Source organism: Pseudoxanthomonas sp. (assembly GCF_002863005.1).
GTDB lineage: Bacteria > Pseudomonadota > Gammaproteobacteria > Xanthomonadales > Xanthomonadaceae > Pseudoxanthomonas_A.
In genome coordinates this window covers 54,810-108,162 of sequence record NZ_PKDG01000009.1, presented here as the reverse complement: position 1 = coordinate 108,162, position 53,353 = coordinate 54,810, and the positions used below count along the sequence as shown (strand labels likewise).

The window sequence follows — 53,353 nt, the reverse complement described above, 5'->3', positions numbered from 1 at the left end:
GAATGCGTCGCCCCGCTCGATCGCCACCAGCGCCATCGCCTCGTCGCGGGGCAGGCGGCGCCAATGCACGTCGAACCCGGCGCGCCAGAGCAGCCACGCCGTGGGTGCCTGCGGACGCAGGGCGGGCAGGGGTTGGCCCCGGGCATGGGCGTCGAGCACGGCGACAGCGGTGCTGTGCAGGCGCAGGCGGCGCACCGCGGGGTGCACGTGCAATCGGAGACGCGTCCACGCCTCGGGAGACAGCGCCGCCACGTCGTCGATGCTGCATGCCGGCGCATCGGCGGCATCGAAGACCTCGCCCTGCTGCCACTCCAGGCGCGCGAGATCGGCGGACGTCGCATCGCGCAACGCCAACCAGCGTGGGAAGCGCTGCCCCAGGTGCCGGACCGAGGGATGGCGCGAGGGATGGGCGGCAAGATACGCCTCGGCCAGCGTATCGAAGCGGTCTTCGCCCAGCGAGGCGCGCAAGGCGGGAAAGTCGTGGCCCAGCACCTCCACCAGTCGCCACCGGTAGCCGTCCGCATATATGCGCAGGCGCATCGACGCAGGGGCCGGGAGTGCATCGGAGACGAGCGGCGCTTCCGCGGGATCCCGGCGCAGCAGCCAGCCCGCGAGCTGCCGCTGCCGGTCGACCAAGGCCATCGTCCGGCTCATGCCGCACGCGCCTGCGCAGCCGCGCCTGCGGCGACCGCGCGTGCCACGTCGAGCTCGGCGAGCAGCGCGTCCAGCGGAGGGATGTGATCGTCGCGCTCGATCATCGCGGGCACGTTGCCGAAGCGCCGCACGGCGTCCGCATACAGCGACCAGATGCCGTCGGGGACCGCCGCGTCGTGGGTATCGATCAGCAGGCCGCTGCCGCGCGCATCCTCGCTGTGCCCGGCCAGGTGCATCTGGCCGACGGCCGCAGGCGGCAGGCGATCAAGGAACGCCACCGCATCGAACCCATGGTTGTGCGCGTTGACGAAGACGTTGTTCACGTCCAGCAGCAATCCGCAACCGCTCTCGGCCACGATCGCCGAGAGGAACTGCGCTTCATCCAGCGTGTCGTCGCCGAAGCGCAGGTAGCTGGACACGTTCTCCAGCAGCAATGGCATGCCGAGGATGTCCTGCACCTGCCGCACACGCGCGGCGACATGCAGGACCGTTTCGTCGTTCTGAGGCAAGGGCAGCAGGTCGTGGAACTGCACCCCACCCTGGCGGGTCCAGCACAGGTGGTCCGACACGACCCGGGGCCGCACGCGCCGGGCCAGGCGGCCCAGCGCGTGCAGGTACTCGCGGTCCAGCGGATCGCTACCGCCGATGTCGAGCGACACGCCATGCATCGCCATGGGCCAGCGTTCGGCCATCCGGTCCAGCATCCACAGCGGACGGCCGCCGTCGACCAGGTAGTTCTCGCTGAGGATCTCCAGCCAGTCCACGCGCGCGCTGCCCGCGAGCAGCGCGTCGTAGTGCTGTGGGCGCAGGCCCAGGCCGAAACCCTGAAGGGGTGTGGTCATGGCGTGTCGTGGCTCGCGCGCGGCGTCAGGTGTTGGCCTTCTTCGCATCGGCCGCCTTCTTCTGCGGCTTGGGTGCCTCGAACTTGCCGCCGGCCGTCTTGCAGGTCTCTGCCGTGGATTCGGTGAAGCCGTGGCCCTTGCACGCGTTCTGGCCCTTGCAGGCGTTGGAGGCGCTCTTGCACGCGCCCTGTCCCTTGCAGGCATTGGCGCCGACGCAGTGGCCGACCTTGGCCGACCCGGATTCGGCCGCATGGGCCATCGGTGCACCGAGGAAGAGGGCGGCGGCGGCGACCGCGACGGACAGACCGGACAGCTTGGTGGTGTTCATTGGAAAGCCTCGTTGGAGTTGGGGAAGGCGTCGTCGACGGAGCGCCGCAGGACGCCATGCCATTCCACCGTCCCGCATCCGCGGCGACCATTCCCGAGCGTTCCCGCGATATGCCCCATCGTCCGGCGCGGTGTGCGGGCGGACGCACGCGCATGAATCGGCGGACGCGCGGTCATGGCCCGCATCCACCCCGTCGCCTACGATGGCGCCATGGACACCTTGCCCACCCCCGCCTCCGGCCTGGCGGAGCACGAAGACCGCGACGCCGTCCTCGAGACCGTGCTGGGCGCCTATCGCATGCGCGTGGAGATCACCGCGGATGTCCGCTACTGCGGAACGTGGTACGACAGCGAGCCGGCGACGCACCACGGGCAGTTCCACCTGTTGACCCAGGGGCAGTGCTGGATCACCGGAGAAGCGCTGGACGTGCCGGTGTTGCTCGAGCGCGGCGACCTGATCGTCTTTCCTGCCGGCGTGCGCCATGTGCTCTCGTCGTCGGCCGATCCCCATCTGCCCGACGCGCCGGATGTCGGCGACACCAGCATGCTGTGCGGCGAGCTGGAGTTCATCACCGGCTCGCACAACCCGATCTTCGCCGCGTTGCCGCGGTGGTTCGTGATCCGAAGCCAGGACAGCAGCGCCGGCTTCAGGCAACTCGCGCAGATGCTGGCCGACACCAGCCGGGAACGCCGCTGGGGTCGCCAGCTCGTGCAGAACAAGCTCGCCGACTCGCTGTTCACCATGGCGGTCTGCGAGTACGTGCGCCAGGCCGAGCAGCCGCGCGGCCTGCTCGCTGCGCTCACCGACGTGCGCCTGTCGCGCGCGCTGTCGGCCATCCATGCGCGTCCCGGCGAGGACTGGACCATCCAGTCGATGGCGCAGGAGGCAGGCATGTCCCGCACCGCGTTCGCCGAGCTGTTCACGGCCACCGTCGGCACGCCGCCGATCCAGTACCTGTCGCACTGGAGGGCAACCGAGGCGCGCCGGCTGTTGAAGAACCGGCGCTTCTCCGTCGCCGCCATCGCCGAGATGCTGGGCTACAGCAGCGAGGCGGCCTTCCGTCGCTTCTTCAAGCGCATCGAAGGCGTGGGTCCGGGCAACGCGCGGCGCCGTTCCGGCGGGGCGTCCTGATCCGGGCGTGGTCGTTGGCTGCGGTTGCGCGAGGGGGCGCTATCCTGCGCACCCGTCCCGCCCACTCGCCGCCCATGCGCCCTGCCGCTCGCCTGATCCCCGCCCTGCTGCTTGCCCCGTTGCTGCTGGTCGCCTGCGGTGGCGACAACGTCAGGCCCACGCCGGTCGCCGCGGTGGTGTCGCCGATACCCGCCGCGCCCAAGCCGAAGGTGGGCATCGCGCTCGGGGGCGGTGCGGCGAAGGGATTCGCGCACATCGGCGTCATCAAGATGCTGGAAGCCAACGGCATCGAACCGCAGATCGTCTCCGGCACGAGTGCCGGCAGCGTGGTCGGCGCGCTGTATGCCAGCGGCATGGACCCGTTCCAGATGCAGAAACAGGCCTTCGCGCTGGACGAAGCGAAGATCCGTGACGTGCGCCTGTTCTCCGGCGGCCTGGTGCAGGGGCAGAAGCTGCAGGACTACGTCAACGACCTGGTCGGCAAGCGCACCATCCAGCAGCTGAAGAAGCCGTTCGCCGCAGTGTCCACGCAGTTGGAGAACGGCGAACGCACCGTCTTCGTGCGCGGCAACACGGGCCAGGCGGTGCGCGCGTCGAGCAGCATCCCAGGCGTGTTCGAACCGGTGGTGATCGGCAAGGCCAGCTACGTCGACGGCGGCGTGGTGAGCCCGGTGCCGGTGGACGCCGCGCGCCAGCTGGGCGCCGACTTCGTCATCGCCGTGGACATCTCCACCAAGGCGCCCGGCACCAAGCCCGGCAGCATGCTGGGCATCGTCAACCAGTCCATCGGCATCATGGGCCAGCGCCTAGGCGAACAGGAACTGGCGCGCGCGGACGTCGTCATCCGTCCGAAGGTCAACGACATCGGCCCGGCCGATTTCGAACAGAAGAACAACGCCATCCTCGAAGGCGAACGCGCCGCACTGGCGGCGATGCCGCAGATCAAGGCCAGACTCGCCGAACTGCAGCGCACCCGCACCGCCGCGCACGCGGCCAGGCACGCGCCGCCGAAGCCTGACCCGCGCTGCCTGGAAGAACCCTCGCGCCTGGGCAAGCTGTTCGGCCGCGACGTGAAGTGCGATGCCGCCGGTCAACCGGTGAAGCAATAAGCGACGGTCAGCCGGTCACGCGACGCAGGTTGTCGCGTGCCCTCGCCTCCAGCGCGTCGTGGAAATGCGGCGTGCTGTAGATCGCCGGCCGATCCAGGAAGCCCTTCAGGATCTCGCGCCGCTTGCGCCGGAACAGGAAGCCCGGCACGTACGCATATTCCTTGCGGATCTGCTGCTCGTACTCGTCGAAGCGCGCACGCGCCGCACCGAGGATCGACAGGTCGATATCGACCAGCAGCTGTTCGTCGCGTCCCGACGGCACCGCGGTATGCCGCGTCGCCATCACCAGGTCGTGCACACGCTGCGCCACATCGGTCGGCGCACCCGCATCGCTCAACGCATCGCGCGCCCAGTCGGCGCTGCGCTGCTCGTTGTCATGCCCTTTGATGTCGTAGATCGCATCGTGGAACCAGAGCGCGAGTTCGACTTCGGCCGGGTGCTCGGGCAGCGCGCGCACAGCGTCGAACGCCGACAGGCATTCACCGAGGTGCTGCTGCGTGTGGTAGTGGCGCTGCGGCTCTGCGTACGCCGCCATCAGCTGCGCGAACAATGCGTTGCCCTCGCCCACCGCGCCGATGCCGGTCCATGCGCGTTGCCAGGAGTGGGAGAACAGGTCCATGCGGCAGTCTAGATCGAACGCGTCGGCTCGAGTGGATCGTGGGAGCGACGTCAGTCGCGATGACGGATCAGCGGCACATCATCGCGACTGACGTCGCTCCCACACTGATACTCCGTGCGTTCACTACGGCGACGGTAACCCATGCCCGCCTACCGGGACCGTTTCGATGTGGCTGTCGAATCCGGCGATCATCGGCCGTGCTTTCGCGATGGCCTGCTGCACGGCCGGCAGCGACAGCGAGGCCTTGTGGCTCGCGGCATCGGTCCAGACCTCGGTGATCCAGATCGCGTCCGCGTCGGCGGGATCCCGCGCGATGACATAGCTCAGGCATCCGGGCATGGCGTCGGTGCCGTCGAGCAGGATCGCGAGCAACTCATCGCGCTGGCCGGGCGTGGCGCGCATCTTGCCGATCAGTCCGTACATGGCGGGTCCTCGTGGAGATTGCGCGCGTTGTAGCACGCGACGCGGACAGGGTTCGTCCGCATCAGGTCCTGGGCAACAACGGCAAGCCGCCGTCGGTCTTCACCGCGCGCAGCACGAAGCTGGAGTTCACGTCGGCCACGCCGCTGGCGTTGAGCAGGTTGTCGAGCAGGAAGCGGGAGAAGTGCTCCAGGTCCTGCACCACCACGTGCAGCAGGTAGTCCATGTCGCCGGTGAGCGCGTAGCAGGCGACCACCTCGTCCCAGGCCTGCACGCGATCGCCGAACTGCTGGACGCTGGCCGGGTCGTGCCGCTCCAGCTGCACGCGCACGAAGGCCTGCAGGCCCAGGCCCACCGCCTTGGGGTCGACCCGCGCGGCATAACCGGCGATCACGCCGGTCGCCTCGAGCCGCTGGATGCGGCGCAGGCAGGCCGACGGCGACAGGTTCACCTGGGCGGCGATGTCGGCGTTGGTGGCCCGGCCTTCGCGCTGCAGCAGGGCCAGCAGGCGCAGGTCGGTGCGGTCGAGCGAGGCGGCTTCGGTCATTTCGTGCGAATCCTAGCGCATTCATGCAATTTCATTGCGCCATTGGTCGGTATAGGCGCAACTTCGCAAGCCTGTTGCGTGGATCTGCCGCTAGGATCGTCGGATCACAGCGTTTTCCCGGGGAGCCCCATGAACGAGCCGCGCCGCGTCGAGCACCAGCAGACCGACAAGGGCTACGTGCCGGTCTACACCACCGCCATCGTCGACCAGCCGGCCGAGTACCCGGCCGACGACCATGCCACCTGGGGCACCCTGTACGAACGCCAGCGCGCCCTGCTGGTGGGCCGGGCTTGTGATGAGTTCCTGCAGGCGCAGGACGCCATGGGCATGGCGCCGGACCGCATCCCCCGCTTCGACGACCTCAACGAGGTGCTGCGCGCCACCACCGGCTGGACGCTGGTCGGCGTGGAAGGGCTGTTGCCGGAGCTGGAGTTCTTCGACCACCTCGCGAACCGCCGCTTCCCGGTGACCTGGTGGATCCGCCGCCCGGACCAGATCGACTACATCGCCGAACCGGACCTCTTCCACGACCTGTTCGGCCACGTGCCGCTGCTGATGAACCCGGTGTTCGCCGACTACATGGAGGCGTACGGCAAGGGCGGCGTGAAGGCGCACGGCATCGGACCGGACGCGCTGCAGCACCTGACGCGCCTGTACTGGTACACGGTGGAGTTCGGCCTGATCAATACGCCGGACGGCCTGCGCATCTACGGCGCCGGCATCGTCTCGTCGAAGGGCGAGTCGCTGTACTCGCTGGAATCGGACGCGCCCAACCGCATCGGCTTCGACCTGGAGCGGATCATGCGCACGCGCTACCGCATCGATACGTTCCAGAAGACCTACTTCGTGATCGACAGCTTCGAGCAGCTGATGAACGCTACCGCGCCGGACTTCACGCCGATCTATGCGCGGCTGGACGCGCAGGACGCCGTCCCGGCCGGCGACGTGCACGTCGACGACCGCGTGTTCCACCGCGGCACGGGCGAAGGCTGGGCGGACGGCGGCGACGTCTGACCCGCGCCGTACAATCGCGGGCATCCCTCTCCGGTTCGGATGCCCCATGCTGCGACGCCTGTTCCCGCTGATCGTCCTCTGCGCACTGCTGTCCGTCTCCAGTGTCGCGTTCGCGCGCAATTGCGCGATCACGGTGGAGGCGACGGACATGATGACCTTCGACCTGAAGACCATCCGCGTGCCGGGCGACTGCGCGCAGCTGCGGGTGACGCTGAAGCATGTCGGGCGCATGCCCGCGCAGGCGATGGGGCACAACTGGGTGCTGACGGAAACGCGCCATCACCGCGACGTCGGCCTGGCCGGCGGCCGGATGAAACTGGCTGACGATTACCTGCCGCGCAACGATGCGCGGGTGATCGCGCACACGCGCGTGATCGGCGGCGGCCAGAGCGCCGAGGTGGTGTTTCCCACCGCGCGTCTGCGCAAGGGTGGGGCGTACACGTTCTTCTGCTCGTTTCCGGGGCACTGGAGCATGATGAAGGGCACGCTGCTGTTCGAATGAGCGCCGTAGGTTGATGGTCTCCGTCAACGCATCGCCGGTTTCTTTCCGACGACAGGCCCTCGTCGCCCGTCGATAACGCTACCCTCCGGTAGCATAGTGGGGCGCGCCAGGCCTGCGCCCGCGCGCGCCTCTTCACAGCAGACGGCACGCCATGAATACCGATTTCCGCACCTCGCTCCCGGGCACCGCGCTCGACTATTTCGACGCGCGCGCCGCGGTCGATGCCCTGCAACCCGGCGCCTGGGCCACGCTGCCGTACACCGCGCGCGTGCATGCGGAGAACATCGTGCGCCGCGCCGATCCCGCGCGCCGCGACGACTACCTGCGGCAGCTGGTCGAACGCCGCCGCGACCTGGATTTCCCGTGGTTTCCGGTACGCGTGGTCTGCCACGACATCCTCGGCCAGACGGCGCTGGTGGACTTGGCCGGCCTGCGCGATGCGATCGCCGACATGGGCGGCGACCCGGCGCAGGTGAACCCGGTGGTGCCCGTGCAGTTGATCGTCGACCACTCATTGGCGGTGGAGTGCGGCGGCTACGACCCGGATGCGTTCGCGAAGAACCGCGCCATCGAGGACCGCCGCAACGAAGACCGCTTCCACTTCATCGACTGGACGAAGCTGGCGTTCAAGAACGTCGACGTGATTCCACCGGGTAACGGGATCATGCACCAGATCAATCTCGAGAAGATGTCGCCGGTCGTGTACGTCCAGGACGGCGTCGCCTTCCCGGACACCTGCGTCGGCACCGACAGCCACACACCGCACGTGGATGCGCTGGGCGTCATCGCCGTCGGCGTGGGCGGACTGGAAGCGGAGAACGTCATGCTCGGCCGCGCCTCGTGGATGCGCACGCCGGACATCGTCGGCGTGGAACTGCAGGGCAGGCCCGCGCCCGGCATCACCGCGACCGACGTGGTGCTGGCGCTGACCGAATTCCTGCGCAAGGAAAAGGTCGTCGGCGCCTACCTCGAGTTCCGGGGCGAGGGCGCGGCGGCGCTGACCATCGGCGACCGCGCGACGATTTCCAACATGGCGCCCGAGTATGGCGCCACGGCGGCGATGTTCTTCATCGACGACAACACGCTGGACTACCTGCGCCTGACCGGCCGCAGCGATGAACAGGTCGCGTTGGTCGAAACCTATGCGAAGACCGCGGGCCTGTGGGCCGATGACCTGCAGACCGCGCAGTACGAGCGCACGCTGCACTTCGACCTGTCCACCGTCGTGCGCAACATGGCCGGCCCGTCAAACCCGCACAAGCGCCTGCCGACCAGTGCGCTGGCCGAACGCGGCATCGCCGATGGCGCCAAGCTGCAGGCGGGCAGGGCGGAAGAGGCGCAGGGCCTGATGCCCGACGGCGCGGTGATCATCGCCGCGATCACTTCGTGCACCAATACCTCGAATCCGCGCAACGTGATCGCCGCTGCGCTGCTCGCCCGCAACGCCAACGCTAAGGGGCTGGTGCGAAAGCCGTGGGTGAAGAGCTCGCTCGCGCCCGGATCGAAGGCCGTGCAGCTGTACCTGGAGGAATCCGGTCTGCTGCCGGATCTAGAGAAACTCGGCTTCGGCATCGTCGCCTTCGCCTGCACGACCTGCAACGGCATGAGCGGCGCGCTCGACCCGGCGATCCAGCAGGAGATCATCGACCGTGACCTGTACGCCACCGCCGTGCTGTCGGGCAATCGCAACTTCGACGGCCGCATCCATCCCTACGCGAAGCAGGCCTTCCTGGCCTCGCCACCGCTGGTGATCGCCTATGCGATCGCCGGCACGGTGCGCTTCGACATCGAGAAGGACGCGCTCGGCATCGACGCCGATGGCAACGCGATCACCCTGAAGGACATCTGGCCTACCGATGCGGAAATCGACGCCGTGGTGAAGGCCAGCGTGAAGCCGGCGCAGTTCCGCAAGGTCTACGAGCCGATGTTCAACGTACGCGTCGAGCACGGCGGCCGCGTGGAGCCGCTGTACGCCTGGCGCCCGCAGAGCACCTACATCCGCCGTCCGCCGTACTGGGAAGGCGCGCTGGCCGGCGAACGCACGCTGCGCGGCATGCGCCCGCTGGCGGTGCTGGGCGACAACATCACCACCGACCATCTGTCGCCGTCGAACGCCATCCTCGCCTCGAGTGCGGCGGGCGAGTACCTGGCGAAGATGGGCTTGCCGGAAGAAGACTTCAATTCCTACGCCACGCACCGCGGCGACCACCTCACCGCGCAGCGCGCGACCTTCGCCAACCCGCAGCTGGTCAACGAGATGGCGGTGGTCGATGGCGAAACGAAGAAGGGCTCGCTGGCACGCATCGAACCGGATGGGCAGGTGGTGCGCATGTGGGAAGCCATCGAGACCTACATGGACCGCAAGCAACCGCTGGTCATCATCGCCGGCGCCGACTACGGGCAGGGCAGCTCGCGCGACTGGGCGGCTAAAGGCGTGCGGCTGGCCGGCGTGGAAGCAATCGTGGCCGAGGGCTTCGAGCGCATCCACCGCACCAACCTGATCGGCATGGGCGTGCTGCCGCTGGAGTTCAAGGCCGGCGAGACGCGCAAGACCTGGGGCATCGATGGCACCGAGACCTTCGACGTGGTGGGCGTGCGCAAACCACGCGCCGACCTGACGCTGGTGATCCACCGCGCGAACGGCGAGACTGTGCAGGTGCCGGTGACCTGCCGGCTGGATTCGGACGAAGAGGTCTCGATCTACGAAGCGGGTGGAGTGCTGCAACGGTTCGCCCAGGATTTCCTGGACGCGTCGAAAGCGGCCTGACCCGTTCGTCGAATCGGTACACCCACCGCACAGGAGTCCGATCATGTCCGACAACGCCACCCCCGGTACCGTCCGCCTGCACCGCGTGCTGCGTGCGCCGCCGTCGCGCGTCTACCGCGCCTTCCTCGATCCGGATGCGATGGTGAAGTGGCTGCCGCCGCATGGCTTCACCGGCAAGGTCCACTCGATGGACGCGCGCGTGGGCGGCGGCTACACGATGTCGTTCACCAACTTCGGCACCGGCTCCAGCCATTCCTTCGGCGGCACCTACCTGGAGCTGGTGGAGGGCGAATTGCTGCGCTACACCGACCAGTTCGACAATCCCGGCCTGCCGGGCCAGATGCAGGTCACGGTAACCCTGAAGAAGAACATCGTCGGCACCGAGCTCAACGTCGTGCAGGAAGGCATTCCCGCCGCGATCCCGGTCGACTTCTGCTACCAGGGCTGGCAGGAATCGCTGGAGATGTTGGCGAAGCTGGTGGAGCCGGAGATTCCCGACGGCGCGTGACGATGTATATGCTCCTCTCTCTGCACATGGATGTTGCAAGCCCCTCTCCCCTCGCGGGAGAGGGGTTGGGGAGAGGGGGGCGCATGGAATCAAGGCAGTTCGCGAAGCAGCTTCGCCGCAATATGACGGATGCCGAGCACCGGCTCTGGAAGCACCTGCGGGCACATCGGCTCGACGGCCAAAAGTTCCGCCGCCAGCAGCCGATCGGACGTTATATCGTCGACTTCGTACACTTCGGTGCGCGGGTGATCGTCGAAGCGGATGGCAGCCAGCATGTCGAATCATCGACAGACCCAGGCCGTGATGCCTGGCTGACCGAACAAGGTTTTGTCGTGCTGCGGTTCTGGAACGACGAGATACTCCTGCAGACCGATGCTGTGCTGGAATCCATATGGCGGGCGTTGCATGCAAGAGCGCCCTCTCCCCCGACCCCTCTCCCGCAAGGGGAGAGGGGAGAAACGCAGACCTAGACGAGTCGAAACATGCCTAGCACCCCCCAGATCCGCATCCCCGCCACCTACATGCGCGGCGGCACGTCGAAAGGCGTGTTTTTCCGCCTGCAGGACCTGCCCGAACGGGCGCAGGTACCGGGCCCGGCGCGCGACGCGTTGCTGTGCCGCGTGATCGGTTCGCCCGATCCGTATGGCAAGCACACCGATGGCATGGGCGGGGCGACCTCGAGCACCAGCAAGGTGGTGATCATTTCGCCGAGCAAGCAGCCCGGGCATGACGTGGATTACCTGTACGGCCAGGTGCCGATCAACGAGGCCTTCATCGACTGGAGCGGCAACTGCGGTAATCTGTCGTCAGCGGTCGGTCCGTTCGCGATCGCGAACGGGATGATCGATCCCGCGCGCGTGCCGCGCGACGGCGTGTGCACCGTGCGCATCTGGCAGGCCAACATCCAGAAGACCATCGTGGCGCACGTGCAGGTGAGCCATGGCGAGGTGCAGGAAACCGGCGACTTCGAACTGGATGGCGTTACGTTCCCGGCGGCGGAAGTGCAACTGGAGTTCATCGATCCCGCCGACGAAGGCGATGACGACGGTGGTGGCACGATGTTCCCCACCGGCCAGCTCGTCGATGACCTCGATGTGCCGGGCGTGGGCATATTCAAGGCGACGATGATCAATGCCGGCGTGCCGGTGGTGTTCGTCGAGGCGGCGGCGCTCGGCTACGACGGCACCGAACTGCAGGGTGCGATCAACGAGGACAAGGACGCCCTGGCGAAGCTTGAGGCGATCCGCGCGCATGGCGCGGTGCGCATGGGGCTGGTACCGGATGTCGCGGCCGCGGCGAAGCGACCGCTGACGCCCAAAGTCGCCTTCGTCGCGCCGCCGAAGGATTACGTCTCATCCAGCGGCAAGCCGGTCAGCGCAGCCGATGTCGGCCTGCTCGCCCGCGCCATCTCGATGGGCAAGCTGCACCACGCGATGATGGGCACTGCATCGGTCGCCATCGCCACGGCGGCGGCCGTGCCGGGCACGCTGGTGAATGCGGCGGCAGGCGGCGGCACGCGCGACGTGCTGGTGTTCGGTCACCCATCGGGCACGCTGCGCGTCGGCGCGGACGTCAAACAGGTGGACGGCACCTGGGTCGTGACGAAGGCGGTGATGAGCCGCAGCGCGCGCGTGCTGATGGAAGGCGCGGTCCGCATTCCCGGCGATGCCTTCTGACCACGCGCGACCTGCCGGAAGTCACCACTTTCGCCCGGACCATTGCCTCGGCCGCGCCCACGCGACAGCATGGGCGCATGTGGATGGCCCTGACCCGACTTCGCGAACCCATGACGCTCGCCGGCGTCTTCACGATCGGCGCCGTGTCCCTGGGCCTGCGCTTCCTGCCGCCGGACATCCTGCCGGCCGCCGCTGCGGCGCTGGGTGCGTATGCGGCGGGTTTTCTTCTGTTCGCGGTGGCACCGGACACCTGGAAGCGGTCGCGCCGGATCGCGCTGGTGGCGATGGCCGGTCTTGCGCTGCTGCTGGCCTGGCTCACACCCCGGGTCGGCACCGCGCAGGTGCTGCTGGTGGTGTGGGTGGCGTGCGCGGTCAACGTGCTGTCGCCGCGCTGGGTGATCGGCGCCGCGGTGGTGTTGAACACGGCCTTCTACACGCTGCTGGTGCACCACGACTTCGGCGCACCGGCCACGATGACGCTGATCAACATGGGCTTCCAAGCGCTCGCGGGCCTGTGCGTGCACTACGCGCGCCGTGCGGAGGATTCCCGTGACGCGCTGGCGCGCGTCAACGCGGACCTGCTGGCCACGCGCGCCCTGCTGGCCGACAGCGCGCGCGATGCCGAGCGACTGCGAGTGGCGCGCGAACTGCACGACGTCGCCGGGCACAAGCTCACCGCGATGAAGATCAACCTGCGTGCGCTGGCCAGCGATCCGGCATTGGCGGGACGCGAGGAAGTGCGCATCGCGCAGCAACTCTCCACCGAACTGCTGGACGACATCCGCAGCGTGGTGCAGGCGATGCGCGATTCGCGGGGGCTGGACCTGCAGACCGCGATCCGGGCGCTGGCGGCGCCGCTGCCGCGACCGGCACTGGACCTTCAGATCGCCGAGGGCGTGCAGATCGCCGACCCGGCGGTGGCCGAGTCGTTGCTGCGTATCGTGCAGGAGTGCCTGACCAACGCCGCGCGCCATGCGAACGCGGACACGCTGACGGTTGCACTGAAGAACGAGGACGCGGGCATGCACCTGCATATCGAAGACAACGGTCGGTTGAAAGGCCGGCTATGCGAAGGCAACGGCCTGTCGGGCATCCGCGAGCGCGTGGCGGCGATGGGTGGCGAGCTGCGCCTCGGAAGCAGCGCCACCGGTGGCTTGCGCGTGGACGTGAGGCTGCCCGCATGAGCGTGCGGGTCGCCCTGGCCGATGACCAGGCGCTGGTACGCGCCGGCCTGCGTGCCCTGTTGAAGGCGCAGCTGGTGGAGGTGGTGTTCGAAGCGGACGACGGCGCCGATCTGCTCGCCAAGCTGGAAGTGCAGCCGGTCGACGTGGTGCTGAGCGACATCCGCATGCCGGGCGTGGATGGCATCGATGCGTTGATCAAGCTGCGCGAACGCGGCGACCGGACACCGGTGCTGCTGCTGACCACGTTCGACGACAGCGACCTGCTGCTGCGCGCCACCGACGCGGGCGCACAGGGCTTCCTGCTGAAGGACGCCGCGCCGGAAGACCTGCACGACGCCATCCAGCGTGTCGCCAGTGGCGAAACACTGCTGCAGCCGGTCAGCACGGATCCGGTGCGTGCGCGTTTCCGCTTCCGCGATGAGGCACCGCCCACCGATACCTTCAGCGAACGCGAAGTCGCGATCCTGCGCCTGCTGGCCGGTGGTTACTCGAACAAGGAAATCGCCCGCACGCTGTTCCTGGCCGAAGGCACGGTGAAGAACTACGTGTCCACCATCCTCGACAAGCTCGGCACGCGCGACCGCACCCGCGCCGTGCTGAAGGCGATCACGTTGCGGATCATCTGAGGAGCGCGAATCCTGCTGTTGTGGGAGCGACGTAAGTCGCGATGCCTTTTCACTGGCGCCTCATCGCGACTTACGTCGCTCCCACAGCAAGCACCCTGATCCTTCAGAACAGTGCCAGCATTGCCGCGCCCGCAGCGAGCGCGGCCATCAGGCCCGCCGACACGCGCACCCCATAGGCGGTACCACCGCTGACCCAGGCAATGACGGACTTTGCGGTCAGGCTGGCGGCCAGCAATGCCAGCATCCACCACCGCGCTTCCGCGGCTTCCAGTCCACCGCGCGAAAACTGGTTGGCCAGCGTCGCCACCGCGGCGTGCAACTCTGCCAATGCCGACATCGCGGCGGCGGCCATGGCGCCGCGTGGACCGATCCACGCCGCCAGCGCTGCCGCGACGAAGGTCAGCACCGCCACCAGCAGTGCGAAACCCAGCGCCTGGCCGAAACGGAACATGCGGCTGTCGGAGGTCGGCGGCGTCACCGCATCGTCTTCGCCACGATGCAGGCCGAGCAGGCCGCCCGCCAGCAGCACGGCGCCGATCGCACCGAGTTCCGGCAGCAGGTCGCGCACCAGGGGTGGCGATACGGCCCACAGGATCGGCACGCAGAGGGTCAGCGACGCGAGGTTGGACAGCAGCGCTGCCGCGACCGCCGAACGCAGCAGCGCCGGCGTTTCCTTTGCGCGTTGTCCAAACCCGATGGTCGCCGCTGTCGACGACACATAGCCGGCGAAGAAACCGGCAGCGGCCACCCCCCAGCGGTTGCCGACCACGCGCAGCACCACATGGCCCAGTGCGCTGACCGCCATCACCAGCACCACCAGCTTCCAGATCGTCGCCAGGTTGATCGCGTCGAACGGGCCGATGGGACGGTCGGGCAGGATCGGCAGGATGACCAGCGCGGACGCCAGGAGCAGCAGGCCGTCGAAGACTTCCCGCTCGCTGAAGGTCTCGCGCGTGAGTTCGTGCAGCGGCTGCTTGGCGTACAGCAGCACCGCGACGACGACCGCGAGCGCGGTCGCCAGCGCCGGCGTGTGCATCGCCATGGCGCCGAGCAGGAACGTCAGCACCAGCGTCACCTCGCTGGTCAGGCCGGGATCGTGCTGGCGCGTGGCGCGGTAGCCCATGGCGGCCAGTACGCCGGTCACCCCCAGGGCGACCAGCAGGACGGGCTGCCCCAGCCAAGCCGCAACCGCGGCGCCGAGCGCCACCAGCGCATGCGTGCGCAGGCCGGCGATGCCGTGCGCGCGACCGGGGCTGCGCTCGCGCACCAGCCCGATCAGCAGGCCCAGCCCCAGGGCCGAGGACAGCGCCAGCCAGGTCTGCGGGGTCGCCTCGTCCATCCCATCCTCCCTCGTTCAGGCCCGCGAGCATAACGAATGGTCTTGCATTGGTCTCGTCAACCCGGACAATGCGCGCACCTTCGCCGTGGATCCCATCATGCCCGCTCCGTCTGCCGTCTCGCTGAGCCGCTACCTGATCGAAGAACAGCGCGCCGGCCGCATCAGCGCCGACCTGCGCCAGCTGATCGCGGTGGTGGCCCGCGCCTGCACCAGCATCTCCATCGCGGTCAGCAAGGGCGCGCTGGGCGGCGTGCTGGGCGACGCCGGTACCGGCAACGTACAGGGCGAGGCGCAGAAGAAGCTGGACGTGCTGAGCAACGACATCCTGCTGGAAGCGAACGCCTGGGGCGGCCACCTGGCGGCGTGCGCATCGGAGGAAATGGATCACAGCCAGCCGATCCCGGACGCCTATCCGCGCGGTGGCTTCCTGCTGCTGTTCGATCCCCTGGACGGCAGCTCGAACATCGACGTCAACGTTTCCGTCGGCACCATCTTCTCGGTGCTGCGTTCGCCGGATGGCGTGACGACGCCGGGCGACGAACACTTCCTGCAGCCCGGCCGCGACCAGGTCGCCGCCGGCTACTGCATCTATGGCCCGAGCACGATGCTGGTGCTCACCACCGGCAACGGCACGCACGCATTCACGCTGGACCGCGAGCAGGGCGCCTTCGTACTGACCCAGCGCGACATGCGGATTCCCGAGGAGACGAAGGAGTTCGCCATCAACATGTCGAACCAGCGCCACTGGGAAGCGCCGATGCAGGGCTATGTCGACGACCTGCTCGCCGGCAGGGACGGCCCGCGCGGCAAGGACTTCAACATGCGCTGGATCGCCAGCATGGTGGCCGACGTGCACCGCATCCTGACCCGCGGCGGCATCTTCATCTACCCGTGGGACCGCAAGGATCCGGGCAAGGCCGGCAAGCTGCGCCTGATGTACGAGGCGAACCCGATGGGCCTGCTGGTCGAACAGGCCGGTGGCGCCGCCAGCACCGGCCGCGAGGACATCCTGTCGCTGCGCCCGACCCAGTTGCACCAGCGCGTGCCGGTGTTCCTCGGTTCTAAGAAGGAAGTCGAGACCGCCGTCGGCTACCACCTGGCCCACGACACGGCGGCCGCCTGACCGGCGGCGCGGCTAGAATCCGGCGATGACGCCGAATCCTCCGCCCGCCGACTTCATCGAGGTCTATCACGACGCACTTGATGCGGAGACCTGCCGCGCCATCGTGGCGCGGTTCGATGCCAGCGGGCAGGACCAGCCCGGCCGCGTCGGCGGCGGCCTCCATCCCGAGCTGAAGCACAGCCGCGACATCAGCATCACCGGCGTGGCCGATTGGCGCGACGTGGAGCAGCGGCTGAACCTGGCGGTGCTGACCGGCCTTCAGCAGTACCTGCGCACATACCCGTTCAGCCTGATCGCGCCGCTGATGCTGCAGCAACCTGATGCCGAGGGGCACCTGCGCCGCCTGCGCTACGACGACATCGCGGCCATGGACGATGCCGCCCTGATGAAGCTGGTGATGAAGGTGTTCGTGCCTGGCCGCATCAACCTGCAGCGGTACGCGGCCGGCGAAGGCGGCTATCCGTACTGGCACTGCGAGCTGTTCCCCAAGGCGGCCGATGCAGAGACATTGCACCGCCATGTGTTGTGGACGCTGTACCTCAACGACGATTTCAGCGAAGGCGAAACCGAGTTCTTCCACCAGCAGCGCAAGATCGCGCCGCGCACGGGAAGCCTGCTGATCGCACCGACAGCCTTCACCCACACCCACCGCGGCAACCGCCCGCTGCAGGGCGACAAGTACATCGCGACGAGCTGGGTGCTGTTCCAGCGGGCGGAACGGTTGTACGGCAACCGCTGAAGTCAGTCCGTCGGTCGACGCGCGTCCAGGTCGGCACGCGCGCGCTGCAGCGCGGTCTCCGCATCGCCCACCACCATCACGCACGGCACGGCCAGCATCAGATTGAGCGGCAAGCCGAATTCCTCCAGCTCCCACCCGCTGGCATCGGTGCCGGCGCCGGCGCCCAGATACTGCGGGCAACGCCGGCGGATGCGCTCCGCCAGACTGCCGCCTTCGGGCACGTAGCCATAGACGGGCTTGCCGCGTGCGATGGCGTAGCCGACTTCGAAACAGGTGCCGCTGTCCGGCTCCGCCCCACGGAAGAAGTCGAGGTTGGCCAGCACGGCGTCGGCAGCGTCGAGCAGGCCCACGTCGGCGCGGTAGATCCAGCGTGCGGTGTCGAGCGGGTCGCCGGTCGCCTGTCCGGCCACCTGCGCATCCAGCGGGAACAGGCCTTCGAACCCGTAGCGTGCGCACAACCTTTTCAATGCTTCACCCCGCGCCACGGCATCGGGACGGAAGATGTCGGGACCGGCGAGGTACAGCGACGGAATCATCGAGGAAGGCACTGGCGGCGAAGGCCTGCATTGTCGGCATGCGGGCGCCGCGCGTGGCGTGACCGATCGTCGCAGCGCGCGATCCCGCGCTACGCTTGAACCCTCGTCAACGGCGATGCACGCGGCACGCCGACCGGCTCGAAGCCATGCGCCAGCACGATCAGTTCGCCATTCCAGTCGGCCGGAATGTCGATGCGGTAGGGCGCATCGGTCAGCGTGCCGGTGTCTTCCACCGCAGGCGCCACGGCGGTCGAGGCGTCCCGCGCGACGGCGGGCGACACCAGAAGCGACAACGCGAGCGGCAGGCAGGTCAGGCGCATGGGATCTCCGTGGGGGACGGCTGCCAGGGCGGCAAACAATCCTAGCGCGGCGTGCGGGCGCACCAGCCGTGGATCATGCCGGCCTGGTGGAAGCGCAGGGGCGACGGGAAACCGCCGGCCTCCGCCAGCGCGGCGACGCGGTCGGGCGGCAGGATGGCGACATCGCGCGCGTAGTTGGCCCGGATCTGCTCGAGCGCGCCATCGTCCAGGCCAGCCCCGGACATGGTCGCCATCCACAGCCGCAGCATCGCGGGGTAATCGGCCGCCTCGGTGTCCCACGCAAGGTCGGCCCAGGCCAGCGTGCCGCCCGCGTGCAGGCGGCGCGCGATCGCGCCGAAGAAGGCAGTGCGCGCGTCAGGATCCAGCAGGAATTGCGAAACCAGCAGGCAGGTCGCGCCATCGAATGCCGCGTCGTCCGGCAAGGTGTCGACCACGCCGGCATGGAAGGTGCAGCGGTCGGCGACGCCTTCGCGCTCGGCGCGTGCGCGGCAGGCGGCGATCATCTGTGTCGACGGGTCCAGGGCGACGAACGTCCAGCGCGGGAAGCGCCGCGCGAAGTGGGCGATCTCGGCACCGGTGCCGGCCCCCACGCACAGCACGCGCGCATCCTCCGGCAGGTCCGCGAACACCGTTTCCATCAGGAACAGCAGGCTGTCGCGGATCGGCGCCATACGCACCCAGCGCGCATCGTAGCCGGCGGCCTGCTGGTCGAAGAGGGCATCGAGTTCGTGCTGCTGCATGGCGGTCTCCGCAGGGGGTCTCATTCCACCCTACACGGGCCGTCAAGCCCGCCGTCGAGCACCGGCGTCACCACACCAGGTCGTCGGGGACCTTGAACTGCGCGTAGTAGTCATCATCCTCCGAAGTCGCCGACCCGGCCTCGGTCCCGTGGCCGTGGTCGAGCACGATCATGGCGGCATCGCGCTCCCGCACCTTGTCGGCGGCCACGCGTGGCAGCAGTTCGTAGCGGTCGTCGATACGCGCGATCACCAGCACGCCGGCCGACAGCTTCTTCTTCAGATCATCGTTGACCAGCACGGTGCGGATGGCACCGTCTGCGGTAAACCGGTATTCGATCTCGCCACTGCGCGGGACCTTGCGGTCGGTGATGATCTGCCGTGCCTGCGCGCGCAGTTCGGCGGTCCGCGCCTGCGCCTTGCGCTCGGCTTCGAGCGCGCGGTCGCGTTCGGCCTTCCCGGCACGGGCGCGTTCGGCCTCGCGCTGGATCTCGTTCGGCGCGGCTGATCCTTTGGCGTGCCGCGCCTTGTTCTGCTCGCGCGCGACCTCGGCCAGCTTGGACTTCTTGACCAGCCCGGCCTTCAGCAGTTGTTCCTGCAGGGGGTTTCCCTTCGCCATGTCGTCGGTGCTTGTGGTGTTTCGCGGCATGATACTCGCCGTTCCCGCTCGCCACCCCGTTCCGGCCCACCCCCGATGGATGCGCTGAAGTACCTCGCCGGCTACCCGCAGGACCTGCAGGCGCGCGTGCGCGCGCTGATCGCGCAGGACGGGCTGGCCCCGATGCTGGCGAAGAAGTATCCCCATGTCCATGCCATCCGCAGCGACGGCCAGCTGTACGAATACGTGCAGGCGCTGAAGGAACGGTACCTGCGGCGCTCGGTATCGTTGGGCAAGGTGGTGTACGACGGCACGTTGCAGGTGATGGAGCACGCGCTGGGGACCCACACCATTGTCTCCCGCGTGCAGGGCAGCCGGCTCAAGGCCAGCCGCGAAATCCGCATCGCCACCGTGTTCCGCGAAGCGCCCGCCGAGTTCCTGAAGATGATCGCCGTGCACGAACTCGCGCATTTCAAGGAAGCCGAACACAACAAGGCCTTCTACCAGCTGTGCACGCACATGGAGCCGGACTACCACCAGCTGGAGTTCGATCTTCGGTTGTATCTGACGCAGTTGGAGCTGGGCGCCGGAACGTAGGGTGTAGCCCGGGTAAGCGCAGCGCACCCGGGACTGCAGAAGCGATCAGAGCGGACAGCACGTCACGTGCCAGCGGCTTCTCGCCGCGGGCGACAGCACGCCACTCGCCGGTTCCCAGGCATTGACGGCTCCTGCACACCGGGCGGTCGATGCTGCACGCCCTATCGGCTGCAGACCACGGCGCCATGAAATCCCGACATCTCCGCATGGGCATCGGCTTCCTGCCGATCTTCGAGGCGAATGGCGTGCAGGCTGCGCAGATGGTGATCAAGCCGGGCGGCAGCGAGGGTGGGCCGGATAACCGTCATCGTGGCGCGGACCAATGGTTGTTCGTGGCAGCGGGCGAGGGCGTGGCGATCGTGGAAGGCGCGCGGCGACCGTTGCGGCCCGGCAGCCTGCTGCTGATCGAACGTGGCGAGCGGCACGAGATCCGCGCCACGGGCCGCACTCCCCTGAAGACGGTGAACTTCTATTCGCCCCCTGCCTACACCGCCGACGGTGAAGAGCGCTCAGCCGGCAAACCCTGAAACGACAAGAAGAGGTGACGAAGATGGACAGCCTGATGCGCAGCCTGTTCGACCTGGGCATGCCCTGGTGGGAGTTCGTCCTGCGGGCGACAGCGGTTTACGTGGTGGTGCTGGTGATGGTGCGGTTGAGCGGCAAGCGGACGGTGGGACAGTTCACGCCCTTCGACCTGCTGGTCGTGGTGTTGCTCGGCACGGCGGTGCAGAACTCGTTGATCGGCGAGGACACGTCGCTGCTGGGAGGATTGATCCTGGCCGCGACCCTGTTGGGGATGAACTGGGGCGTCGGAAAACTCTCCTCGCGCTCGCGCCGTTTCGACGAGTGGGTCGAAGGCAAGCCGGTCATCCTCGTGCGGCATGGCCACCTGTTTCGCGACGAACTCGCGCGCCAGTCGCTGAGCGAGCACGACTTCGCCATCGCGCGGCGGTCTGCAGGCTATGCCACGCTGTCGGACATCGCGCTTGCGGTGCTGGAGTCGTCGGGCGAGATCACCTTCATCCGCCGCCGGGAACCGGCCGACGACAAACCTCAGTGAACCAGGCGCGCGGCGATGCTTTCCAGATCGTAGGCGAAGCCACCGTCCGCGCACTGCACGATGTCGGCCGCTGCGGCCGCCTGCAGGAACGCGGTGGTGATCTGGTATCCGCCGGTCGATGCCGGCGCCACATGGCCGGCGATGCGCGTGTCGCGCTCGGCGTGTCCCAGCAACTCGCCGAACGCAACCACGCGCAACACCAGCGATGCCTCTTCCTGCGGCGTCAGTCCATGTCCGCCCACCTGTCGGCTGATCGCATTCATGCCGATGCAGGGCAGGTCGTCGCCGTCGTAGTCGGTGACGGGCATGGCGCCGGTCATCACGGCCTGGAACACGTCGATCCCGAACGTCAGCAAGGCGGGATCGACGGGAACCAGGTCGGCAACGCGACGCGGACCGGAGCCGGGGACGCGCGTCATGCCCGCGCCGTCAGTGCTTGCGGCCGAGCATCTGCTCACGCGCCTGCTCGGCACGCGACGCGCCGATGGCGGTCTCGACCTGCTTGACCTCTTCGGGCGGCGGCAGGACGGCTGGCATGCCGAGCGACTGGATCCACAGTTCCCGGCACCAGCCCATGGTGTGGTAGAGGTGATGGTCCTCGTCGCTTTCCACGGCCTTATACGCCGGCTCGAGCACCTTGGCCAGCTCACCACCCTGTTCGACGACCTTGCCGATCAGCTCCCAGTTCTGGTGATCCTTGGTTTCGGCCAGTACCACGCATTCCGCAGCCACCAGCTCGGCGGCCTCGGGCTTGTCGGTCTTCATCGCCATCTCGATGGCCTTGACCAGCGAGGCGCCCTGGTGCGCAACGACCGCGCGGCCCGGGGAGGCCTCTTCAGTGTCCATGCCCAGCTGTTCGAACACGCGCATGAGCACCTGTTCGTGCGTCCGCGTTTCTTCGAGGTATTCACCCCATTCCTTCTTCAGGTCCTTGTTTACCGCCGCCTTGATCGCGGCGGTATAGATCTCGATGCCGCCGCGTTCGGTCTCCAGCGCCTGCAGCAAAAGTTCGTGGACCTGTTCGGTGTTGACGTTGCGGGAACGTGCCATGGCTAGACTCCACGGGAGGAAGGAGTGTCTCTTGTAGGCCAGGCCACGCAAACATCAGGTGACGGTGACGCATGCAGCACGTTCACATCATGAAACGACCCATCGATGGCACGGTGTCGTGAACGGAACGGCGCTCATCGTGCTGGACATGATCAACCTGTTCGATTTCGAGGGCGGGACGCGCCTCGGCGCGGCCGCAGTCCGCATCACGCCGAGGATCGTGGCGTTGCGGGAACGCTTCGACGCGGCAGGCGCGCCGACGATCTACGTGAACGACAACTTCGCCCATTGGCAGGGCCATGTCGGCGACCTGGTGACCGCCTGCCGCGAGCGAGGCGGTGCCTCGGCCGCCATCGTGCAGCGGCTCGCGCCGCGTCCGCAGGACTACCACGTGCTGAAGCCCAAACACTCCGGCTTCCTGGCGACGCCATTGCCGATCCTGCTGGCGAAGCTGGGTGTACGCCGGCTCGTGCTAACAGGAGTCGCCGCCGATGCCTGCGTGTTGGCCACGGCGCAGGACGCCAACATGCGTGAGTTCGCGTTGTGGGTGCCCAGGGATGCGGTGGCCGCGATCAGTCCGGCGCGGCTGCGCAACGCGGTCGCTCTGATGTCGCACACACTCGGTGCCTGCGTGCTGACGACGCAGTCGGTGGCGAAGATGTTTCCAGAATGAGACCGGGACGGTGCGTCTTCACGACGGGGTGTCCCTACCGCATTACCATGCCGCCATGACCTCGTCGACCGCCCGCATCCGCTTCAACGCCACGCTGCAGCGCCCCGCCGAGCCAGAAGCCGCGACGTGGACCTTCCTCGTATTGCCGAAGGCGGCCAGTGCCAAGTTGCCCACGCGCAGCATGACGACAGTGGAAGGCACGTTCGCGGGCAAACCGTTCACGGCCACGCTGGAACCCGATGGCGAAGGCAGCCACTGGCTGAAGGTGGAAAAGGCACTGCGCGACGCTGCCGGCGTTGCCGCGGGCGACAAGGTCGAACTGATCGTCGCGCCGGTGAAGGAGGAGCCTGAACCCATAGTACCGCCGGACATCCGCAAGGCACTCGCCGCAGCGCCGGAGGCGAAAGCGGTGTGGACGACGCTGACCCCGGTCGCTCGCCGCGACTGGATCCACTGGATGACGTCAGGCAAGAAGGCCGAGACGCGCGTGAAACGCATCGCTACCGCCTGCGACATGCTCGCTTCCGGCAAGCGCCGTGCCTGCTGCTTCGATCGCTCGGGCATGTACAGCAAAGGCAACATGGGCGCGCCGACCGCGGCCGAATGATGCAGCGGCCCCGTGGCCTGCCGTCGGAAAAAAGAAGGCCCGCATGCGCGGGCCTTGCTTTCTTCCGGCCATGCAACGCCGGTTACTTCAGGCCGCGATGCTCCAGCAACGGTTCGACGCTCGGATCCTTGCCGCGGAATGCGCGATAGGCCTCAGCCAAGTCGCGCGAGTGGCCGATCGACAACACCTTGTCGCGGAAGACCTGCCCGTTCTCGCGGGTCAGGCCACCGTGCTCGCGGAACCACTGGAAGGCGTCGTGGTCCAGCACTTCCGCACCGAAGTAGGCGTAGTAGCCGGCCGCGTAGCCGCCACCCCAGATGTGGCTGAAGTAGCTGGTGCGGTAGCGCGGTGGCACCGCCGCCAGGTCGACCTTGTACCTGGCAAGTGCCTGCTTCTCGAACGCATCCACGTCCTGCTGGCCGCCGCCGGCAGGCAGCGTGTGCCACGCGAGGTCGAGCAGGGCCGCCGACAGGTACTCGGTGGTCGCGTAGCCCTGGTTGAAGGTGCGCGCCTTGACGATCTTGTCGACCAGCGCCTGCGGCATCGCCTCGCCGCTCTGATAGTGCTTGGCGTAGTGGGCGAACACCTTCGGGTCCAGCGCCCAGTGCTCGTTGAACTGCGACGGGAACTCGACAAAGTCGCGCGGCACGTTGGTGCCGGCCACGCTGGGGTACTGCGTCTTCGAGAAGAAGCCGTGCAGTGCGTGGCCGAATTCGTGGAACAGCGTGGTGACGTCGTCGAAGCTCAACAGTGCGGGCTGGCCGGCGGCGGGCTTGGTGAAGTTCTCCACGTTGTAGACCACCGGGATGTCGCCGGTCAGGCCGTTCTGCTCGACGAAGTTTCCCATCCACGCGCCGCCCTGCTTGCTCTCGCGCTTGAACGGATCCAGGTAGAACAGCGCCAGCTGCTTGCCGTCCGCATCCATGATGTCGAACACGCGTACGTCCGGATGGTAGACCGGGATGTCCTTGCGCTCCTTCGCGGTGATGCCGTACAGCTGGTTGGCAGCGAAGAACACGCCGTCCTTCAACACGCGGTCCAGCTCGAAGTAAGGCTTGATCTGCGACTCGTCCAGGTCGAACTCGGCCTTGCGCACCTGCTCGGCGTAGAAGTCCCAGTCGGCCGCGCCGGCGGTGAAGCCGCCCTTCTGCGCATCCACCACGCCCTGGATCTTGGCGAGCTCGGCACGCGCCCGCGCGGTCGCGGCGGGCACGGTGTCGGTGAGCAGCTTCAGGGCGACCTCGGGCGTGCCGGCCATCTGGTCGGCGATGCTGTAGGCGGCATAGTTCGGGAAGCCGAGGAGCTGCGCCTTGCGCGCGCGCAGTTCGGCCAGGCGCTGGATGGTCGCGCGGGTGTCGTTGCCGTCGCCCTTCTCGGCGCGGCCCAGCGAGGCGGCCATCAGCTGCTCGCGCAGCGCACGGTCCTTCAGCGAGCCCAATGCCGGCTGCTGGGTGGTGTTCTGCAGGCTCAGCAGCCACTGGCCGTCCTTGCCTGCGGCCTTTGCCGCATCGGCAGCGGCGGCGATCGCGCCTTCGTCCATGCCGCCCAGCTTCGCCTTGTCGGTGACGAACACGCCGCCGGCGTTGCCGGCCGCCAGCAGCTTGTTGCCGAAGGCGGTGGTCAGCGAGGATTCCTCGCTGTTGAGCTTGCGCAGCTCGGCCTTGTCGGCGTCCGACAGTTGCGCACCGGCGCGCACGAAGCCGTCGTAGGTGTGTTCGACGACGGTCTTCTGTTCCGGCGTCAGGCCGAGCGCGTCGCGCTGGTCGTAGACCGCCTTCACGCGGGCGAACAGCGCGGGATCCAGGTGGATGCTGTCGCTGTGCTCGGCCAGCTTCGGCGCGAGCGCTTCCTCGGCGGCCTGCAGCGCGGGATTGGTGTTGGCGCCGGTCATCGCGAAGAACAGGCTGGTCGCGCGCGTCAGCAGCGTGCCGCTGCGCTCCAGCGCCTCGAAGGTATTCGCGAAGGTGACCGGCTCGGCGTTGTCCGCGATCTTGCGCACCTCGGCCAGGTGCTGGCGCATGCCTTCCTCGATGGCGGGCTGGTAGTCGGCGTCCTTGATCCTGTCGAACGGCGGCGCCTGGAACGGCAGCGTGCTGGCGGTGAACAGGGGGTTTTCGCCCTGGGCGGGTGTGGTGGCGGTGGCGGGCATGGCGGTTTCGGAAGCGGGGCGGTCGCCGCAGGCGGACAGGGCGACGGCGATGGCGGAGGAAAGCAACAGCGTACGCAGCATGGAGAACTCCGGAAACGGACTTCGACGGGATCGCCCGTCACGGTGGTGGACCGGGGCATAGCGTGCGCCTGCACGCGCGGCTTGGCGAGTGCCGGCCGACCGCGGTCGCATCCACGCGCCCCTGCGCACCGTAAGGGCCCCGCCAGACAAATGCGTTATCCTCCCCGCCCCCCGCAGGAATCCATGCGATGAACCCGTCCGACGACAATCCCGGCAAGGTCACCCAGGCGCAGGCCGAGGATGCGGTACGCGTGTTGCTGGAGTGGGCGGGCGAAGATCCCACGCGCGAAGGCCTGCTCGATACGCCCAAGCGCGTGGCCAAGGCCTACCGCGACTGGTTCAGCGGTTACCAGATGGATCCGCGCGAGTACCTGGCGCGCACCTTCGAGGAAGTCGCCGGCTACGACGAGATGATCGTGCTGCGCGACATCGAATTCGAAAGCCACTGCGAACACCACATGGCGCCGATCATCGGCCGTGCCCACGTGGGCTACCTCCCGGCCGGCAAGGTGGTCGGCATCAGCAAGCTGGCGCGCGTGGTGGACGTGTACGCGCGCCGCTTCCAGGTGCAGGAGAAGATGACCGCGCAGATCGCGCAGTGCATCCAGGACGTGTTGCAGCCGCGCGGCGTGGCCGTCGTGGTCGACGGCGCGCACGAATGCATGACCACCCGCGGCGTGCACAAGCGCGGGGTCAGCATGGTGACCAGCAAGATGCTGGGCACCTTCCGCGAGGACGCGCGCACCCGCGCGGAATTCCTGCGCTTCATCGAGACGGGCCACGGGAAGCGTTGAGTGCGTGTGGCTGTTGTAGGAGCGACGTAAGTCGCGACCGCATGATGTCACTGTCCATGTGCTTGCTCATCTTGAGGAATCAACCTTCCTGTAGCCTGAAGGTGCCCGGTCGCGACTTACGTCGCTCCTACAGTGAAGCGAAGCCATGAATGCCTGCCCCTGTGGCACCAGCCGCGACTACGCGGCCTGCTGCGGCCGCTATCACGGCGGTGAGCCCGCGCCTGATGCCGAAGCGCTGATGCGCTCGCGCTACAGCGCCTTCGTCACCGGCAACGCGGACTACCTGCGTACGACCTGGCATCCCGACACGCGGCCAGACGAAATCGGCCTGGACGCCCCCGGTGCACCGAGGACGACGTGGCTCGGGCTCGCGGTGAAATCGCACCGCATCACTGGGCCGGACACTGCCGAAGTCGAGTTCGTCGCCCGCTACCGCATCGGCGGCGGCAGTGCGGTGCGCCTGCAAGAGCGCAGCCGCTTTGTCCGCATCGGCGGGCGATGGCTGTACGTGGATGGCGAGCACCGGTGATGTCGAGCCCTCCTCCCCGTCACGCGAGGGGAGTTGTCTCGTCGTGCGGGTGGCTTGAGTAGCAAGGCGCATCTGCGTCCTTCTCCACGCGAGGCGGGGAGAAGGTGGCCGGAGGCCGGATGAGGGGCGCGCGCCGGCGGTGAAGCGCGTGTGCCCGTCTAGTGAGATCGCCTCTTGCCGGAGCGCGGATGCCGGCAACATCGTGTCTCCGTTCGCCCCTCCCCCGCCTTCGGCATCCTCTCCCCGCTTCGCAGGGAGAGGGAAAAAGCGCTCAACCCTTCGGCTTCTCCAGGTAATCCAGGGTCACCTGCAGCAGCGCACGCAGGCCGATGTCGAGCGAGGATTCGTCCAGCATGAACTCCGGCGAGTGGTTGCTCGGTGCGGTGACCGGATCGATGCCCTTGGCCGTGCTGCCGACGAAGAAGAACATCGACGGCACTTCGCGCGCATAGAACGAGAAATCCTCCGCGCCCATCTGCAGGCCCGGGGTGATGACGTTGTCCGTGCCCACGACGGCCTGCAGGCTGGGCAGCATCTGCGCGGTGAGCTCGGGGTTATTGACGGTGACGGGATTGCCGTCGTTGTCGGGCACGCTGGCTTCCACCTTCGCGCCGTGCGCGGCGCTGACGTGGGTGGCGACGCTCTTCAGGTCGGCGAAGATCTTCTGCCGCATGCCTTCGTCGAAGGTGCGGATGGTGCCGACCACTTCGACGTCGTCGGGGATGATGTTGTAGCGGATGCCGCCCTTGATCGCGCCGAAGCTCACCACCGCGGGCAGCTTGGAGATGTCGGTGCGGCGGCTGACGATGGTCTGGGTGGTGCCGATAACATCGGCCATCGCGACGATCGGGTCCACGCCGCCCCACGGCCGCGAGCCGTGCGTCTGCCGGCCGATGACCTTCAGGGTGAAGCTGTCGGACGCCGCCATCAGCGGGCCCTGGCGCACGCCGATCTGGCCGGCCGGAATCGACGAGAACACGTGCAGGCCGAACACCGCCTCGGGCTTGAAGTCCTTGAACACGCCTTCCTTCAACATCAGCTCCGCGCCCCCTTCCTCGCCGGCCGGCGCGCCTTCCTCGGCGGGCTGGAACACCAGCAGCACTTCGCCGGGCAGCGTGTCCTTCATGCCGACCAGCGCCTTTGCCACGCCCAGCAGGATGCCGGTATGCGCGTCGTGGCCGCAGGCATGCATCACGCCGACGGTCTCGCCGCGGTAGGTCGATGTCGCCTTCGATGCGAACGGCAGGCGGTTGCGCTCGGTGACCGGCAGCGCGTCCATGTCGGCGCGCAGGGCGATGCGCGGGCCGGGCCTGCCGCCCTTGATCACCGCGGTGACGCCGTGGCGCGCGATGCCGGTGCGCGGCTGCAGGCCCAGCTTGCGCAGTTCCTCGGCCACGCGCTTCGACGTCTGCTCCTCGCGGTTGGACAGCTCCGGGTACTGGTGGAAGTGCCGGCGCCAGTCGATCACCTGTTGCTGCACGGCCTTGCCTGCGGCGGCGACTTCCGGCCGTTGCGTGGGCGCGGCATCCTGCGCGGCGGCGGGCAGGGCGCAGGCGAGGGCGAGCAGGGAAACGGCGAGAGGACGTGCGTGGCGCATCGGGTCGGCTCCTGGAGGCAAGCCCCGATGCTAACGCCTGCGTCGCGACGGCGCGCATGCCACCTTAGAATGCGCAGGCGTTCCGTGTGGCCGATCACGGCTGGCGACGCCTCCGCTCCCCGCCGGAACCACCATGCCCGATCTCGCCCTGCAGGTGCTCTTGCTGCTGTTCCTCGCCGCGATGCTGGCAGGTTTCATCGATGCCATCGCCGGTGGCGGCGGCATGATCACCATTCCCGCCATGCTGCTGGCCGGCATCCCGCCGCTGCAGGTGCTGGGCACGAACAAGCTGCAGTCGCTGTTCGGCTCGGGCTCGGCGAGCTGGGCCTACGCGCGCCATGGACACGTCGACCTCAAGGGCCAGCTGCCGATGGTGCTGACCGCGGGGCTCGGCGCCGTCGGGGGTGCATTGCTGGCCACGATCATCCCGGTGGATTGGTTGAAGTGGGCGCTGCCGTTCCTGCTGGTCGGCATCGCGGTGTACTTCGGCATGAAGCCCGACATCGGTCACGTGGACCGGCACCAGCGCATGCGCCCGCAGGTGTTCGCGCTGACCTTCGTCCCGGCGATCGGCTTCTACGACGGCGTGTTCGGCCCGGGCACCGGCTCGTTCCTGATGCTGGGCTTCGTCGCGCTGGCCGGCTTCGGCATCCTCAAGGCCACTGCACACACCAAGTTCCTCAACTTCGGCTCCAACCTCGGCGCGTTCGGCGTGTTCCTGCTGCACGGCGCGGTGTTGTGGAAGATCGGCCTGCTGATGGGCGCAGGCCAGTTCCTTGGTGCGCAGCTGGGCTCGCGCTTCGCGATGAAGCAGGGTGCGCGGATCATCAAGCCGCTGCTGGTCACCGTGTCGATCGCGCTGGCGATCCGCCTGCTGGCGGATCCGCAGCATCCGTTGCGGGTGTGGACGGGGTTCTAACCCTTCTCCCCGCGCGGCGGGGAGAAGGTGCCCGGAGGGCGGATGAGGGGCGAGCGCGATACTTCGGTTGCAGCCTGCGCATGTCGCACTCGGCGGCTTCGTCGCCCCTCACCCGCCTTCGGCACCCTCTCCCCGCAGGCGGGGAGAGGGCGACATCAAGGCGAGCGCAGGTAATCCAGCGCCACCTGCAGCATCGCCTGGCTGCCGGTCTGCAGCGCCTGTTCGTCGAGCAGGAACTGCGGCGAATGATTGATCGGTGCGGTAGCCGGATCGATCCCCTTCGACGTCGAGCCGACGAAAAAGTAGAAACCGGGTACCGTGTTGGCGAACTGCGAGAAGTCTTCGGCCACGGTCACCAACGGCATCTCGACCACGTTCGCCGCGCCCACCGCCTTCTCCAGCGACGGCCGTACGCGCTGGGTGAGCGCAGGCTGGTTGATGGTGGCAGGCGCGTTGTTGGCGACCTTCAGTTCGGCGCTGCCGCCACTGGCGTGCGCGTAGTCGTCGGCGATGCGACGGAAACGCGCGATCACGTCCTCGCGCACGGTCGGGTCGAAGGTGCGCAGCGTGCCGACCAGGGTCGCTTCGTCCGGAATGATGTTGAAGCGCACGCCGGCCTGGAACTGGCCCGCGGTCAGCACCACCGGGCTGGTGGCGATGTTCACCTGCCGCGCGATCATGCTCTGCGTGCCCAGCAGGATCTGCGCGCCCAGGGTGATCGGGTCCACGCCATCCCACGGCCGCGAGCCATGCGTCTGCTTGCCCTTCACCACCAGCGACCACTCGTCCGCCGCCGCCATCAGCGGCCCGCTGCGATAGCCCACGCTGCCGACCGGCAGGCCGGCCCAGACGTGCAGGCCGAACACGGCATCGGGGGTGAAGTCCTTGAACACGCCGTCCTGCAGCATCAGCGCCGCGCCGAACACCGCGCCCGCGACCGGCGGGCCCTCTTCCGCCGGCTGGAACACGAACATCACTTCGCCGGCGAGTTCGTCCTTCGCGGCGACGAGCGCCTGCGCCACGCCCATCAGGATCGCGACGTGCGCATCGTGGCCGCAGGCATGCATCACGCCGACCGGCTGGCCACGATATTCGGCTTTCACCTTCGACGCGAAGGGCAGGCCTGTCTGTTCGGTCACCGGCAGCGCGTCCATGTCGGCGCGCAGGGCGATGCGCGGGCCGGGTTTCGCGCCCTTCAGCACAGCGACCACGCCGGTCTTGCCGACGCCGGTGCGCACCGTGAGGCCGAGCGAGCGCAGATGATCGGCGACCCGCTTGGCGGTGCGCGTTTCCTGTTCGCCGAGTTCGGGATGCTGGTGGAGGTCGCGCCGCCACTGCACGAGCTGGGGCTGCGCACGCTCCAGCGCCGCGAACGCCGTGGAGTCCTGTGCCTGCGCTGCGTCCGTGCCTGCCAGCGAGACAGTCGCGACGAGCACGGCGGCGAACAAACGATGGGCGCGAAGCATGGCGGCATCCGGGACAGGCGGGGAGCACGATGCTAGCCCGGGCGGCGCGTGCGTCCAATGGCGAATCACCATGAGCGCATGCGTGCGCGCGGCTCGCATTCGCCACGCGCGCGTGGCAGGCTCGCAGGCCACTGGAGAGCGCCCCCGCCCATGACCCGCGACGCCGATCCCGCTTCTTCCCGTCCGCTGCAGGGCGATGCCGCGCTGTTGCGCGCGGTGGGCAGCCTGGCGCTGGCCGCGGCCGTCATCAACATCATCGTCGGTGGCGGCATCTTCAAGATGCCTGCGGCGCTGTCGGCGCAAGTCGGCGCCGCCGCGCCGCTGGCGTTGCTGGCCGGTGCCGTGGTGATGGTGCCGGTGGCGCTGTGCTTCGCCGCCATCGGCAGCCGCGCCTCCGCCACGGGCGGGCCCTACACCTATGTCAGCGCGGTGTTCGGCACGCTGCCGGGCTTCCTGGCCGGCGCGCTGATGTGGATCTGCAACGTGGCCTCCAGTGCCGGTGTCGCCGCGGCGCTGTCGCTGCAGGCCGCCAGTCTGTGGCCGCTCTTCGACGCGCTCCTGCCGCGCGCGCTGCTGCTGCTGGGCGTCTACGCCGCGATCTATGTGCTCAATGCCTTCGGCGTGAAGCTGGGTGCACGCGCGGTGATGACGTTGGCGACGTTGAAGCTGGTGCCGCTGTTCCTGCTGGTGATCGTTGGCCTGGCCTTCGTCGATACCTCGCACGTCAGCTTCGCCTTCGCCGACGTGCCCTCGTGGACCGCGCTGGGCGCGGCGATGGTGATGGTGGTGTTCGCGTACTCCGGCGTGGAAACGGCGCTGATTCCCGGCGGCGAAGTACGCGACCCTTCGCGCAGCGTACCGCGCGCGGCATTGAGCGCCATCCTGCTGGTGGTGCTGCTGTACCTCGGCCTGCAGATCGTCTGCCAAGGGGTGCTGGGACCGGCCCTCGCGACCAGCAGCGTGCCGATCGCCGAAGCCGCGGGCCGGTTGTGGGATCCGGCGCGCATCGCCCTGCTGGTGACCGCGTGCATCTCGATGGCGGGCTTCCTGCTGGGCAACCTGCTGGGGTCGTCCCGGCTGCTGTTCGCGCTGGGGCGTGATGGTTACCTGCCGCAGGCCTTCGGTCGCGTCAGCGCCAGCCATCGCGTGCCGCTGCTGGCGCTGGCCACGCATGCCGGTATCGCCTGCCTGCTGGCAGTGGTCGGCAACTTCGAAGCCCTGGTGCTGATTTCCGGCGGCGCGGTCTGCCTGGTGTACGTGATGGTCTGCGTGGCCGCCTGGCGGGCGCAGCGCACCGACCTGCGCGAGCGTGGTGCGCCGTTCGTGTTGCGCGGCGGTCCGCTGGTGCCGGGGCTGGCGGTGGTTGGCATGGTCGCCATCCTCACCACGTTGAGTACGCGCGAGTGGACGGCGATCGGCGTGGCGGTGGTGGTGTTGGCCGCGATCTACGCGGTGCTGGTCGGGCTTCGGCGGCGCGTGGGCAGCTGAGTTCCAGACGAGGCAGGAAGGCTGATTGTGGGAGCGACGTAAGTCGCGAGCTCTTCCTCTGGTAGCACCAAAAGTTCGCGACTTACGTCGCTCCCACATCGGGTATTCCTACTCCGGGCAGCCTAGCGGAACACCACCGTCCGGTGCCCGTTCAACAGGATGCGGTGCTCCACGTGGCGGCGCACCGCGCGAGCCAGCACCAGCGATTCGATGTCGCTGCCCATCCGCACCAGTTCCTTAGGCGTCATCGCGTGGTCCACGCGCGCCACGTCCTGTTCGATGATCGGACCTTCATCGAGGTCGCGCGTGACGTAGTGCGCCGTCGCGCCGATGATCTTGACCCCGCGCGCGTGCGCCTGGTGGTACGGCTTGGCGCCCTTGAAGCTGGGCAGGAAGCTGTGGTGGATGTTGATCGCCCGTCCGGCCAGCGCATCGCACAGCGTCGGCGAGAGGATCTGCATGTAGCGCGCCAGCACGACCAGGTCGATCCGTTCGCGCTCGACCAGGTCGATGATGCGGTGCTCCTGCTCTTCGCGGTGTTCGGCGGAGACCGGCAGGTGGTGGAAGGCGACGCCGTACGACTGGGCGAGCGGCGCGAAGTCGGCGTGGTTGGACGCGATGCAGGCGATCTCCACCGGCAATTGCCGGCTGTGCACCCGGAACAGCAGGTCGTTGAGGCAGTGACCCTGCTTGCTGACCAGCACCATCAGTCGCGCCTTGCGACTGGCGTCGTGGAGCTGCCAGTCCATGTTGAAGATTTCCGCGAGCGACGCGAAGCCTTCGTGCAGCACATCGATCTCGGTCGCGCCCGGCACGTCGAAATGCACGCGCAGGAAGAAGCGCCCGGATTCGTCGTCGCCGAACTGTTGCGCGTCCAGGATGTTGCAGCCGGACTCGTACAGGAGACCGGTCACGCGATAGACGATGCCGGTGGTGTCCGGGCAGGAGAGGGTCAGGATATGGTCGCGGCGCATGCGGGGTTCGGATCGGGGGTCATTCGCAGCGTGCGGCGGTGATGCGGTTCTGCGCGTCGATGTAAACGCGCAGGCGGTCGTTGCGGGTGTCTTTCTTCACGGCCGTGGTGGGGCCGATCGGGTTGACCAGACCCGCGCCGCTCTCGCTCGACAGGCGCTTCAGCGTCGCTTCGTCCGCCGGTTGGCCCACGGCCCAGTCCAGCGAGGCATCGCGGCAGCTGCCGTTGCCGGCGACCTGCGGGCCGGGCGTGCTGACGCAGGCGGACAAGGCCAGGGAACCGGCAACGATGCCGAGGCTGCGACAGAAGCAACGAAGGGACGGACGGGGGAAAGCCATGGCAGCGTCTCCGGGGCAGTGAGGATCGCTGTTTAGCACATTGTGGACAGGCCCGCAGTGGCCATGCCTACAGGTCGAACGCCAGCAGGTCGTGTCCCGTCGCGGCGCGTACCACGCGCCGGTACAGCACGTTGCCGCTGCCGCCGTTGGTCAGTGCAACCAGCGCACGCTCGCCGGCAAGATCGCCGAGGGCGAAATTCTTGAAGATGCCGCCGTTGCTGCCCGAGTGGTAGAACACCGGGCCGCGCGGGGTGCTTTCCAGATTCCAGCCCAGGCCCTTGCCGGTCCAGCGGCCCGGCACGTCGATCTGCTTGCTCAACATCGCGCGGCGCGTGGCCTCACCGATCTGCCAGGGTGCGCGCGGCGCGCGCACCATCAGCGCCATGAATCGCGCGTAGTCGGTGGGCGTGGTGCGCAGGCTGGCGGCCGCATTGGCCAGGATGTCGCCGGGCCAGTTCACCAGGCCCTTCGGCGTGATGGCCTGCACGTCCGGCAACGCGCGCTCTGCGTCTTCGTAACGCCATGCGGACAGCGGCTTGCCCCAGCGGTCCGCGACGGTCTGTGCCGCGTTCCAGGTGTCGCGCAGCATCTGCGGCGGCATGCCGCTTTCCTCGTCCTCGACGGCGCGATGGCCGTAGACCGAACGCGCGGCGATCTCCTTGCTCCACGTATAGCTGCTGTCGCGCATGCCGGCGGGACCGAACAGCAGGCGCTGCATCGAGTCGTCCAGGCTCTCACCCGTGAGCTTCTCCACGACCAGCTGCAGCCAGAAGATCGCTTCGCCCGAATAGTCGATGCGCGTGCCGGGCTTCACCGCCGGCGCGAGCTTCTCGTGGGCCGGGTCCTTGCGCCAGTTCGGCATGCCGGTGGAATGGCGCAGCACGTCGCGCGCGGTGACCAGGTCCACCCATGGGTGATCGGCCAGGTAGTCCATCCGCCGATAGTGCACCAGCGGCGCATCGAGATCGATCACGCCCTGGTCGGCCAGTTGCAGCACCAGATAGGCGAACACCGGCTTGCTGAGCGAGGCGTCCTCGAACAGCGTGTCGCCTGCCACCGGCGCCCGCGTCTCCGCGTTCGTCACGCCCAGGTTGCGCGCCCATACCACCTCGCCCCGCTCCACGACGGCCATGCCGATGGCGGGCACGCGCAGCGCCTGCATCAGTCGCGGCAGGTCGGCGAGGAAGGCATCGGGCGGGATCCAGTTCGCCTCGTCGTCGCAGGCGGCGGCGGTCGCGAGATGCGGCCACGCGCCGGCGATGAGCGGTGCAGAGGCCAACGTGGCCAGCCAGCGGCGACGCTGCGGGGAGGACGGGGCGGTATACGGCGTCATGTCGGCTGCACGTGGAGGGCACATGCACAAGGATGACGAACGACGATACGGAACCCCGCGCATCGGGTGCGCAGGCCCGGTCAGTCCTGCGCGATGGCGGGCGGCAGCGGCGGCGCCTGTGTCGGCCGCCCCAGCGGATCGAGCGCGATCATCACGAAGTGGCCACGCGTGCACAGCTTCCGCTCGCCGGTCAGCAGGTTCTCGGTGATGACTTCCACGTCCACGTTCATCGAGCTGCGGCCGACTTTCACCACGCGCGCCACCACTTCGACCAGGTCGCCCTTGTGGATCGGCTGGTTGAAGTCCACCTGTTCCGAGCGCGCAGTGACCACGGTGGTGCGCGCGTAGCGCGACGCGGCGATGAAGGCCGACATGTCCATCCATGCCAGCGCCTGGCCGCCGAACAGCGTGCCGAGGTGATTGGTGTGGTCGGGGAAGACCATGTGCAGCAGGCGCGCCTCGGTCGGGCGCGCTTCGGCGTTGGCCAGTTCGGTCATGGTGGTGCTCCGGTTCGCGTACTCCCGGTGGGAGCATAGCGCGCCGGATGTTGTGCTGGTGTAGGAGCGACGTAAGTCGCGACCGCATGAACGAATGGCCGGGTTGCTCGAGAGGTCGCCTGCGGCGCGGTGCCTGGTGTCGATATCCCAAGGTGGCGCAGCTACATGACGTTTCATTGCCGCGGTCGCGACTTACGTCGCTCCTACACCGGGGGCAGCGCTAGAACGCGTGGTCGAAGCCGACCTCGCCCTGCACGCCCAGCTGGTAGGCGGACACGCGGCGCTCGAAGAAGTTGGTCAGCTCCTGCACGTCCTGCAGCTCCATGAAGGGCAGCGGGTTGCGCACGTCGTAGCGCTTGGGCATGCCGAGCTTGGCGAAGTGCTGGTCCGCGCAGTGCTGCAGGTACTGGCGCATGTCGCGCGTCGAGATGCCGGCCACGCCGCCGGACAGCACGTCCTCGGCGAACTGCACTTCGCACTCGATCGCCTCTTCCAGCATGTCGTAGACCTGCTGCTGCATGACGTCGTCGAACAGGTCCGGTTCTTCCTCGCGCACGGTGCGCACGCACTCGAACGCGAACTCCATGTGGCAGCTCTCGTCGCGGAACACCCAGTTGGTGCCGCTGGCCAGGCCGGGAAGCAGGCCGCGCGAGCGGAAGTAGTACACGTAGGCGAACGCGGCGAAGAAGAACAGGCCTTCGATGCACGCGGCGAAGCAGATCTGGTTGAGCAGGAACTGCCGGCGCTGGTCGCGCGTCTCGATCCGCTTCATGTCCTGCAACGAATCGATCCACTTGAAGCAGAAGTCGGCCTTCTTCTTGATCGCCGGGATGTTCTCCACCGCCGCAAACGCCTTGAAGCGCTCCGACGGGTCGGGCAGGTAGTTGTCCAGCAGGGTCAGGTAGAACTGCACGTGCAGCGCTTCTTCGTAGAGCTGCCGCGACAGGTACATGCGGGCTTCGGGCGCGTTGAGGTGCTGGTACAGGTTCAGCACCAGGTTGTTCGACACGATGGAATCGCCGGTGGCGAAGAACGCGACCAGCCGGTGGATCAGGTGGCGGTCGGCCGGCGTCATCTTCGAGTGCAGGTCGGTGATGTCGATCTGGAAGTTGATCTCTTCCACCGTCCACGTGTTCTTGATGGCGTCGCGGTACATGTCATAGAACTGCGGGTAGCGCATCGGGCGCAGCGTCAGTTCGAAACCGGGGTCTAGCAACATCTGCTTGGGGTGTACGGACATGGTGCGGTGGTCTCTTGGTTCCTTCTCCCTCCGGGAGAAGGTGCCCGTAGGGCGGATGAGGGTGCGGCGAAGGCAGCGGCGGCGACACGTCGTGACGCCGCCGTACCCTCACCCCAACCCCTCTCCCGGTGGGAGAGGGGCTCGATCAAGAAAGGTGGCGCGTCCTTGCGCCGGGAACGTCCGTGTTCCTGTTCCAGGGGTCGTCGGCCGGAGCCGGCGCAGGGGGAGCGGTTACTGGCAGGCCTCGCAGGCTTCGGGGTTCTCGAGCGAACACGCAATCGCCTCCGTAGGCGTGTACTCGCGCTGCGGCGCGGTGACCGCTGCGCTGCTGACCGTGGTCTTGGCGATGCGGGTGGCCGGGCGCGAGCGCAGGTAGTAGGTGGTCTTGATGCCCCGCTTCCACGCGTACATGTACATCGACGACATCGCACCGATGTTCGGGCTTTCCATGAACAGGTTGAGCGAGGCCGACTGGTCGATGAAGGCGCCACGGTCGGCGGCCATGTCGATCAGCGAGCGCATCGGCAGTTCCCACGCCGTGCGGTAGACCTGCTGCAACGTTTCCGGGATCTGCGCGATGCCCTGGATGGAGCCTTCCGCCAGCTTGATCGCGTCGCGTGTTTCCGGCGTCCACAGGCCCAGCTTCTTCAGCTCGTCCACCAGGTAGCGGTTGACCTGCAGGAAATCGCCCGACAGCGTCTCACGCTTGAACAGGTTGGACACCTGCGGCTCCACGCATTCGTAGCAGCCGGCGATCGAGGCGATGGTGGCAGTCGGCGCGATGGCGATCAGCAGCGAGTTGCGCAGGCCGTGTTCCTTGATGCGCGCGCGCAGGGCCTCCCAGCGGTCGGCATTCTCCGGCTTGATGTTCCAGGCATCGAACTGCAGTTCGCCGTTGGCCGCGCGGGTGTCGGCGAACGAGGGATGGCGGCCGCGTTCCTGCGCCAGCTCCACCGAGGTTTCCAGCGCATGGAAGTAGATGGTCTCGGCGATCTTCGCCGACAGCGCGCGCGCCTCGGCGCTGTCGAACGGCAGGCGCAGCTTGAAGAACACGTCCTGCAGGCCCATGCAGCCCAGGCCCACCGGACGCCAGCGCAGGTTGCCGCGGCGCGCCGTTTCGATCGGATAGAAGTTCAGGTCGATCACGCGGTCCAGCTGGCGAACGGCCAGGCGCACGGTCTCGGCCAGCTTGTCGAAATCGAACCAGGTGCGGCCGGTATCGGGATCGCTATCGAAATGGCGCCCCAGGTTGATCGACCCCAGGTTGCACACGGCCGTCTCTTCCGCCGAGGTGACCTCGAGGATCTCGGTGCAGAGGTTCGACAGGTGGATGACATTGCCCGCGCGCAGCGTCTGGTTGCTGGCTGCGTTGCACTTGTCCTTGAACGTCATCCAGCCGTTGCCTGTCTCGGCCAGCGTGCGCATCATCCGGCCGTACAACTTGCGGGCCGGGATGGTCTTGACCGCTTTGCCCTGCAGTTCCGCCTGCGTGTACGCCAGTTCGAAGGCGGCGCCGTACAGGTCGGTCAGCTCCGGCACCACGCGCGGATCGAACAGCGACCATTCCTGGTCGGCCTCGACGCGCTTCATGAACAGGTCCGGCACCCAGTTGGCCAGGTTGAGGTTGTGGGTGCGGCGCGCTTCGTCGCCGGTGTTGTCGCGCAGCTCCAGGAAGTCCTCGATGTCGGCGTGCCAGGTCTCCAGGTACACGCAGGCCGCGCCCTTGCGCTTGCCGCCCTGGTTGACCGCCGCGACCGAGGAATCCAGCGTCTTCAGCCACGGCACGATACCGTTGCTGTGGCCGTTGGTGGACTTGATCAGTGAGCCGCGCGAACGCACGCGGGTGTAGCTCACGCCGATGCCGCCGCTGAACTTGCTCAGCTGGGCGATGTCGCCGTACTTGGCATAGATGGATTCCAGCGTGTCCTGCGGCGAGTCCAGCAGGAAGCACGACGACAGCTGCTCGTGCGTCGTGCCGCTGTTGAACAGCGTCGGCGAGCTGGGCAGGTAGTCCAGGTTGCCCATGCGGCGGTACAGCGCCAGCGCTTCCGGCACGTCCTCGCTCAGCGCGCATGCGATGCGCAGGAAGAACTGCTGCGGCGTCTCGATGACCTTGCGCGTGTGCGGGTGGCGCAGCAGGTAGCGGTCGTACAGCGTGCGCAGGCCGAAGTAGTCGAAGTGCAGGTCGAGCGAGGCGTCCAGCGCGTCGTTGAGCTTGCGCGCATTGGTCTGCACGAAGTTCAGCAGGCGGTCGTTGATCAGGCCGACCTCGTGGCCGCGGGTGACCGACTGCGAGAACGCATGGATCTCCTGGCCGGTCACTTCCTTGGCGATGTAGGCGGCCAGCAGGCGTGCGGCCAGTCGGCTGTATTCGGGTTCTTCGCCGGTCAGCAGCGCGGCGGTGCGGATCGACAGTTCGTCCAGTTCGCGCGTGCTGGCGCCGTCGTACAGGCCGGAGATGGTGCGCGTGGCCACGCGCATCGGATCGATGGCGTGCAGGCCTTCGCAGTTTCGCTGTACGGCGCGCACGATCTTGTTGAGGTCCACCGGCTCGCGGCCGCCGTTGCGCTTGGTCACGCTCATCGCGGTGGCGGTGGGCGGCGGGGTCAGCGAGAACGCGTCCTTCTGGGACGGAGTGGTGCCGGCGTCGGCGACGGCGCTGTCGGTCTGGGTCACGAGATTCCTCCATGCGTGGTGCACTCGGCGGCCCGTCCCTCGCGGGGCTGCGCAAGGCCGGATGGAGGATCACAGTGGGGAAGCGGCGTCGCAGGAGACGCGACCGCGCAGACGGACTGCGGGCGCCCTGCTTCGCCAGCCCTCTCCCCCCGGAGATTCCGCGGCCGGCACCGCGCGGTGTGCATCGCGCGGCTGTCGGCAGGTCTTCGGACTCATGGGCGCGAAGGGCGAGCCTTCTTCCTACGTCCGCCGCTTCCCGAGGCATGGGGCCTCAGTGCTGTGTGGCGGGTTCGTTCCCAATTACCGCTGCGGGGCAGTGCCGGAGTGGCGCGAACGCGTCACCGGCTTCCCGTTTTAATCCCGTGGCTTGCGACCACCGGAACCGACGGCCACAAGATAGTGGGGGTGTACAGAAGCGTCAACACCAAATGTTGTGTGGAACAAGGGGCGGCCTTGCCATGCGGGTTCCACGATTTGGATCCGTCTCCCCGCTGGCTCTCCCACCAGCCTAATCCTGTCAGCTGAAGCTGGCGCGGGGTCAGCACCTGCTAGATGGTGTCAGTACGGGGGTCGACCGGCCGCGGAAGCCGCCTAGCCCCCGTCCGCGCCGGCGAACAGTGTCTGAAGGTACCTCGCGGCCTTGTCAGCTTGCCAAGCAGTCACGGTTTCCATGATCGTCCTCCCTCCAATTGCCCTAATGGGAGTGTTCCGGGCGTGGAATGCGAGCCGGGGGCCGTCGTCGGGGATAATCCATTCCAGACCAGATATGACGATGCCCAGTGAACGTACCCGCGCGATCGTGTGGGTCGGCGGACTCTTGATCGATATCGCGCGCGATCGCACGCTACCCGTGGCCTTACGGCTGCGAGCCGTGGTCATAGCCCGTCACTTCCCCACGACAGACGATGTCTTCTTGATGGCTAATGCGATGAAGCAGAACTGGCATCGCACCATGCTCGCGCCACTGGAGCAAACCGAAGCGGAAGATGCCGGAGACCACCGTCCGCTCACGCTTCAAACAAGACTGGGCTGGCCTGAAGCGTGAGCAGACGAGTCCAACGGTTGTCTGCTTCCGGAGACACTTCCAACTTCACCTGATTACGTAAGCGAATGTAGGCATGCGTGATAAAGGTGAACGCAGCGGGCGAGGTCACAGTTTCACAAAAATGGCAGGTGGTAGAAAGACTACGCACCTGGTCATGCGGCGTGCACTCAATCGAGCCCATGGAAGAAAGGTGCTAACTCATCCTCAAGGAGAAGGAGCATGGCAAGAGTTCTACGGACGTCGATCTACACGTGCTGCCTGGTGGTCGCAAGCACACTCTTCTCGGCACACGCGGCACCGCCGGCAACCCAAGCTGACCTTGCCGCAGTCGACAAGGCGGCACTGCAGCGTGACCTGGCCGGTCTGGGCGCGCCCATCACTTCGCAGCGCAGTTTGTCTCGTCACCTCAGCACAGGGGTGACCGAATCGCCGCTGGGTCGCCTGAGTCAGCCGGCGCTTCGACGCTTCCTCGCCAGCCTTCAGTTCAATGAGAGCGGGCTCACCACGTTCCGCTACACAGAGCTGGAGGCAGAGCTGACGCCCACGCAGATCTACCAGGTACTGGCGCTGTTCGGACAGCAACACCAGACACCCAAGCTCAAACATGCTCGCCGCGTCACGCCTCTGGATGACGAACTCATGGGCGGCGGTATCCCGGGCGTGCAGCCGGCCAACTTCGAGTGCTATTTCGATCAGGTTTCCCCCATCGACTCGCCGTCCCAGTGCGGAGGCCATCATAATTACCGGTGCGCGAGTCCCGGGACCTGCTCACCTTCCCAAGAGCAGATTTGCACCAACAACTGCTAGTCTTCGAACATGGCGCGGCGAGCTTCGCCGCGCCATCTGGCGCGCTGGCATGCCATGGCGAGTCCAGTACTAGAGATCTTCCAGGAAGAAGGATCGCCTGATGTTGCGGACCGTACTTGTATACGGCGTTCTACTGGCGGCGCTGATGGCCGGTCCTGCCTACGCACAGGCCGCAGCCGAAGATCAGCGTAGCCAGCAGATCGAGAGCTTCCGTGACGAGGTCGCAGCGCTCCATACCTCGGGCCTGGATAGTGGCGGCCTTGAGTTCGCGCGCCGTGTGTCCAGGCAATACGAGACGCTTCGGGCGCACTATCGGCCCATGTCGTCCCTCACGGACCGAGAGTTGCTTGATCTGTTCAAGGCAACCACCACGGCGATTTTCTACACGAACGATGCGGCCTACTTGCCAGATATCGTGGTAGCGTTCGATCTACTGGAGCGCCGGGGTCAGGCAACCGAGAAGGTGCGCTCCGACATTCGTAGCTCACTGGTACGGGTTCGAGCCTTCGATGAGATGGCCGGTCAAGGGTTGGCTAGCGAGACTGACGCTCCTGCGCTCAAGCATGCTCCGGGTCTGAACCAGGATTTGCCACTGGTCATTCGTGCTGACGGCAGCGGTCGACCTGTGGTGGAGAACTACCAGTGGCAGAAGGGTCTTTCTGTCATCGTAGTCTATGGTCCGCACTGCGCTCCTTCGAAGAAGGCGCTGACGGCGATATCCGCGGACAGAGAGTTGGCGGGGTTCTTCCGTGAGCGTGCGATTTGGCTGATGCCCGTGGATGATGACCTCCACGTTGCAGCGATGATGCAGCTTGCCAAAGATCCCGCTTCTTCAAATGTAGCGGTTGCCTACAACCGGTCGTCTTGGCCGCAGATTGAGAGCTGGACGACCCCGATGTTCTACTTCTTCAGCGATGGGAAGCTGACGGAAGTCCAGAAAGGGTGGCCTTCAGATACCCAGTTGGAGGCGATCAGGCGTGGAGTTCTTTCAAGTGGTAGCGATAATGGTTCGGTGCGGTAGTTGCGACAATGCGCACCGACCCCCTTCGTGCCTAACCCGATGAAGGGCAGGCGCGGTGACGATGCTTGGGCGGCACGTTTTGGTATCAAGAATGCCGTTCCGATCCGACGCATTGGGCGTCCGGACTTCGTTCGCCCCTCCCCCGCCGTCGGCACCCTCTCCCCGCTGGCGCAGGGAGAGGGGAAAGAGCGTCAGCCGCGCAGCGCCGCGACCGACGCGTCCTGCGCCTGCGCGTACAGGGCGAACGGGTCGTGGATCTTCGCGCCGAGTGCGGTTTCGAACGCGTCCTGGTTGGCATGCGCGTCGTACGCGCGTTGTTCTCCGCCGCCGAGGTTGGACTGGAAGATGCCCGCCGCGCTGACCGGCAGGAAGTCTTCGTACACGATCGGATCCACGACGGCGTGGCCGGCGTCGACCAAGGCGTCGGGCGTCATCGCTGCGCGCTCGGATGCCGGCAGCGCGGCGCCCCGGTCGGTCAGGCGGTAACGGAAGTAGCCCAGGCCTTCGCGGCGCAGCGTGGTCTCGTCATCCGGGAACGCCGCGAACGCCTCCGCCAGCCGCTGCGGATAGTCGGCCGACGTGTTGCCGGCGCCGCCCGCCTGGCGCACCTGCGCGAGCAGGCGGTCGTACAACTCGCGGCCGGCCGGTGTCAGCGCCAGGCCGCGCTGCTCGATCTCGCCGAAGCGCGCGCTGTGGCTGCCGGGCACGAGCGTGCCGGTGGCGTCGGGGAAGGCGACTTCCTCTTCCAGCGCCTTGAAGCTGGTCTGGCGCAGCAGGATGGGCACGGCACGGCGCGGCGGGCCCTCGATCAGCGCCTTCGCCTGGATGCCGCGTTCCAGCATCGCGGCCTGCGCGGCGTCGATGTCCAGCGTGCGCGGGGTGAGGTGGTTGATGTGCGGGCCGCGGAAGCTGACCACGTCGGCCACCAGGCGGTGCAGGCCGTGCAGCGCGCGGTAGGTCTCCAGCGAGACGGTCGCATCGCCATGCCAGCGGAAGGTTTCCAGCACTTCGGCGACGAAGCGCTGCGCATCGGTGTCGTCCAGTCCGCCGTCCTGTTCGGCTTGCGCGACCAGCGCGCGCGCGTCGGCGGTGAAGATGTCGCGGCGGGCCAGGATCGCTTCGGCCTCGGCGCGCAGCGCGGCGTCGGCGATCAGCTCCAGCCGCAGCAGCGAGGTGAAGATGCGGAACGGGTTGGCGGCCAGCGCCTCTTCCGTCAGCGGACGGAACGCGGTCGCGTGCACCGGCACGCCGGCCACGGTGAGGTCGTAGTAACCCACCGGGTGCATGCCCATCAGCGCGAACACGCGCCCGAGCATCGCCAGCTCGGCCGGCGTCCCGACGCGGATCGCGCCGTGGCGCTCCAGGTCCAGGCGCCCGGTCTCGCCTGTGCGCTGCAGCCGCTCGGCCAGAGCAGGATCGCGTTGCAGCGTGTCGGCATTGATGTCGCCGACCAGCGTGATCAGGTCGCCATACAGCGGCACCTCGGCGCGGTACATGTCGGACATGGCCTGGGCGAACAGGCCGCGGATGCGGTCGGGCGAAACGAAGGCGGTCATGGGATTCTGCGTGCGGGCGGCGTGGGGCCGCCGGGGGCGCGTATTGTCGCCGCCCGCGCCCGCCCGGGCCACTCTCAGTGCCCCTGGCGAACCTTTTTCCCGCTTCCCGGGAGGTATCCGGGAGGGCCGAACAGCGTCATGGCGACCTGCCTGATGCCACGCGCACGGCGCAGGTCGCGGGCCAGCTTCACCCAGGCATGGAACGCGATCTTCACCGGGTTGTAGCTGTGTACCGGCTCCACAAGGCCGTAGCGGATCGGCAGGCCGGGACGTTCCTCGCGACAGGTGCCGAACAATCGGTCGAACACGATCAGCACGCCGCCGTAGTTGCAGTCCAGGTATTCCGGATTGCTGGCGTGGTGCACGCGATGGTGCGACGGCGTGTTGAAGACGAACTCGATGGCGCGCGGCAGGCGCGGCACCAACTCGGTGTGCAGCCAGTACTGGTACAGCAGGTTCAGTGCCAGCGCGCCGACCACGTGCGGCACCGGAAAGCCCAGCCAGACCAGGGGGCCGAAGAACACCGCCGCGCCGGTGAGCTTGCCGGTCCAGCCGAGGCGGTAGGCGGTGGACAGGTTGTACTGCGTGGCCGAATGGTGCACCGAATGGTTCAGCCAGAACCATCGCACGCGGTGGTCGGCACGGTGCATCGCGTAGTAGCAGAGCTCCTGGCCGAGGAAGAGCGCGATCCAGTGCCACGCCTGGTCCATCGCGATCGTGGTCACGCGGAACTCCCAGATCGCGAACAGCAGCACGCCGACGATGCCGCCCTGGATCACCAGGCCCGTCAGGGTGCGGCCCACGGCATCGCCGAAGGACGCCCAATACTCCTTCCAGTCGTAGCGCACACCTCGCCGCGCGAGCCACGCGGCTTCCATCGCCGCAATCAGCGCGAACACCAGCAGCGGCAGTCCGACGAAGACGCGCATGCCGTCCATGGCGCGGCCCTACCGCCCGCGCCGTTCGGCGAGCTTCTGGCCCGCTGCGCGCATTTCGTCGGGCGAAAGCTTGCCGTCGCCGTTCGCATCCAGGGTATCGAAGCGCTTGGCGATGCGCGGCAGCTTGGCGTCGGCCTCGGCCTTGTCGATCAGGCCGTCGCCGTTGGCGTCGGCGGCTTTGAGGCGTTCCTGCAGCGTGGCTTTCTGTTCGTCGGTCAGGGTGCGCTGCTGCGCGTGGGCCGGCGCCACCAGCGAGAACACCGACAGGGCGGTGGCGAAGGGAAGCAGGATGGTTCGGGACATGGCGTTCTCCAGGACGCGAAGGAAGGTGCAGGCGCGACGGGTGGGAGGGCGTCCATGCGGCATAGGGGGTGCCTGCCGTCGCGCCTGCAGAAAGGTGTGGTCGTCAGTGGCCGCGCGGGCAGGCGATGGTCTCGCCGCTGGCGTTGGTGCAGGTGCCCGTGTGCGACACGGTGCCGCCGGACACCGTGGTGCTGCCGGTGTAGCTGTTGCCGTTAGCGCCGGTGGCGGTGGTGCTGCGTGCGCCGGTCACGTTGCCGTCCGCATCGCGGCTGATGCCGCCGGTGGTGCTGGCGGTGCCGCCGTTGGGTCCGTTCGCGTAGGCGCTGCCCTGGCGGCCGGCACTCCCATCGGCATTGCGGTAGGCGCTGCGGTCGTAGCCGGCACTACCGCCGTTGGCACCGCTGATGGCGCCGCTGCGTGCGGCAGTGGCATTGCCCTGGCCGTCGGCCTGCCAGCTGCGCTGGCGCTGGCTGTCGAAGCGCGCATTGCTGCGCTCGACTGCGACATTGCCGCCTTGTGCGGTGCGCTGCACGGCACGGCTGCGCTCGCGGGCTTCGGCATGGTCGGCGAACAGGGTGCTGGCGCACAGGGCGAAGGTGGCGGCGATCAGGAGCGGGGTCTTGCTCATGGTGGAATCCTCGTTGGGGTGCGGGATGGCCGCATGGGGAAGCAGCGGCAGGGCCACGGTAGGGCGGGCAACGCGGGAAGGTGTGTCGCGGTTGACAGCAGATGTGTCTGCCGGCCGCGCTCGAAACATCTGCTTACAAACAGGCCGTCGGCGGGGTTTGCCGGGGGTCGCGGCGGCGGGCGATAGTGGCTCCATGGAAGACGCCCTGCCCCGTGTGCTGCTGGTCGACGACGACGTGCGCTTGCGCGAGCTGCTGCAGCGTTACCTGCAGTCGCAGGGCTTCGACGTGCGCGGCGCCGGCGACGGTGCGCAGATGCGGCAGGCGCTGGACCGCGGCCACTTCGACCTGATCGTGCTCGACCTGATGCTGCCCGGCGAGAACGGCCTGGATATCTGCCGGCGCCTGCGCGGGCAGGGCGATGCCACGCCCATCGTCATGCTGACCGCCAAGGGCGACGAGATCGACCGCATCGTCGGCCTGGAGATCGGCGCGGACGATTACGTGCCCAAGCCGGTGAACCCGCGCGAGCTGCTGGCGCGCATCCGCTCGGTGCTGCGACGGACGCGGCCGGCGCCCGGTGCACCGCAGGCCGACGGCGGCGAGGTGGTGTTCGGGCCTTTCACGCTCGACCTGGGCCGGCGCGAACTCACCCGCGACGGTGTGCTGTTGCGCCTGACCAGCGGCGAGTTCGCGGTGTTGTCGGTGCTACTTCGGCATCCGCGACAGCCGCTCAGCCGCGACCGCCTGATGAGCCTGGCGCGCGGCCGCGAGCACGAGGCGTTCGAACGCAGCATGGACGTGACCATCGCGCGCCTGCGCCGCCTGCTGGAAGACGATCCGCGCCAGCCGCGCCTGATCCAGACGGTGTGGGGCGTGGGCTATGTGTTCGTGCCGCCGGAGGCCACGCCATGAGGTCACCGCTGCCGCGCAGTGTGTTCGGCCAGCTTGCGCTGGTGATCGCGCTCGTGCTCGCCGGTGCCGGCGTGCTGGCGCTCCTGCTCGGCCGCGAGCTCGCCACGCGGCCTGCCGCCGACCAGTTGCTGCGCGCGATGCAGGGCTTCGCCGAGGTGGTCGAAGCACTCGACCAACACCAGCCGCATGCGCGCACGGTCGCGCAGCTGCGGGCGGCCGGGCTGGAGGTGCGCAGCACGCCGCCCGCCGATGCCCGGCCGCGCTTCGCCCCCTTGCTGCGCGAACTGCGCGAGCAGGCCGTCGGCACGCTGGGCGACGGTCGCGAACTGCGGATGGACGCCGGCCGCGGCTTGCGCGTCATCTGGCTGAAACCCGCCACGCGCGAACCGCTGTGGGTGTCGTTCGCGTACGACCGCCCCGGTACCGGCATGCGCCGCTTCTCGGTGCTGATGCTGGTGGGCTGCGTGGTGCTGGTCTGGCTGGCCGCGGCGTACTTCGCCCGTCGGCTCGTACAACCGCTACGCCAGCTCGCCGCGGCCGCGCCGGCCATCGTGCGGGGCGATGCACCGCCGCCGGTGCATGCACGAGGCCCGCGCGAGGTCGCGGACCTGGCGCAGGCGCTGGGTGACGCCAGCCGCGACGTGCGCGCGGCGGCGGAAGAGCGCGCACTGCTGCTGGCCGGCATCTCGCACGACCTGCGCACGCCGCTGACGCGCCTGCAGTTCGCCCTGGAGATGGTGCCGGACACCGATCCGGAACTGACCCGCAGCATGCATCGCGACATCGCCGAGATGGACGCCATCCTCGGCCAGTTCATCGCGTTCGCGCGCGATGGCCGCGACGAGGGCAGCGAGACCGTCGACCTCGCCGCGATTTGTCGGCATGCGGTTGCCGCGGCGTCGAAAGCATGGCGCGTCGACCTGCCCGAGCACGCCCTGCTGCCCGGCAAGCCGATGGCGCTGCTGCGCGCGGTCGAGAACCTGCTGGTCAACGCCGAGCGGCATGGCGCGTTGCCGTTGTCGCTGCAGCTGTGGGCAGAAGGACCGGCCTGGGTGGTCGAGGTGGCCGATGGCGGCCCCGGCCTCTCCGCCGAAGCGGCCGAGCGCGCGCGCCAGCCTTTCGTCCACGACCAGGCGGGCGGCGGCAGCGGCCTGGGCCTGCCGATCGTCGACCGCGTGGCGCGCCAGCACGGCGGCGAACTGCGCCTGCTGCCGAATACCCCCCACGGCCTGCGCGCCCAGCTGGTGCTGCGCGCGGGTTGAACCGGACGTCCCCACGAGGTGATGCGATGAAGACGCTGTTCCGTACCGGCCTGCTGGCCTGTGCCTTGTTCGCCGTGCTGCCGCTGGCCGCGCAGACCTTCCGTGAGCGCCTGCGGGAGATGCGCGATGCGTCGCGCCAGCCCGCAGCGCGTGTGCCGACGCTGCCGGCCGGCGCACGCGCCGTCCGCGATGTGTCCTACGGCAACGATCCGCGCCAACGCTACGACGTCTACCTTCCCGCGCAACCGCAACGCGCGCCGGTGATCCTGTTCGTCCACGGCGGCGGCTGGGCCAACGGCAACAAGGACAACCCGGGCGTGGTCGAGAACAAGGCGGCGTACTGGTTGCCGAAAGGCTATGTGCTGGTCTCGATCAACTACCGCATGCGACCGGACACCGCGCCGATCGACCAGGCCCGCGACGTCGCGCGCGCGCTGGCCGACGTGCAGAAGCGCGCGCCGTCATGGAGCGCCGATCCGGCGAACGTGATGCTGATGGGCCACTCGGCCGGCGCGCACCTCGCCGCGCTGGTGGGTGCCTCGTCCTCGCTGTGGCGCGACGCGGGGGCCGCCCGTCCGCGCGGTGTGGTCTCGCTCGACAGCGGCGCGCTCGACGTACCGCAGACGATGAAGAAGCCCCCACTGCCGCGCATCTATGATGCAGCGTTCGGCCGAAATCCGGCCGACTGGATCGCCGCCTCGCCTTACCACCAGCTCACGCGCGACGCGGTGCCGATGCTGTTCGTCTGCTCATCGCGGCGCCAGGACGCCTGTCCGCAGGGGCGCGCGATGGCGGAGAAGGCGAAAACGCTCGGCGTGCCGATGGAGGTGCTGCCGGAGGATCTCTCGCATGGCGAGGTGAATCGCAATCTCGGGTTGCCGACCGACTACACGAACACCGTTGATGCGTTCGTACGGCGTCATCTGCAGTAGTGCTCGGCGTGGGAGCGACGTAAGTCGCGATGGGGCTTACCGATCGCCGATCGCGACTTACGTAGCTCCCACAAGAACCTCAGGCCGCGCTTCCCCCTCGCACCGGTCCTCGTCCCTGTGGTGGTGGAGAGTGGAAAAGCCGTCAGCGAATGATCCGCACTGCACCTAGCGCCTCCTGCAACCGCGCACGCGCGTTCGCTTCGTCGAAGGGTGGCGTCGCCGGCGGGTCGTAGACCTCCGGACGCGTGCCGGCGATCAGCAGGTCGATGGCGAGGCAACGCCCGTTGCGTACCGAGCGGTAGGCGTCCACCGACTGATAGTGGCTCATCGCAGCGTCGCTGGCACGGAAGTGACGGAATGCCTGGCCGTCGATGCGTACCTCATCGGGCGGTTCGGTGGTCGCGCCTTCCGGCGGGTCCAGGCAGGTGACGAGGGCATGGCTGTCGGTGCTGGTGCCGATGCGCAATTCGGCGGCGGTGATCTTGTCCGATCCGTCCAGCACCAGCGCGACCAGCGGTTTGCCGCGCACGTCGGGGGCGGCGAAGGTCTTCCAGTCCCCGTTGGATAGATAGTCGCGGGTGAAGTCGCGGCGCAGCGCGAAGCCTGGCGTGGACGCAAGCGCGATACCGATCTCGTCGTCGGAGAACTGGAACTGCGGCGCTTCGCGTCCGGTCACGGGCGGCGCCGGATGGGCGATCTCGGCCGCAGTTTGCGTCGCCGCTTCGACCTCTTCCTGCTGCGGCGCGCGGTCGCAGCCGACGAGGAGCGCGCCGACAACGGCGGCAAACAGGGAAACGCGGTCGATGGGTTTCATGGCGCTCTCCTGCGCAACCGGTGCACCGAGTCTGGCAAGCCGTGCGTGAAACCGGTGCCTGCGCTTCAGCCAACCAGCAAAGGCAAGGCCTGCGCTGCGGTCGCCCGCCAGACGAGGTCCACCTCCGTGGACAGCGCCGTCGGTTCCGGATTGATCTCCACCACGGTCGCGCCGTGGCGTCGAGCCAGTGCGGGCAGGCCGGCCGCGGGATACACCAGGCCCGACGTCCCTACCACCAGCATCAACGTGCAACGCTCGGCGGCGTCCACCGCCGACGCCCACGCATCATCCGGCAAGGCTTCGCCGAACCACACCACGCCCGGTCGGATGCGGTCGCCGCACGCCGTGCAGCGCATCGGCTCGACACGCTGCATGCCGTCCACGTAGTCACCGAGCATCGTGTGCGCGTGGCCGCAGGCGAAGCAACGCAGGGCGAACAGGCTGCCATGCACATGCGCATCGACAGTGCTGCCGGCGCGTTCGTGCAGGTCGTCAACGTTCTGGGTGACCAGCGACAGCGGCACGCGCTGCGCCAGCGCCGCCAGTGCGCGGTGACCGGCATTGGGCTGGGCATTGCGCACGAGCTGCATTCGCCAGCGGTACCAGGCCCAGACCAGTGCGGGATCCTCGCGCCAGGCCTCGGCCGTCGCGAGCCGCATCGGGTCGAAGCGCGACCACAGGCTGTCGTGCGTGCCGCGAAAGGTGGGAATGCCACTTTCCGCGGACATGCCGGCGCCAGTCAGCACGCAGATGCGGCCGCCCTCGTCGATCATGCGTTGCAGCGCCTCGGCGATCGCGGTCGGCACGGCGTCCATGGCTCAGGCCTTGTGCGGCGTGGCCAGGTATTCGGCGCTCTGCATCTCGATCAGGCGCGAGGCGGTGCGCTCGAACGCGCCCTGCAAGCGGGTACCGGAGTACAACGCCGTGGGCGCTTCCGCGGCGGTGCAGACCAGGTTGACGTGGCGGTCGTACAGCTCGTCGATCAGGTTCACGAAGCGGCGCGCGGCATCCTCGTTCAGCGCATCGAAGCGCGGGATGCCGCCCAGCAGCACGGTGTTGAATTCGTGCGCCACCTCGATGTAGTCCGCTGTACCGCGTGGGCCTTCGCACAGTGCGGAAAAATCGAACCACGCGATGCTCTTGCCGCGCCCCCGCACCGGAATCTTGCGGCTGTCTATCTCGATGTTGCCCGCCTGGGCCGTTTCACCGCCGCTGAGTTCGCGCCAGCGCATCGCCAGCCAGTCGTCGGCGGTGGCATCCAGCGGCGTGCGGTAGACCGGTGACCGCGTCAGCGCGCGCAGGCGGTAGTCTTCCTGCCCGTCCGAGCGCAGCACCACGCAGTGCTGTTGCAGTAGTTCGATGGCCGGCAGGAAGCCCGCGCGCTGCAGTCCGTCCTTGTACAGGTTCTGCGGCGCGGTGTTGGAGGTCGTCACCAGCGTGATGCCCTCGGCGAACATGCGCTCCAGCAGCCGCGCCAGCAGCATCGCATCGCCGATGTCGGTGACGAAGAACTCGTCCAGCACCAGTACGCGCAGCTTGCCGCGCACCTCGCGCACGATCTTCGCCAACGGGTCGCTTTCGCCGGCATGCAGGCGCAGTCGCTCGTGCACGCCGCGCATGAAACGGTGGAAGTGCGTGCGGTACTTGCCGCCGCCTTCGCCATGCGCCTTGTTCTGCGAGACGGAGTAAGTCGGCAGCGGCAGGCTGTCGTAGAACAGGTCGACCAGGAAGGTCTTGCCGCGGCCCACTTCGCCCCAGTAGTACAGGCCCTTCACCGGCTCCGGCGCCTTGCCGAACAATCGACCGAACAGGCCGGGCGCGCCGTCGTCGGCGAGCAGCGCGGTGTGGATGCGGTCCAGCTCGGCCAGCGCAGGATGCTGCGCGGGGTCGTCCTGCCACTGGCCCTGCGCCGCGCCGCGCGCATACACCTGCGACGGCGCCGGGGCCATGTTTCCGGCGTTGTCCGTCGTCACGCCGGCACGTAGCCTTTCATCGCGTGCTTGATGGCACCGCGCAGGTCCATCAGCTTGCGGTGGAAGAAGTGGCTGGTTTCCGGCATGCGGATCAGCTCCGGTGGCTGCTTCAGGGTATCGATCCAATCGTAGACCGCCTGCGGCTCGACGATCTCGTCCTCTTCGCCCTGGATCACCAACCACGGACAGGTCGGCGGCACGATCGCATCGAAATCCCACCGGCCGGCGGGCGGCGCGATCGAGACCAGTGCGTCCGGCTGCAGCGCGTCCGTCGCGCGCAGCGACACGTACGCGCCGAAGCTGAAACCGGCCAGCCACAACTGCGTGCCCGGCCGCTGTTCGCGCACCCAGTCCACCACCGCGCGCAGGTCGTCCCTTTCACCGTCGCCATGGTCGAAGAATCCGGCCGAAGCGCCGGTGCCGCGGAAATTGAAGCGCACCGACACCGCGCCGAGTTCGCGCAGGCTGCGCGCGGCCATCACCACCACCTTGTTGTGCATGGTGCCGCCCTCCGTGGGCAGCGGGTGGCAGACCACGGCAGTGATGGGCGCAACGGGCTCGCCCTCCTCGGGCCAGTCGACATGGGCTTCCAGCGGACCTTCAGGGCCTTCCAGGGTGATCGCGCCGGAGGTGGTGGGGAATGCGGGGTTGGTCATGCCGCCATGATAAGCCTTGCGTGTGCAAGGGGATGTCGCTTCCCCGCGGTCGGTCATTCCGGCGTGAACCGCCGTCGGCGATCGGACACCGACGGAATGAGGGGGGATCGCGCGTGCTACCAAGGTCCCGCAGCGCCCCGCGCAGCGCTGTGCGATCCTGCCGTCCCCACGTCGCGCCCGCTGCACCATGGCATTCGATGCCTTCGCCCTGATCCTGGCCCTGCTCGCCCTCGGCATGGCGTTCGCGCGCCTGCGCGTGTTCCCCGCGAATGCCGCCGACGTCCTCAACCGCGTGGTGCTGTACGTCTGCCTGCCCGCCGCCGTACTGATCTACGTACCGCGCCTTCAGGTCGATGTGTCCGTGCTTGGCGTGGTGGCCACGCCGTGGCTCCTGACGATCGCCACCGTGGCGCTGGTGGCCCTGGCGACGCGCGCGTTCGGATTCCGCCGCGACGAGCACGCCGTGCTGCTGCTGTGCGTGGCGCTGTGCAACAGCAGCTTCATCGGCTACCCGATGGTGCGCGCATTGCTGGGCGAACACGCGCTGCCGTACGCGGTGGTGTACGACCAGTTCGGCACCTTCGTGCTGCTCTCCACCTTCGGGCTGTACGTGCTGGCGCGCTACGGCGGCGACGCGCCGCCTACCCCGCGCGAGATCGGGCTGCGCATCGTGAAGTTCCCTCCGGTCTGGGCGCTGCTGGTCGCGCTGACGCTGATGCCGGCGCAGCCGCCGGCATGGATCAGCGCGGCGCTGAAGAATCTCGCTGATGCGATGTTGCCGCTGGTGATGTTGGCGGTCGGCCTGACCATCCAGCTGAAACTGCCACGCGACGAAGTGAAGCCACTTGCCGTCGGCCTGCTGCTGCGGCTGCTGGTGATGCCTGCGCTCGCGCTGCCGCTGTCGCTCGCCTTCGGCATGTCGGGCGAGATGCTGCAGGCGAACGTGCTGGAGTCGGCCATGCCGCCGATGATCACCGCCGCCGCGCTGGCGATCTCACACCAGCTCGCGCCACGCCTGGCCGCCGCGATGGCGGGCTACGGCATCCTGCTGTCGCTGGTGACGCTGCCGATCTGGGCGTGGGTGGTGGGACAGCTGAGTTAGTTGCGCCTTCGCTTCAA

The 53,353-nt window shown here is 67.9% G+C and carries 57 protein-coding genes, 1 pseudogene and 1 riboswitch (1 of these 59 running past the window's edge); of the genes and pseudogenes, 28 read left to right on the top strand and 30 right to left on the bottom strand.

Annotation, left to right across the window (positions count from 1 at the left end; all coding sequences use genetic code 11):
* The 3 genes in view from CYU89_RS02725 to CYU89_RS02715 are tightly spaced (at most 25 nt apart) and all read right to left on the bottom strand, a layout consistent with a single transcriptional unit that may run on beyond the window.
* Positions 1 to 654 carry the 5' portion of a DNA-binding domain-containing protein gene (locus tag CYU89_RS02725; RefSeq protein WP_296278682.1) on the bottom strand. It extends 111 nt beyond the left edge of the window, so the window shows 654 of its 765 coding nt (coding positions 1–654); the start codon lies at positions 652 to 654; its stop codon lies beyond the left edge, outside the window.
* Entirely contained in the window at positions 651 to 1,496 is an 846-nt protein-coding gene (locus tag CYU89_RS02720) for a DUF692 domain-containing protein (protein ID WP_296278681.1), read from the bottom strand. The genes CYU89_RS02725 and CYU89_RS02720 overlap by 4 nt, the downstream gene beginning before the upstream one ends.
* A gap of 25 nt (positions 1,497 to 1,521) precedes the next feature.
* A complete protein-coding gene (locus CYU89_RS02715; protein WP_296278680.1) occupies positions 1,522 to 1,824 on the bottom strand; it encodes a hypothetical protein in 303 nt (100 codons plus the stop codon).
* A 174-nt stretch (positions 1,825 to 1,998) separates the two neighbouring features.
* On the opposite strand from CYU89_RS02715, the gene CYU89_RS02710 reads away from it, so the two are divergent.
* The gene (locus CYU89_RS02710; RefSeq protein ID WP_296278679.1) at positions 1,999 to 2,955 is read left to right on the top strand and encodes an AraC family transcriptional regulator; all 957 of its coding nucleotides are present in this window, start codon (positions 1,999 to 2,001) and stop codon (positions 2,953 to 2,955) included.
* Between the two features lie 74 nt (positions 2,956 to 3,029).
* Positions 3,030 to 4,064, top strand: a complete 1,035-nt coding sequence (locus tag CYU89_RS02705; RefSeq protein ID WP_296278678.1) for a patatin-like phospholipase family protein — start codon at positions 3,030 to 3,032, stop codon at positions 4,062 to 4,064.
* Positions 4,065 to 4,071: 7 nt separating this feature from the next.
* Here the strand turns inward: CYU89_RS02705 and CYU89_RS02700 are convergent, their stop codons facing one another.
* The 3 genes from CYU89_RS02700 to CYU89_RS02690 all read right to left on the bottom strand — a co-directional run bounded on the left by CYU89_RS02700 (position 4,072) and on the right by CYU89_RS02690 (position 5,650).
* Positions 4,072 to 4,683 carry an N-methyl-D-aspartate receptor NMDAR2C subunit gene (locus tag CYU89_RS02700; protein WP_296278677.1) on the bottom strand — a complete coding sequence of 204 codons (612 nt, stop codon included), beginning with the start codon at positions 4,681 to 4,683 and terminating at the stop codon, positions 4,072 to 4,074.
* Between the two features lie 123 nt (positions 4,684 to 4,806).
* A complete protein-coding gene (locus CYU89_RS02695) occupies positions 4,807 to 5,106 on the bottom strand; it encodes a putative quinol monooxygenase (protein WP_296278676.1) in 300 nt (99 codons plus the stop codon).
* Positions 5,107 to 5,167: 61 nt separating this feature from the next.
* Positions 5,168 to 5,650, bottom strand: coding sequence for an Lrp/AsnC family transcriptional regulator (locus CYU89_RS02690; protein ID WP_093489029.1), 483 nt, complete (start codon positions 5,648 to 5,650; stop codon positions 5,168 to 5,170).
* Between the two features lie 129 nt (positions 5,651 to 5,779).
* On the opposite strand from CYU89_RS02690, the gene phhA reads away from it, so the two are divergent.
* The 8 genes from phhA (at position 5,780) to CYU89_RS02650 (ending at position 13,927) form a co-directional block, all read left to right on the top strand.
* Positions 5,780 to 6,664, top strand: coding sequence for a phenylalanine 4-monooxygenase (phhA, locus tag CYU89_RS02685; protein ID WP_296278675.1), 885 nt, complete (start codon positions 5,780 to 5,782; stop codon positions 6,662 to 6,664).
* Positions 6,665 to 6,710: 46 nt separating this feature from the next.
* On the top strand, positions 6,711 to 7,166 hold the full coding sequence (gene azu / locus CYU89_RS02680) for an azurin (RefSeq protein ID WP_296278674.1): 456 nt from the start codon (positions 6,711 to 6,713) through the stop codon (positions 7,164 to 7,166).
* A gap of 151 nt (positions 7,167 to 7,317) precedes the next feature.
* The gene (gene acnD, locus CYU89_RS02675; RefSeq protein WP_296278673.1) at positions 7,318 to 9,933 is read left to right on the top strand and encodes a Fe/S-dependent 2-methylisocitrate dehydratase AcnD; all 2,616 of its coding nucleotides are present in this window, start codon (positions 7,318 to 7,320) and stop codon (positions 9,931 to 9,933) included.
* Positions 9,934 to 9,976: 43 nt separating this feature from the next.
* Positions 9,977 to 10,441 (top strand): SRPBCC family protein, encoded by a 465-nt coding sequence (locus CYU89_RS02670; RefSeq protein WP_296278672.1) that lies wholly within the window; start codon positions 9,977 to 9,979, stop codon positions 10,439 to 10,441.
* Between the two features lie 83 nt (positions 10,442 to 10,524).
* Positions 10,525 to 10,911 carry an endonuclease domain-containing protein gene (locus tag CYU89_RS02665; protein ID WP_296278671.1) on the top strand — a complete coding sequence of 129 codons (387 nt, stop codon included), beginning with the start codon at positions 10,525 to 10,527 and terminating at the stop codon, positions 10,909 to 10,911.
* A gap of 12 nt (positions 10,912 to 10,923) precedes the next feature.
* Entirely contained in the window at positions 10,924 to 12,117 is a 1,194-nt protein-coding gene (gene prpF, locus CYU89_RS02660; RefSeq protein ID WP_296278670.1) for a 2-methylaconitate cis-trans isomerase PrpF, read from the top strand.
* A 77-nt stretch (positions 12,118 to 12,194) separates the two neighbouring features.
* A complete protein-coding gene (locus CYU89_RS02655) occupies positions 12,195 to 13,301 on the top strand; it encodes a sensor histidine kinase (RefSeq protein WP_296278669.1) in 1,107 nt (368 codons plus the stop codon).
* Complete coding sequence (locus tag CYU89_RS02650; protein WP_296278668.1) at positions 13,298 to 13,927, top strand: response regulator transcription factor; 630 nt, start codon at positions 13,298 to 13,300, stop codon at positions 13,925 to 13,927. Before CYU89_RS02655 ends, CYU89_RS02650 begins: the two co-directional genes overlap by 4 nt.
* Positions 13,928 to 14,030: 103 nt before the next feature.
* Here the strand turns inward: CYU89_RS02650 and CYU89_RS02645 are convergent, their stop codons facing one another.
* Positions 14,031 to 15,266 (bottom strand): DUF4010 domain-containing protein, encoded by a 1,236-nt coding sequence (locus CYU89_RS02645; RefSeq protein WP_296278667.1) that lies wholly within the window; start codon positions 15,264 to 15,266, stop codon positions 14,031 to 14,033.
* A 97-nt stretch (positions 15,267 to 15,363) separates the two neighbouring features.
* Between CYU89_RS02645 and CYU89_RS02640 the strand changes: the two genes are divergently transcribed.
* Positions 15,364 to 16,389, top strand: a complete 1,026-nt coding sequence (locus tag CYU89_RS02640; protein WP_296278666.1) for a class 1 fructose-bisphosphatase — start codon at positions 15,364 to 15,366, stop codon at positions 16,387 to 16,389.
* A gap of 25 nt (positions 16,390 to 16,414) precedes the next feature.
* Positions 16,415 to 17,128, top strand: a complete 714-nt coding sequence (locus CYU89_RS02635) for a 2OG-Fe(II) oxygenase (RefSeq protein WP_296278665.1) — start codon at positions 16,415 to 16,417, stop codon at positions 17,126 to 17,128.
* 2 nt (positions 17,129 to 17,130) lie between these two features.
* Here the strand turns inward: CYU89_RS02635 and CYU89_RS02630 are convergent, their stop codons facing one another.
* The 4 genes from CYU89_RS02630 to CYU89_RS02615 form a co-directional block, all read right to left on the bottom strand.
* Entirely contained in the window at positions 17,131 to 17,664 is a 534-nt protein-coding gene (locus CYU89_RS02630; RefSeq protein WP_296278664.1) for a nucleoside 2-deoxyribosyltransferase, read from the bottom strand.
* Between the two features lie 89 nt (positions 17,665 to 17,753).
* Positions 17,754 to 17,984: a hypothetical protein gene (locus tag CYU89_RS02625; protein WP_296278663.1), complete on the bottom strand. Its 231-nt coding sequence runs from the start codon at positions 17,982 to 17,984 to the stop codon at positions 17,754 to 17,756.
* Positions 17,985 to 18,025: 41 nt separating this feature from the next.
* Positions 18,026 to 18,724 carry a class I SAM-dependent methyltransferase gene (locus tag CYU89_RS02620; RefSeq protein WP_296278662.1) on the bottom strand — a complete coding sequence of 233 codons (699 nt, stop codon included), beginning with the start codon at positions 18,722 to 18,724 and terminating at the stop codon, positions 18,026 to 18,028.
* 67 nt (positions 18,725 to 18,791) lie between these two features.
* On the bottom strand, positions 18,792 to 19,340 hold the full coding sequence (locus tag CYU89_RS02615) for a DUF2058 domain-containing protein (RefSeq protein WP_296278661.1): 549 nt from the start codon (positions 19,338 to 19,340) through the stop codon (positions 18,792 to 18,794).
* Positions 19,341 to 19,415: 75 nt separating this feature from the next.
* Here CYU89_RS02615 and CYU89_RS02610 point away from each other — a divergent pair, with 75 nt between their 5' ends.
* The 3 genes from CYU89_RS02610 (at position 19,416) to CYU89_RS02600 (ending at position 20,976) form a co-directional block, all read left to right on the top strand.
* Entirely contained in the window at positions 19,416 to 19,916 is a 501-nt protein-coding gene (locus CYU89_RS02610) for a M48 family metallopeptidase (RefSeq protein WP_296278660.1), read from the top strand.
* 185 nt (positions 19,917 to 20,101) lie between these two features.
* Positions 20,102 to 20,443, top strand: coding sequence for a cupin domain-containing protein (locus CYU89_RS02605; protein WP_296278659.1), 342 nt, complete (start codon positions 20,102 to 20,104; stop codon positions 20,441 to 20,443).
* 35 nt (positions 20,444 to 20,478) lie between these two features.
* Complete coding sequence (locus CYU89_RS02600) at positions 20,479 to 20,976, top strand: YetF domain-containing protein (protein WP_296278773.1); 498 nt, start codon at positions 20,479 to 20,481, stop codon at positions 20,974 to 20,976.
* Here the strand turns inward: CYU89_RS02600 and CYU89_RS02595 are convergent.
* Both CYU89_RS02595 and CYU89_RS02590 read right to left on the bottom strand, forming a co-directional pair.
* A complete protein-coding gene (locus CYU89_RS02595) occupies positions 20,970 to 21,395 on the bottom strand; it encodes a hypothetical protein (protein ID WP_296278658.1) in 426 nt (141 codons plus the stop codon). The two genes, CYU89_RS02600 and CYU89_RS02595, sit on opposite strands and share 7 nt — an antisense overlap.
* 10 nt (positions 21,396 to 21,405) lie before the next feature.
* Positions 21,406 to 22,026: a hypothetical protein gene (locus tag CYU89_RS02590; RefSeq protein ID WP_296278657.1), complete on the bottom strand. Its 621-nt coding sequence runs from the start codon at positions 22,024 to 22,026 to the stop codon at positions 21,406 to 21,408.
* 118 nt (positions 22,027 to 22,144) lie between these two features.
* On the opposite strand from CYU89_RS02590, the gene CYU89_RS02585 reads away from it, so the two are divergent.
* Together CYU89_RS02585 and CYU89_RS02580 are read left to right on the top strand one after the other, a co-directional pair.
* Positions 22,145 to 22,699 (top strand): isochorismatase family cysteine hydrolase, encoded by a 555-nt coding sequence (locus tag CYU89_RS02585; protein ID WP_296278656.1) that lies wholly within the window; start codon positions 22,145 to 22,147, stop codon positions 22,697 to 22,699.
* A 55-nt stretch (positions 22,700 to 22,754) separates the two neighbouring features.
* Entirely contained in the window at positions 22,755 to 23,306 is a 552-nt protein-coding gene (locus CYU89_RS02580) for a YdeI/OmpD-associated family protein (RefSeq protein ID WP_296278655.1), read from the top strand.
* An 82-nt stretch (positions 23,307 to 23,388) separates the two neighbouring features.
* Here CYU89_RS02580 and dcp read toward each other — a convergent pair whose 3' ends face one another.
* The gene (gene dcp, locus CYU89_RS02575) at positions 23,389 to 25,536 is read right to left on the bottom strand and encodes a peptidyl-dipeptidase Dcp (protein ID WP_296278654.1); all 2,148 of its coding nucleotides are present in this window, start codon (positions 25,534 to 25,536) and stop codon (positions 23,389 to 23,391) included.
* Positions 25,537 to 25,724: 188 nt separating this feature from the next.
* Here dcp and folE point away from each other — a divergent pair, with 188 nt between their 5' ends.
* Both folE and CYU89_RS02565 read left to right on the top strand, forming a co-directional pair.
* Positions 25,725 to 26,330, top strand: coding sequence for a GTP cyclohydrolase I FolE (gene folE / locus CYU89_RS02570; RefSeq protein WP_296278653.1), 606 nt, complete (start codon positions 25,725 to 25,727; stop codon positions 26,328 to 26,330).
* A gap of 145 nt (positions 26,331 to 26,475) precedes the next feature.
* A complete protein-coding gene (locus tag CYU89_RS02565) occupies positions 26,476 to 26,859 on the top strand; it encodes a YchJ family metal-binding protein (protein ID WP_296278652.1) in 384 nt (127 codons plus the stop codon).
* 271 nt (positions 26,860 to 27,130) lie between these two features.
* Here CYU89_RS02565 and CYU89_RS02560 read toward each other — a convergent pair whose 3' ends face one another.
* Positions 27,131 to 28,456: a M20 family metallopeptidase gene (locus tag CYU89_RS02560; RefSeq protein ID WP_296278651.1), complete on the bottom strand. Its 1,326-nt coding sequence runs from the start codon at positions 28,454 to 28,456 to the stop codon at positions 27,131 to 27,133.
* 133 nt (positions 28,457 to 28,589) lie between these two features.
* Here CYU89_RS02560 and CYU89_RS02555 point away from each other — a divergent pair, with 133 nt between their 5' ends.
* The gene (locus CYU89_RS02555; protein ID WP_296278650.1) at positions 28,590 to 29,375 is read left to right on the top strand and encodes a TSUP family transporter; all 786 of its coding nucleotides are present in this window, start codon (positions 28,590 to 28,592) and stop codon (positions 29,373 to 29,375) included.
* A gap of 155 nt (positions 29,376 to 29,530) precedes the next feature.
* Here CYU89_RS02555 and CYU89_RS02550 read toward each other — a convergent pair whose 3' ends face one another.
* Entirely contained in the window at positions 29,531 to 30,841 is a 1,311-nt protein-coding gene (locus CYU89_RS02550; RefSeq protein ID WP_296278649.1) for an amidohydrolase, read from the bottom strand.
* A gap of 150 nt (positions 30,842 to 30,991) precedes the next feature.
* Between CYU89_RS02550 and CYU89_RS02545 the strand changes: the two genes are divergently transcribed.
* Complete coding sequence (locus tag CYU89_RS02545) at positions 30,992 to 32,329, top strand: APC family permease (protein ID WP_296278648.1); 1,338 nt, start codon at positions 30,992 to 30,994, stop codon at positions 32,327 to 32,329.
* Positions 32,330 to 32,451: 122 nt separating this feature from the next.
* On the opposite strand, the gene purU is transcribed toward CYU89_RS02545, so the two are convergent.
* From purU to CYU89_RS02515, 6 genes are all read right to left on the bottom strand, one after another.
* Entirely contained in the window at positions 32,452 to 33,303 is an 852-nt protein-coding gene (purU, locus tag CYU89_RS02540; protein ID WP_296278647.1) for a formyltetrahydrofolate deformylase, read from the bottom strand.
* Positions 33,304 to 33,322: 19 nt separating this feature from the next.
* On the bottom strand, positions 33,323 to 33,640 hold the full coding sequence (locus CYU89_RS02535) for a hypothetical protein (RefSeq protein ID WP_296278646.1): 318 nt from the start codon (positions 33,638 to 33,640) through the stop codon (positions 33,323 to 33,325).
* A gap of 67 nt (positions 33,641 to 33,707) precedes the next feature.
* Positions 33,708 to 34,973: a serine hydrolase domain-containing protein gene (locus tag CYU89_RS02530; RefSeq protein ID WP_296278645.1), complete on the bottom strand. Its 1,266-nt coding sequence runs from the start codon at positions 34,971 to 34,973 to the stop codon at positions 33,708 to 33,710.
* Between the two features lie 80 nt (positions 34,974 to 35,053).
* A complete protein-coding gene (locus CYU89_RS02525; protein WP_296278644.1) occupies positions 35,054 to 35,470 on the bottom strand; it encodes an acyl-CoA thioesterase in 417 nt (138 codons plus the stop codon).
* Between the two features lie 220 nt (positions 35,471 to 35,690).
* Positions 35,691 to 36,710, bottom strand: a complete 1,020-nt coding sequence (locus CYU89_RS02520) for a ribonucleotide-diphosphate reductase subunit beta (protein WP_296278643.1) — start codon at positions 36,708 to 36,710, stop codon at positions 35,691 to 35,693.
* A 231-nt stretch (positions 36,711 to 36,941) separates the two neighbouring features.
* A complete protein-coding gene (locus tag CYU89_RS02515; protein ID WP_296278772.1) occupies positions 36,942 to 39,293 on the bottom strand; it encodes a ribonucleoside-diphosphate reductase subunit alpha in 2,352 nt (783 codons plus the stop codon).
* A gap of 272 nt (positions 39,294 to 39,565) precedes the next feature.
* A riboswitch (cobalamin riboswitch) is annotated at positions 39,566 to 39,788 on the bottom strand.
* 364 nt (positions 39,789 to 40,152) lie between these two features.
* Between CYU89_RS02515 and CYU89_RS02510 the strand changes: the two genes are divergently transcribed.
* The 3 genes from CYU89_RS02510 to CYU89_RS02500 all read left to right on the top strand — a co-directional run bounded on the left by CYU89_RS02510 (position 40,153) and on the right by CYU89_RS02500 (position 42,259).
* Positions 40,153 to 40,431 carry a BPSL0761 family protein gene (locus CYU89_RS02510; protein ID WP_296278642.1) on the top strand — a complete coding sequence of 93 codons (279 nt, stop codon included), beginning with the start codon at positions 40,153 to 40,155 and terminating at the stop codon, positions 40,429 to 40,431.
* A gap of 219 nt (positions 40,432 to 40,650) precedes the next feature.
* Positions 40,651 to 41,238, top strand: coding sequence for a hypothetical protein (locus CYU89_RS02505; RefSeq protein ID WP_296278641.1), 588 nt, complete (start codon positions 40,651 to 40,653; stop codon positions 41,236 to 41,238).
* A 100-nt stretch (positions 41,239 to 41,338) separates the two neighbouring features.
* Positions 41,339 to 42,259, top strand: a complete 921-nt coding sequence (locus CYU89_RS02500; protein WP_296278640.1) for a hypothetical protein — start codon at positions 41,339 to 41,341, stop codon at positions 42,257 to 42,259.
* 191 nt (positions 42,260 to 42,450) lie between these two features.
* On the opposite strand, the gene CYU89_RS02495 is transcribed toward CYU89_RS02500, so the two are convergent.
* The 4 genes and pseudogenes from CYU89_RS02495 to CYU89_RS02480 all read right to left on the bottom strand — a co-directional run bounded on the left by CYU89_RS02495 (position 42,451) and on the right by CYU89_RS02480 (position 45,684).
* Positions 42,451 to 43,815, bottom strand: coding sequence for a VOC family protein (locus tag CYU89_RS02495; protein WP_296278639.1), 1,365 nt, complete (start codon positions 43,813 to 43,815; stop codon positions 42,451 to 42,453).
* A gap of 74 nt (positions 43,816 to 43,889) precedes the next feature.
* Positions 43,890 to 44,753: a sterol desaturase family protein gene (locus CYU89_RS02490; RefSeq protein WP_296278638.1), complete on the bottom strand. Its 864-nt coding sequence runs from the start codon at positions 44,751 to 44,753 to the stop codon at positions 43,890 to 43,892.
* Between the two features lie 51 nt (positions 44,754 to 44,804).
* A pseudogene (locus tag CYU89_RS02485) lies at positions 44,805 to 45,056 on the bottom strand (hypothetical protein); the annotation flags it as partial.
* A 103-nt stretch (positions 45,057 to 45,159) separates the two neighbouring features.
* Positions 45,160 to 45,684, bottom strand: a complete 525-nt coding sequence (locus CYU89_RS02480) for a hypothetical protein (RefSeq protein ID WP_296278637.1) — start codon at positions 45,682 to 45,684, stop codon at positions 45,160 to 45,162.
* Between the two features lie 193 nt (positions 45,685 to 45,877).
* Between CYU89_RS02480 and ompR the strand changes: the two genes are divergently transcribed.
* The 3 genes from ompR to CYU89_RS02465 are packed head-to-tail and all read left to right on the top strand — an operon-like array spanning position 45,878 to position 48,791.
* Complete coding sequence (gene ompR, locus CYU89_RS02475; RefSeq protein WP_296278636.1) at positions 45,878 to 46,597, top strand: two-component system response regulator OmpR; 720 nt, start codon at positions 45,878 to 45,880, stop codon at positions 46,595 to 46,597.
* Positions 46,594 to 47,859 (top strand): ATP-binding protein, encoded by a 1,266-nt coding sequence (locus tag CYU89_RS02470; RefSeq protein WP_296278635.1) that lies wholly within the window; start codon positions 46,594 to 46,596, stop codon positions 47,857 to 47,859. Before ompR ends, CYU89_RS02470 begins: the two co-directional genes overlap by 4 nt.
* A gap of 26 nt (positions 47,860 to 47,885) precedes the next feature.
* A complete protein-coding gene (locus CYU89_RS02465) occupies positions 47,886 to 48,791 on the top strand; it encodes an alpha/beta hydrolase (RefSeq protein ID WP_296278634.1) in 906 nt (301 codons plus the stop codon).
* A gap of 142 nt (positions 48,792 to 48,933) precedes the next feature.
* Here CYU89_RS02465 and CYU89_RS02460 read toward each other — a convergent pair whose 3' ends face one another.
* From CYU89_RS02460 to CYU89_RS02445, 4 genes are all read right to left on the bottom strand, one after another.
* Positions 48,934 to 49,605: a hypothetical protein gene (locus tag CYU89_RS02460; protein WP_296278633.1), complete on the bottom strand. Its 672-nt coding sequence runs from the start codon at positions 49,603 to 49,605 to the stop codon at positions 48,934 to 48,936.
* A 65-nt stretch (positions 49,606 to 49,670) separates the two neighbouring features.
* Complete coding sequence (locus tag CYU89_RS02455) at positions 49,671 to 50,420, bottom strand: NAD-dependent deacylase (protein ID WP_296278632.1); 750 nt, start codon at positions 50,418 to 50,420, stop codon at positions 49,671 to 49,673.
* 3 nt (positions 50,421 to 50,423) lie between these two features.
* A complete protein-coding gene (gene zapE, locus CYU89_RS02450) occupies positions 50,424 to 51,554 on the bottom strand; it encodes a cell division protein ZapE (RefSeq protein ID WP_296278631.1) in 1,131 nt (376 codons plus the stop codon).
* 20 nt (positions 51,555 to 51,574) lie between these two features.
* The gene (locus CYU89_RS02445) at positions 51,575 to 52,234 is read right to left on the bottom strand and encodes a CocE/NonD family hydrolase (RefSeq protein ID WP_296278630.1); all 660 of its coding nucleotides are present in this window, start codon (positions 52,232 to 52,234) and stop codon (positions 51,575 to 51,577) included.
* Positions 52,235 to 52,421: 187 nt separating this feature from the next.
* On the opposite strand from CYU89_RS02445, the gene CYU89_RS02440 reads away from it, so the two are divergent.
* On the top strand, positions 52,422 to 53,336 hold the full coding sequence (locus CYU89_RS02440; protein WP_296278629.1) for an AEC family transporter: 915 nt from the start codon (positions 52,422 to 52,424) through the stop codon (positions 53,334 to 53,336).
* The last annotated feature ends 17 nt before the right edge of the window (positions 53,337 to 53,353 follow it).

Excerpts from the sequence above, each read along its gene's own strand:
- CYU89_RS02720 (WP_296278681.1), bottom strand. The coding sequence starts at position 1,496 with ATGACCACACCCCTTCAGGGTTTCGGCCTGGGCCTGCGCCCACAGCAC.
- CYU89_RS02715 (WP_296278680.1), bottom strand. The coding sequence starts at position 1,824 with ATGAACACCACCAAGCTGTCCGGTCTGTCCGTCGCGGTCGCCGCCGCC.
- CYU89_RS02710 (WP_296278679.1), top strand. The coding sequence starts at position 1,999 with ATGGCCCGCATCCACCCCGTCGCCTACGATGGCGCCATGGACACCTTG.
- CYU89_RS02705 (WP_296278678.1), top strand. The coding sequence starts at position 3,030 with ATGCGCCCTGCCGCTCGCCTGATCCCCGCCCTGCTGCTTGCCCCGTTG.
- CYU89_RS02700 (WP_296278677.1), bottom strand. The coding sequence starts at position 4,683 with ATGGACCTGTTCTCCCACTCCTGGCAACGCGCATGGACCGGCATCGGC.
- CYU89_RS02695 (WP_296278676.1), bottom strand. The coding sequence starts at position 5,106 with ATGTACGGACTGATCGGCAAGATGCGCGCCACGCCCGGCCAGCGCGAT.
- CYU89_RS02690 (WP_093489029.1), bottom strand. The coding sequence starts at position 5,650 with ATGACCGAAGCCGCCTCGCTCGACCGCACCGACCTGCGCCTGCTGGCC.
- phhA (WP_296278675.1), top strand. The coding sequence starts at position 5,780 with ATGAACGAGCCGCGCCGCGTCGAGCACCAGCAGACCGACAAGGGCTAC.
- azu (WP_296278674.1), top strand. The coding sequence starts at position 6,711 with ATGCTGCGACGCCTGTTCCCGCTGATCGTCCTCTGCGCACTGCTGTCC.
- acnD (WP_296278673.1), top strand. The coding sequence starts at position 7,318 with ATGAATACCGATTTCCGCACCTCGCTCCCGGGCACCGCGCTCGACTAT.
- CYU89_RS02670 (WP_296278672.1), top strand. The coding sequence starts at position 9,977 with ATGTCCGACAACGCCACCCCCGGTACCGTCCGCCTGCACCGCGTGCTG.
- CYU89_RS02665 (WP_296278671.1), top strand. The coding sequence starts at position 10,525 with ATGGAATCAAGGCAGTTCGCGAAGCAGCTTCGCCGCAATATGACGGAT.
- prpF (WP_296278670.1), top strand. The coding sequence starts at position 10,924 with ATGCCTAGCACCCCCCAGATCCGCATCCCCGCCACCTACATGCGCGGC.
- CYU89_RS02655 (WP_296278669.1), top strand. The coding sequence starts at position 12,195 with ATGTGGATGGCCCTGACCCGACTTCGCGAACCCATGACGCTCGCCGGC.
- CYU89_RS02650 (WP_296278668.1), top strand. The coding sequence starts at position 13,298 with ATGAGCGTGCGGGTCGCCCTGGCCGATGACCAGGCGCTGGTACGCGCC.
- CYU89_RS02645 (WP_296278667.1), bottom strand. The coding sequence starts at position 15,266 with ATGGACGAGGCGACCCCGCAGACCTGGCTGGCGCTGTCCTCGGCCCTG.
- CYU89_RS02640 (WP_296278666.1), top strand. The coding sequence starts at position 15,364 with ATGCCCGCTCCGTCTGCCGTCTCGCTGAGCCGCTACCTGATCGAAGAA.
- CYU89_RS02635 (WP_296278665.1), top strand. The coding sequence starts at position 16,415 with ATGACGCCGAATCCTCCGCCCGCCGACTTCATCGAGGTCTATCACGAC.
- CYU89_RS02630 (WP_296278664.1), bottom strand. The coding sequence starts at position 17,664 with ATGATTCCGTCGCTGTACCTCGCCGGTCCCGACATCTTCCGTCCCGAT.
- CYU89_RS02625 (WP_296278663.1), bottom strand. The coding sequence starts at position 17,984 with ATGCGCCTGACCTGCCTGCCGCTCGCGTTGTCGCTTCTGGTGTCGCCC.
- CYU89_RS02620 (WP_296278662.1), bottom strand. The coding sequence starts at position 18,724 with ATGCAGCAGCACGAACTCGATGCCCTCTTCGACCAGCAGGCCGCCGGC.
- CYU89_RS02615 (WP_296278661.1), bottom strand. The coding sequence starts at position 19,340 with ATGGCGAAGGGAAACCCCCTGCAGGAACAACTGCTGAAGGCCGGGCTG.
- CYU89_RS02610 (WP_296278660.1), top strand. The coding sequence starts at position 19,416 with ATGGATGCGCTGAAGTACCTCGCCGGCTACCCGCAGGACCTGCAGGCG.
- CYU89_RS02605 (WP_296278659.1), top strand. The coding sequence starts at position 20,102 with ATGAAATCCCGACATCTCCGCATGGGCATCGGCTTCCTGCCGATCTTC.
- CYU89_RS02600 (WP_296278773.1), top strand. The coding sequence starts at position 20,479 with ATGCGCAGCCTGTTCGACCTGGGCATGCCCTGGTGGGAGTTCGTCCTG.
- CYU89_RS02595 (WP_296278658.1), bottom strand. The coding sequence starts at position 21,395 with ATGACGCGCGTCCCCGGCTCCGGTCCGCGTCGCGTTGCCGACCTGGTT.
- CYU89_RS02590 (WP_296278657.1), bottom strand. The coding sequence starts at position 22,026 with ATGGCACGTTCCCGCAACGTCAACACCGAACAGGTCCACGAACTTTTG.
- CYU89_RS02580 (WP_296278655.1), top strand. The coding sequence starts at position 22,755 with ATGACCTCGTCGACCGCCCGCATCCGCTTCAACGCCACGCTGCAGCGC.
- dcp (WP_296278654.1), bottom strand. The coding sequence starts at position 25,536 with ATGCTGCGTACGCTGTTGCTTTCCTCCGCCATCGCCGTCGCCCTGTCC.
- folE (WP_296278653.1), top strand. The coding sequence starts at position 25,725 with ATGAACCCGTCCGACGACAATCCCGGCAAGGTCACCCAGGCGCAGGCC.
- CYU89_RS02565 (WP_296278652.1), top strand. The coding sequence starts at position 26,476 with ATGAATGCCTGCCCCTGTGGCACCAGCCGCGACTACGCGGCCTGCTGC.
- CYU89_RS02560 (WP_296278651.1), bottom strand. The coding sequence starts at position 28,456 with ATGCGCCACGCACGTCCTCTCGCCGTTTCCCTGCTCGCCCTCGCCTGC.
- CYU89_RS02555 (WP_296278650.1), top strand. The coding sequence starts at position 28,590 with ATGCCCGATCTCGCCCTGCAGGTGCTCTTGCTGCTGTTCCTCGCCGCG.
- CYU89_RS02550 (WP_296278649.1), bottom strand. The coding sequence starts at position 30,841 with ATGCTTCGCGCCCATCGTTTGTTCGCCGCCGTGCTCGTCGCGACTGTC.
- CYU89_RS02545 (WP_296278648.1), top strand. The coding sequence starts at position 30,992 with ATGACCCGCGACGCCGATCCCGCTTCTTCCCGTCCGCTGCAGGGCGAT.
- purU (WP_296278647.1), bottom strand. The coding sequence starts at position 33,303 with ATGCGCCGCGACCATATCCTGACCCTCTCCTGCCCGGACACCACCGGC.
- CYU89_RS02535 (WP_296278646.1), bottom strand. The coding sequence starts at position 33,640 with ATGGCTTTCCCCCGTCCGTCCCTTCGTTGCTTCTGTCGCAGCCTCGGC.
- CYU89_RS02530 (WP_296278645.1), bottom strand. The coding sequence starts at position 34,973 with ATGACGCCGTATACCGCCCCGTCCTCCCCGCAGCGTCGCCGCTGGCTG.
- CYU89_RS02525 (WP_296278644.1), bottom strand. The coding sequence starts at position 35,470 with ATGACCGAACTGGCCAACGCCGAAGCGCGCCCGACCGAGGCGCGCCTG.
- CYU89_RS02520 (WP_296278643.1), bottom strand. The coding sequence starts at position 36,710 with ATGTCCGTACACCCCAAGCAGATGTTGCTAGACCCCGGTTTCGAACTG.
- CYU89_RS02515 (WP_296278772.1), bottom strand. The coding sequence starts at position 39,293 with ATGAGCGTGACCAAGCGCAACGGCGGCCGCGAGCCGGTGGACCTCAAC.
- CYU89_RS02510 (WP_296278642.1), top strand. The coding sequence starts at position 40,153 with ATGACGATGCCCAGTGAACGTACCCGCGCGATCGTGTGGGTCGGCGGA.
- CYU89_RS02505 (WP_296278641.1), top strand. The coding sequence starts at position 40,651 with ATGGCAAGAGTTCTACGGACGTCGATCTACACGTGCTGCCTGGTGGTC.
- CYU89_RS02500 (WP_296278640.1), top strand. The coding sequence starts at position 41,339 with ATGTTGCGGACCGTACTTGTATACGGCGTTCTACTGGCGGCGCTGATG.
- CYU89_RS02495 (WP_296278639.1), bottom strand. The coding sequence starts at position 43,815 with ATGACCGCCTTCGTTTCGCCCGACCGCATCCGCGGCCTGTTCGCCCAG.
- CYU89_RS02490 (WP_296278638.1), bottom strand. The coding sequence starts at position 44,753 with ATGGACGGCATGCGCGTCTTCGTCGGACTGCCGCTGCTGGTGTTCGCG.
- CYU89_RS02480 (WP_296278637.1), bottom strand. The coding sequence starts at position 45,684 with ATGAGCAAGACCCCGCTCCTGATCGCCGCCACCTTCGCCCTGTGCGCC.
- ompR (WP_296278636.1), top strand. The coding sequence starts at position 45,878 with ATGGAAGACGCCCTGCCCCGTGTGCTGCTGGTCGACGACGACGTGCGC.
- CYU89_RS02470 (WP_296278635.1), top strand. The coding sequence starts at position 46,594 with ATGAGGTCACCGCTGCCGCGCAGTGTGTTCGGCCAGCTTGCGCTGGTG.
- CYU89_RS02465 (WP_296278634.1), top strand. The coding sequence starts at position 47,886 with ATGAAGACGCTGTTCCGTACCGGCCTGCTGGCCTGTGCCTTGTTCGCC.
- CYU89_RS02460 (WP_296278633.1), bottom strand. The coding sequence starts at position 49,605 with ATGAAACCCATCGACCGCGTTTCCCTGTTTGCCGCCGTTGTCGGCGCG.
- CYU89_RS02455 (WP_296278632.1), bottom strand. The coding sequence starts at position 50,420 with ATGGACGCCGTGCCGACCGCGATCGCCGAGGCGCTGCAACGCATGATC.
- zapE (WP_296278631.1), bottom strand. The coding sequence starts at position 51,554 with ATGGCCCCGGCGCCGTCGCAGGTGTATGCGCGCGGCGCGGCGCAGGGC.
- CYU89_RS02445 (WP_296278630.1), bottom strand. The coding sequence starts at position 52,234 with ATGACCAACCCCGCATTCCCCACCACCTCCGGCGCGATCACCCTGGAA.
- CYU89_RS02440 (WP_296278629.1), top strand. The coding sequence starts at position 52,422 with ATGGCATTCGATGCCTTCGCCCTGATCCTGGCCCTGCTCGCCCTCGGC.